Annotated in this window: 54 protein-coding genes, 1 pseudogene and 1 riboswitch (1 of these 56 running past the window's edge); of the genes and pseudogenes, 16 read left to right on the forward strand and 39 right to left on the reverse strand. The window is 54.3% G+C overall.

Going from position 1 to position 57,671, the window contains the following annotated elements:
* A pseudogene (locus F1379_RS30690) lies at positions 1–162 on the forward strand (IS256 family transposase); the annotation flags it as partial.
* A gap of 887 nt (positions 163–1,049) precedes the next feature.
* Here the strand turns inward: F1379_RS30690 and sdhA are convergent.
* A complete protein-coding gene (gene sdhA / locus F1379_RS09295) occupies positions 1,050–2,792 on the reverse strand; it encodes a succinate dehydrogenase flavoprotein subunit (RefSeq protein ID WP_150268817.1) in 1,743 nt (580 codons plus the stop codon).
* A gap of 222 nt (positions 2,793–3,014) precedes the next feature.
* On the reverse strand, positions 3,015–3,680 hold the full coding sequence (locus F1379_RS09300; RefSeq protein ID WP_150268819.1) for a succinate dehydrogenase cytochrome b558 subunit: 666 nt from the start codon (positions 3,678–3,680) through the stop codon (positions 3,015–3,017).
* Between the two features lie 444 nt (positions 3,681–4,124).
* Between F1379_RS09300 and F1379_RS09305 the strand changes: the two genes are divergently transcribed.
* A complete protein-coding gene (locus F1379_RS09305) occupies positions 4,125–5,024 on the forward strand; it encodes a LysR family transcriptional regulator (protein ID WP_150268821.1) in 900 nt (299 codons plus the stop codon).
* Between the two features lie 80 nt (positions 5,025–5,104).
* Here F1379_RS09305 and F1379_RS09310 read toward each other — a convergent pair whose 3' ends face one another.
* The 6 genes from F1379_RS09310 to F1379_RS09335 form a co-directional block, all read right to left on the reverse strand.
* The gene (locus F1379_RS09310) at positions 5,105–5,572 is read right to left on the reverse strand and encodes a hypothetical protein (RefSeq protein ID WP_150268823.1); all 468 of its coding nucleotides are present in this window, start codon (positions 5,570–5,572) and stop codon (positions 5,105–5,107) included.
* A 109-nt stretch (positions 5,573–5,681) separates the two neighbouring features.
* Positions 5,682–6,908, reverse strand: a complete 1,227-nt coding sequence (locus F1379_RS09315) for a radical SAM protein (protein ID WP_203457073.1) — start codon at positions 6,906–6,908, stop codon at positions 5,682–5,684.
* Positions 6,909–7,010: 102 nt separating this feature from the next.
* On the reverse strand, positions 7,011–7,820 hold the full coding sequence (locus F1379_RS09320) for a carbohydrate ABC transporter permease (protein ID WP_150268827.1): 810 nt from the start codon (positions 7,818–7,820) through the stop codon (positions 7,011–7,013).
* Between the two features lie 22 nt (positions 7,821–7,842).
* Positions 7,843–8,715: a carbohydrate ABC transporter permease gene (locus tag F1379_RS09325; RefSeq protein ID WP_150268829.1), complete on the reverse strand. Its 873-nt coding sequence runs from the start codon at positions 8,713–8,715 to the stop codon at positions 7,843–7,845.
* 3 nt (positions 8,716–8,718) lie between these two features.
* On the reverse strand, positions 8,719–10,044 hold the full coding sequence (locus F1379_RS09330; RefSeq protein WP_420850488.1) for an ABC transporter substrate-binding protein: 1,326 nt from the start codon (positions 10,042–10,044) through the stop codon (positions 8,719–8,721).
* Positions 10,045–10,062: 18 nt separating this feature from the next.
* Positions 10,063–11,229 carry an LLM class flavin-dependent oxidoreductase gene (locus tag F1379_RS09335; RefSeq protein ID WP_239004611.1) on the reverse strand — a complete coding sequence of 389 codons (1,167 nt, stop codon included), beginning with the start codon at positions 11,227–11,229 and terminating at the stop codon, positions 10,063–10,065.
* A 329-nt stretch (positions 11,230–11,558) separates the two neighbouring features.
* Between F1379_RS09335 and F1379_RS09340 the strand changes: the two genes are divergently transcribed.
* Entirely contained in the window at positions 11,559–12,443 is an 885-nt protein-coding gene (locus F1379_RS09340) for a helix-turn-helix transcriptional regulator (protein WP_150268834.1), read from the forward strand.
* Positions 12,440–13,699 (forward strand): TolB family protein, encoded by a 1,260-nt coding sequence (locus F1379_RS29995; protein ID WP_203457074.1) that lies wholly within the window; start codon positions 12,440–12,442, stop codon positions 13,697–13,699. The genes F1379_RS09340 and F1379_RS29995 overlap by 4 nt, the downstream gene beginning before the upstream one ends.
* A 4-nt stretch (positions 13,700–13,703) precedes the next feature.
* Here the strand turns inward: F1379_RS29995 and F1379_RS09350 are convergent, their stop codons facing one another.
* From F1379_RS09350 to F1379_RS09360, 3 genes are all read right to left on the reverse strand, one after another.
* Complete coding sequence (locus F1379_RS09350) at positions 13,704–14,342, reverse strand: hypothetical protein (protein WP_150268836.1); 639 nt, start codon at positions 14,340–14,342, stop codon at positions 13,704–13,706.
* Between the two features lie 126 nt (positions 14,343–14,468).
* Entirely contained in the window at positions 14,469–15,221 is a 753-nt protein-coding gene (locus tag F1379_RS09355) for a peptidoglycan-binding domain-containing protein (protein WP_150268837.1), read from the reverse strand.
* A 138-nt stretch (positions 15,222–15,359) separates the two neighbouring features.
* The gene (locus F1379_RS09360) at positions 15,360–16,019 is read right to left on the reverse strand and encodes a hypothetical protein (protein WP_150268839.1); all 660 of its coding nucleotides are present in this window, start codon (positions 16,017–16,019) and stop codon (positions 15,360–15,362) included.
* Between the two features lie 258 nt (positions 16,020–16,277).
* Between F1379_RS09360 and F1379_RS09365 the strand changes: the two genes are divergently transcribed.
* Together F1379_RS09365 and F1379_RS09370 are read left to right on the forward strand one after the other, a co-directional pair.
* Positions 16,278–16,667, forward strand: a complete 390-nt coding sequence (locus F1379_RS09365; protein ID WP_150268841.1) for a hypothetical protein — start codon at positions 16,278–16,280, stop codon at positions 16,665–16,667.
* Positions 16,660–17,007 (forward strand): hypothetical protein, encoded by a 348-nt coding sequence (locus F1379_RS09370; protein ID WP_150268843.1) that lies wholly within the window; start codon positions 16,660–16,662, stop codon positions 17,005–17,007. Before F1379_RS09365 ends, F1379_RS09370 begins: the two co-directional genes overlap by 8 nt.
* 299 nt (positions 17,008–17,306) lie before the next feature.
* Here F1379_RS09370 and F1379_RS09375 read toward each other — a convergent pair whose 3' ends face one another.
* The 7 genes from F1379_RS09375 to F1379_RS09405 all read right to left on the reverse strand — a co-directional run bounded on the left by F1379_RS09375 (position 17,307) and on the right by F1379_RS09405 (position 26,968).
* Positions 17,307–18,962, reverse strand: coding sequence for a type 2 periplasmic-binding domain-containing protein (locus F1379_RS09375; protein WP_150268845.1), 1,656 nt, complete (start codon positions 18,960–18,962; stop codon positions 17,307–17,309).
* A 60-nt stretch (positions 18,963–19,022) separates the two neighbouring features.
* Complete coding sequence (locus F1379_RS09380) at positions 19,023–19,922, reverse strand: carbohydrate ABC transporter permease (RefSeq protein ID WP_150268847.1); 900 nt, start codon at positions 19,920–19,922, stop codon at positions 19,023–19,025.
* A 14-nt stretch (positions 19,923–19,936) separates the two neighbouring features.
* Positions 19,937–20,893 carry an ABC transporter permease gene (locus tag F1379_RS09385; RefSeq protein ID WP_150268849.1) on the reverse strand — a complete coding sequence of 319 codons (957 nt, stop codon included), beginning with the start codon at positions 20,891–20,893 and terminating at the stop codon, positions 19,937–19,939.
* Between the two features lie 238 nt (positions 20,894–21,131).
* Positions 21,132–23,405, reverse strand: a complete 2,274-nt coding sequence (locus F1379_RS09390; protein WP_150268852.1) for an AraC family transcriptional regulator — start codon at positions 23,403–23,405, stop codon at positions 21,132–21,134.
* Positions 23,406–23,514: 109 nt separating this feature from the next.
* On the reverse strand, positions 23,515–24,618 hold the full coding sequence (locus tag F1379_RS09395) for a rhamnogalacturonan acetylesterase (RefSeq protein ID WP_150268854.1): 1,104 nt from the start codon (positions 24,616–24,618) through the stop codon (positions 23,515–23,517).
* A 307-nt stretch (positions 24,619–24,925) separates the two neighbouring features.
* Complete coding sequence (locus F1379_RS09400) at positions 24,926–25,594, reverse strand: potassium channel family protein (protein ID WP_150268856.1); 669 nt, start codon at positions 25,592–25,594, stop codon at positions 24,926–24,928.
* Between the two features lie 15 nt (positions 25,595–25,609).
* Positions 25,610–26,968: a TrkH family potassium uptake protein gene (locus F1379_RS09405; protein WP_150268860.1), complete on the reverse strand. Its 1,359-nt coding sequence runs from the start codon at positions 26,966–26,968 to the stop codon at positions 25,610–25,612.
* Positions 26,969–27,164: 196 nt separating this feature from the next.
* Here F1379_RS09405 and F1379_RS09410 point away from each other — a divergent pair, with 196 nt between their 5' ends.
* From F1379_RS09410 to F1379_RS09425, 4 genes are all read left to right on the forward strand, one after another.
* Positions 27,165–27,551: a GntR family transcriptional regulator gene (locus tag F1379_RS09410; protein ID WP_150268862.1), complete on the forward strand. Its 387-nt coding sequence runs from the start codon at positions 27,165–27,167 to the stop codon at positions 27,549–27,551.
* Positions 27,548–28,279, forward strand: coding sequence for an ABC transporter ATP-binding protein (locus F1379_RS09415; protein WP_150268864.1), 732 nt, complete (start codon positions 27,548–27,550; stop codon positions 28,277–28,279). Before F1379_RS09410 ends, F1379_RS09415 begins: the two co-directional genes overlap by 4 nt.
* Positions 28,276–29,835: a hypothetical protein gene (locus F1379_RS09420; RefSeq protein ID WP_150268866.1), complete on the forward strand. Its 1,560-nt coding sequence runs from the start codon at positions 28,276–28,278 to the stop codon at positions 29,833–29,835. Before F1379_RS09415 ends, F1379_RS09420 begins: the two co-directional genes overlap by 4 nt.
* 117 nt (positions 29,836–29,952) lie before the next feature.
* Positions 29,953–31,692 carry a CPBP family intramembrane glutamic endopeptidase gene (locus tag F1379_RS09425; protein ID WP_150268868.1) on the forward strand — a complete coding sequence of 580 codons (1,740 nt, stop codon included), beginning with the start codon at positions 29,953–29,955 and terminating at the stop codon, positions 31,690–31,692.
* A 109-nt stretch (positions 31,693–31,801) separates the two neighbouring features.
* Here F1379_RS09425 and uvrC read toward each other — a convergent pair whose 3' ends face one another.
* From uvrC to F1379_RS09440, 3 genes are all read right to left on the reverse strand, one after another.
* Positions 31,802–33,829 (reverse strand): excinuclease ABC subunit UvrC, encoded by a 2,028-nt coding sequence (gene uvrC, locus F1379_RS09430; RefSeq protein ID WP_150268870.1) that lies wholly within the window; start codon positions 33,827–33,829, stop codon positions 31,802–31,804.
* Between the two features lie 131 nt (positions 33,830–33,960).
* Positions 33,961–34,278, reverse strand: coding sequence for a thioredoxin (trxA, locus tag F1379_RS09435; protein WP_150268872.1), 318 nt, complete (start codon positions 34,276–34,278; stop codon positions 33,961–33,963).
* Between the two features lie 191 nt (positions 34,279–34,469).
* Complete coding sequence (locus F1379_RS09440; RefSeq protein WP_239004612.1) at positions 34,470–36,314, reverse strand: ABC transporter substrate-binding protein; 1,845 nt, start codon at positions 36,312–36,314, stop codon at positions 34,470–34,472.
* A gap of 113 nt (positions 36,315–36,427) precedes the next feature.
* Here F1379_RS09440 and F1379_RS09445 point away from each other — a divergent pair, with 113 nt between their 5' ends.
* Entirely contained in the window at positions 36,428–37,681 is a 1,254-nt protein-coding gene (locus F1379_RS09445) for an MDR family MFS transporter (protein ID WP_150268874.1), read from the forward strand.
* Between the two features lie 95 nt (positions 37,682–37,776).
* Here F1379_RS09445 and dnaI read toward each other — a convergent pair whose 3' ends face one another.
* The 3 genes from dnaI to F1379_RS09460 form a co-directional block, all read right to left on the reverse strand.
* Complete coding sequence (gene dnaI, locus F1379_RS09450) at positions 37,777–38,733, reverse strand: primosomal protein DnaI (RefSeq protein WP_150268876.1); 957 nt, start codon at positions 38,731–38,733, stop codon at positions 37,777–37,779.
* 21 nt (positions 38,734–38,754) lie between these two features.
* Positions 38,755–40,290, reverse strand: a complete 1,536-nt coding sequence (locus tag F1379_RS09455; RefSeq protein ID WP_150268878.1) for a replication initiation and membrane attachment family protein — start codon at positions 40,288–40,290, stop codon at positions 38,755–38,757.
* 252 nt (positions 40,291–40,542) lie between these two features.
* Entirely contained in the window at positions 40,543–40,839 is a 297-nt protein-coding gene (locus tag F1379_RS09460; protein WP_239004613.1) for a YuiB family protein, read from the reverse strand.
* 244 nt (positions 40,840–41,083) lie between these two features.
* Between F1379_RS09460 and hemQ the strand changes: the two genes are divergently transcribed.
* Positions 41,084–41,833 carry a hydrogen peroxide-dependent heme synthase gene (hemQ, locus tag F1379_RS09465; RefSeq protein ID WP_150268883.1) on the forward strand — a complete coding sequence of 250 codons (750 nt, stop codon included), beginning with the start codon at positions 41,084–41,086 and terminating at the stop codon, positions 41,831–41,833.
* A gap of 144 nt (positions 41,834–41,977) precedes the next feature.
* Here hemQ and F1379_RS09470 read toward each other — a convergent pair whose 3' ends face one another.
* Positions 41,978–42,235 carry a hypothetical protein gene (locus tag F1379_RS09470; RefSeq protein ID WP_150268885.1) on the reverse strand — a complete coding sequence of 86 codons (258 nt, stop codon included), beginning with the start codon at positions 42,233–42,235 and terminating at the stop codon, positions 41,978–41,980.
* A gap of 1 nt (position 42,236) precedes the next feature.
* Positions 42,237–43,430: an NAD(P)/FAD-dependent oxidoreductase gene (locus F1379_RS09475; RefSeq protein ID WP_150268889.1), complete on the reverse strand. Its 1,194-nt coding sequence runs from the start codon at positions 43,428–43,430 to the stop codon at positions 42,237–42,239.
* Between the two features lie 318 nt (positions 43,431–43,748).
* Here F1379_RS09475 and F1379_RS09480 point away from each other — a divergent pair, with 318 nt between their 5' ends.
* A complete protein-coding gene (locus F1379_RS09480; RefSeq protein WP_150269289.1) occupies positions 43,749–44,723 on the forward strand; it encodes an NAD(P)/FAD-dependent oxidoreductase in 975 nt (324 codons plus the stop codon).
* A 120-nt stretch (positions 44,724–44,843) separates the two neighbouring features.
* Here the strand turns inward: F1379_RS09480 and sda are convergent, their stop codons facing one another.
* The 4 genes from sda to F1379_RS09500 form a co-directional block, all read right to left on the reverse strand.
* Positions 44,844–44,987, reverse strand: coding sequence for a sporulation histidine kinase inhibitor Sda (sda, locus tag F1379_RS09485; RefSeq protein ID WP_150268891.1), 144 nt, complete (start codon positions 44,985–44,987; stop codon positions 44,844–44,846).
* 364 nt (positions 44,988–45,351) lie between these two features.
* Complete coding sequence (locus F1379_RS09490) at positions 45,352–46,014, reverse strand: YheC/YheD family protein (protein ID WP_150268893.1); 663 nt, start codon at positions 46,012–46,014, stop codon at positions 45,352–45,354.
* A gap of 189 nt (positions 46,015–46,203) precedes the next feature.
* The gene (locus F1379_RS09495; RefSeq protein ID WP_150268895.1) at positions 46,204–46,791 is read right to left on the reverse strand and encodes a GNAT family N-acetyltransferase; all 588 of its coding nucleotides are present in this window, start codon (positions 46,789–46,791) and stop codon (positions 46,204–46,206) included.
* A 188-nt stretch (positions 46,792–46,979) separates the two neighbouring features.
* Positions 46,980–47,339 carry a HesB/IscA family protein gene (locus F1379_RS09500; RefSeq protein WP_150268897.1) on the reverse strand — a complete coding sequence of 120 codons (360 nt, stop codon included), beginning with the start codon at positions 47,337–47,339 and terminating at the stop codon, positions 46,980–46,982.
* Between the two features lie 445 nt (positions 47,340–47,784).
* Between F1379_RS09500 and mqnE the strand changes: the two genes are divergently transcribed.
* Together mqnE and F1379_RS09510 are read left to right on the forward strand one after the other, a co-directional pair.
* On the forward strand, positions 47,785–48,891 hold the full coding sequence (gene mqnE / locus F1379_RS09505) for an aminofutalosine synthase MqnE (protein WP_150268899.1): 1,107 nt from the start codon (positions 47,785–47,787) through the stop codon (positions 48,889–48,891).
* A gap of 49 nt (positions 48,892–48,940) precedes the next feature.
* Complete coding sequence (locus F1379_RS09510; RefSeq protein WP_150268901.1) at positions 48,941–50,002, forward strand: NAD(P)/FAD-dependent oxidoreductase; 1,062 nt, start codon at positions 48,941–48,943, stop codon at positions 50,000–50,002.
* 116 nt (positions 50,003–50,118) lie between these two features.
* Here the strand turns inward: F1379_RS09510 and F1379_RS09515 are convergent, their stop codons facing one another.
* Entirely contained in the window at positions 50,119–50,373 is a 255-nt protein-coding gene (locus F1379_RS09515; protein WP_150268903.1) for a YuzB family protein, read from the reverse strand.
* An 83-nt stretch (positions 50,374–50,456) separates the two neighbouring features.
* Between F1379_RS09515 and F1379_RS09520 the strand changes: the two genes are divergently transcribed.
* Positions 50,457–50,705, forward strand: coding sequence for a NifU family protein (locus tag F1379_RS09520; protein WP_150268905.1), 249 nt, complete (start codon positions 50,457–50,459; stop codon positions 50,703–50,705).
* Between the two features lie 196 nt (positions 50,706–50,901).
* Here the strand turns inward: F1379_RS09520 and F1379_RS09525 are convergent, their stop codons facing one another.
* The 8 genes from F1379_RS09525 to F1379_RS09560 all read right to left on the reverse strand — a co-directional run.
* On the reverse strand, positions 50,902–51,780 hold the full coding sequence (locus tag F1379_RS09525) for a MetQ/NlpA family ABC transporter substrate-binding protein (protein ID WP_150268907.1): 879 nt from the start codon (positions 51,778–51,780) through the stop codon (positions 50,902–50,904).
* A gap of 53 nt (positions 51,781–51,833) precedes the next feature.
* On the reverse strand, positions 51,834–52,502 hold the full coding sequence (locus F1379_RS09530) for a methionine ABC transporter permease (protein ID WP_150268909.1): 669 nt from the start codon (positions 52,500–52,502) through the stop codon (positions 51,834–51,836).
* A complete protein-coding gene (locus F1379_RS09535) occupies positions 52,499–53,512 on the reverse strand; it encodes a methionine ABC transporter ATP-binding protein (RefSeq protein ID WP_150268911.1) in 1,014 nt (337 codons plus the stop codon). The genes F1379_RS09530 and F1379_RS09535 overlap by 4 nt, the downstream gene beginning before the upstream one ends.
* 109 nt (positions 53,513–53,621) lie before the next feature.
* Positions 53,622–53,762: riboswitch (SAM riboswitch) on the reverse strand.
* A gap of 101 nt (positions 53,763–53,863) precedes the next feature.
* Positions 53,864–54,607: a Cthe_2314 family HEPN domain-containing protein gene (locus tag F1379_RS09540; protein WP_150268913.1), complete on the reverse strand. Its 744-nt coding sequence runs from the start codon at positions 54,605–54,607 to the stop codon at positions 53,864–53,866.
* Between the two features lie 22 nt (positions 54,608–54,629).
* Entirely contained in the window at positions 54,630–54,974 is a 345-nt protein-coding gene (locus tag F1379_RS09545; protein ID WP_150268915.1) for a thioredoxin family protein, read from the reverse strand.
* Between the two features lie 105 nt (positions 54,975–55,079).
* Positions 55,080–56,705: a putative polysaccharide biosynthesis protein gene (locus tag F1379_RS09550; RefSeq protein WP_150268917.1), complete on the reverse strand. Its 1,626-nt coding sequence runs from the start codon at positions 56,703–56,705 to the stop codon at positions 55,080–55,082.
* Positions 56,706–56,731: 26 nt separating this feature from the next.
* Positions 56,732–57,217: a DUF456 domain-containing protein gene (locus tag F1379_RS09555; RefSeq protein WP_150268919.1), complete on the reverse strand. Its 486-nt coding sequence runs from the start codon at positions 57,215–57,217 to the stop codon at positions 56,732–56,734.
* A gap of 31 nt (positions 57,218–57,248) precedes the next feature.
* A protein-coding gene (locus tag F1379_RS09560; protein WP_150268921.1) for a Cof-type HAD-IIB family hydrolase crosses the window boundary here: on the reverse strand, positions 57,249–57,671 show its 3' portion. Its footprint extends 357 nt past the window's final position; the window shows 423 of its 780 coding nt (coding positions 358–780); its start codon lies beyond the right edge, outside the window; its stop codon occupies positions 57,249–57,251.

The raw sequence follows: 57,671 nt of genomic DNA on the forward strand, positions 1-57,671 counted from the left end.
CTAACGAACATGGACGCAGCTGAAAAGGTCATCTACCTCGACGTCATTGACTACAACGAGCGATTTGCAGAACGCGTCATTCGCGGCTTTGGAGATAAAGATGTGAAGGTGCAGTTAAACAAGATGTTTGAAGAACGGTATCCTACACAGCCTGCTGAATAACTCTTGGTGGGGGAGGCCTCCCCCACCAAGAGAACCAACTAACCCAATGTCCCAGAAGAATACTTTTTCTCTCTTACACAAACTTCTTGACGCTACCCCTATTGGACGTTTTTCATGAAAAATAATTGCAGGAAGTGCAACTATACGCGCATATTGCAGCGCTGGGACATTTTTAGTTGTACAAAGTACAACTAAAAGCAGTGGCAGTGCAGCAGCGGCAGCGGTAAATCCAGCATCTACATCAGTACTAGCGGCAGTGGTACTAGCGGCAGTGGCACCAGCGCCTGCACCAGCGCCTGCACCTTCACTAGCATCAGGAGCACCAGCACCAAACCAGCACCAGCACCTTCACTAGTATCAGGCATTAGCATTAGCATTAGCATTAGCATTAGCATTAGCATTAGCATTAGCACTAGCAGTAGCATTAGCACTAGCACTAGCAGTAGCATCAGCACCAGCACTATCACAAACACCCAGCACCAACACCAGCGCTAAACCAATTCCAGCTCCTGCACGTCCCTCAACCGAGATACATCTGTTGTATCCTGCTACCCTCCAGCACCTAATCTTTAATGTTACTCATCCATCTACAACTGGTCCTTGGCTCTTACACCTTAAGTGTCACTCATCCGCTACAACTGGCCCCTGGCTCTCACACCTTAAATGTTACTCATCCTCTATACCTGGCCCCTGGCTCTTACAGCCACTAATGTTACTCATCCACCTGCATCTGGTCCCTAGCTCTTATTAGGTTACTTCCCGATCTGCAACAGTTCCCTGGCTCTTACTCCTTCTTATCCATCTGCACCAGGTCCTCAGCTCTTACACCATGTTACTTATCCATCTGCTCATGCTCCTAACCGGAGGCAGCTTTAGCACATTTCGCCTTAGTCCTTCGAATAGTCGCGCACCCGCGGCGGAATGAGCGAGACGTCGACGGCCTCGTAGGAGATTTCCGGACCGTCCGGGGTCCAGGTCGCTTTGGTGGTCTTCAGGAATTCCTCGTCGTTTCGCTTAGGGAATTCCGGTTTATAGTGTGCGCCCCGGCTTTCGTTGCGCAGCAGCGCGCCGAGCGTCATCGCTTCCGCCAGTTCAAGCATGTTCCACAGCTGCCGGGTAAAAGCGACGCCCTGATTGTTCCAGCGCGAAGTATCAATCATGTTGATGCTGCGGTAACGTTCCTTCAGTTCCTTGATTTTGCCGATCGTATCCTGCAGCTTGCCGTTTTCCCGGACCACCGTCATGTTTGCCGTCATCCATTCGCCGAGCTCCTTGTGGATGACGTAGGCATTTTCCGTCCCGGACATGCCAAGGAGGGCTTCATATTTCATCGTTTGCTCACCGGCATACCTGTCGAATACAGTAGACGAAATGTCCTGCGCGGATTTCTTGAGCCCTTTAATATATTCCACAGCCTTCGGTCCGGAGACCATGCCGCCATAGATGGCCGAGACCAGCGAGTTCGCACCCAGCCGGTTCGCACCGTGATATTGATATTCGCATTCGCCCGCCGCGAACAGGCCGGGGATATTGGTCATCTGGTTATAATCCACCCACATGCCGCCCATGGAATAGTGCACCGCCGGGAAGATTTTCATCGGGATCTTGCGCGGGTCATCGCCCATGAATTTCTCGTAGATTTCAATAATGCCGCCGAGCTTCACGTCCAGCTCCTTCGGATCTTTATGCGAAAGATCGAGATAGACCATATTCTCGCCATTGATCCCCAGCCCCTGATCGACGCAGACACTGAAGATTTCGCGGGTAGCGATATCGCGCGGCACCAGGTTGCCGTAAGAAGGATATTTCTCCTCAAGAAAATACCACGGCTTGCCGTCCTTGTACGTCCAGATGCGCCCGCCTTCGCCGCGCGCCGATTCCGACATCAGCCGCAGCTTGTCGTCGCCCGGAATGGCCGTCGGATGGATCTGGATAAACTCGCCGTTGGCATAATGCACGCCCTGCTGATAGACGGCGCTGGCGGCGGTGCCTGTATTGATGACCGAGTTGGTTGTTTTGCCGAAAATAATCCCCGGACCCCCGCTGGCCAGAATAACCGCATCCGCCGGAAAAGACTGAATCTCCATCGTCTTGAGATTCTGGGCGGTGATGCCGCGGCAGACGCCTTCATCGTCGAGGATGACCGAGAGGAATTCCCAGTTCTCGCTCTTGGTGACAAAGCCCTCCGACTCCCAGCGGCGTACCTGCTCATCCAGCGCATAGAGCAGTTGCTGGCCGGTCGTCGCTCCGGCAAAAGCCGTCCGGTGCCGCTTCGTCCCGCCGAACCGGCGGAAATCGAGCAGCCCCTCCGGTGTGCGGTTGAACATCACGCCCATCCGGTCCATCAGATGGATGATACCCGGCGCCGCTTCGCACATGGCCTTGACCGGCGGCTGGTTGGCGAGAAAGTCGCCGCCGTACACGGTGTCGTCAAAATGCTCCCAAGGCGAATCGCCTTCGCCCTTGGTATTGACGGCTCCGTTGATGCCGCCCTGGGCACATACGGAGTGCGAGCGTTTGACAGGAACGAGCGAGAATAGGTGCACATGTGCGCCGGATTCCGCCGCCTTGATGGTCGCCATCAGTCCGGCCAGCCCCCCGCCCACGATGATGATATCGGCTGTTGCCATGGTTGTTCCCTCCTAAAATTTTTGGTAGCCTGCACTTCACCTGAGCTACTTCGCAAAAATCGCATCGGAAGCGCTACTTCACATTGATAGCTTTTTAAGTCGGTACAGCCCAGCTCTCTTCCGGCTGCGATGTTCCCTGCAATGTCCCCTGTGACGCATTCCCTTGTGAATGAGGCATGATATGGATACGCTTCTAAAGGGAAGATCTACGGCAGGCGACGGTTAACCGAAGGTGCGCAGTGTCGTCAGTGTTGTGGATAAGGCCTGGAATTCATCGTCGCGGAAGGTGACCAGCGACAGCAGGAACATGAAGGTTACGATGACGAACAAGCCGAGACAGAGGATGGAGGAGACTCTTTGCGAGCGCGGGCCCACAGTAATCCCCCAGCTGATCAGGAACGACCAGAGGCCGTTGGCAAAGTGGAAGCAGGCTGCAACGATACCGATTACATACACCGTTAGCAGCAGCGGCTGGGACACAATATTGTGCATAACGCCTCCAAGCTCCTCGTGCTCGACATTGCCGAGCGCTACTTGGAACCGTGTTTCGAAGACATGCCAGACGACGAACACAAAGGTGATGACGCCGCTGATCCGCTGCAGCGTATACCGCCAGTTGCGTTCCAGATTGTAACGGTTCAGGTTCGGTTTCGATTGGTAGGCGATGTAGAGTCCGTAAACTCCGTGGTACAGCAGAGGAAGCCAGATGCCGAACAATTCCAGGAAGAAGACAAGCGGCAGGCTGTTCAGCCACAGCACGCTGTCAGCGAAGCCGGAAGCGCCGCCCTCCACTGCCGAGAAATTGGTCAGCATGTGCTCTAGGAAGAAGAACCCGAGCGGGATGACGCCGAGCAAGGAATGAATCTTTCTGGAATAAAATCCTCTCATGCAAAGTGTCCCCTTTCCGATTAAAACAGCGTTTTCATTAATGAGCATACACTGCCGGGATGACAGTTGAAACAGGGGGGCGCGGCGTATAGAAATGCGGCGATTCTCCGTTTACGTTGACATTCATCGATTTCCCGGACTTTGCTCCAATATTCACAAATTGTGAATATCTTGTGTCACTTTGTATGTTACTCTTTTTTCGCTTATAAGGGAATTGCAATATAATTATTAAACGTTATACAATTATTGCATAAGAATATTTATAATATGAGAATGATTCTCAATAACTTGAGAAATCCGCTAATTCTATCCTGACAAATCCAGTTTCGACAGGAAGCCGGACGAACATCGCAGTGCGATTCCTCACTATGAACGGTAATACTCAGGACAGTCGAAGCAGTATCCGGGTAATTTAAAATATTCCAAACCAAGGAGAAACGCACTATGTTTGACGATTTGGAAATCTTCGCCGCGGTAGTGGAGCATTCCAGCCTGAACCGGGCTTCGCGGCTTCTGAACCTGTCGCAGCCCGCCCTCTCCCGCAAAATATCCAAGCTGGAGGAGCGGCTGGGCGTGCCGCTGTTCACACGGTTCGGCAAGCGGCTGGAGCTGACCGAGGTCGGACGGCTGACCTATACTTATGCGCTGGAGCAGCGGCAGCAAAGAGCCAAGTTCCTGGAGGCGCTGTCCAAATTCAAGGAGGGCGAGCCGCAGCTGGTAACACTGGGCGCCAGCCTGACCACCCTGCAGACCACGCTGCCGCCGCTGGTCAACGCCTACATGGAGAAATACCCTGCGGCCGAGCTCAAGCTGATTACCGGCAAAACCCATGAAATCGTCTCCTCGGTCAGCGAAGGCAAATCGGATGTCGGCATCATCGCTTCCGCGGTCCAGGAGCCGGGACTGCGCTGTCTGCCGCTCTTCGAGGATCAGCTGCGCCTGGTCGTCGCCGAGCAGCATCCGCTCACGCTGGCGCCGAAGCTGACAATGTCCCAGCTCTCCCATCAGCCGATGATTCTCTTCTCCAAGGGCACCTGGTACCGCCGCATGACCGACGAGCTGTTCCAGCGCAGCGGCATTGATCCCGACGTGCGGATGGAAATCGACTCCTTCGAGGCTATCGTCCGGCTGCTGCCGACGATCAAGGCGGCTGCGCTGCTGCCGAAATCCTATCTGCGGCCGGAGCTGCTGAGCGCCAGCGGTCTGGTCTCACTGCATATCAAGGAGCTGGATCAGACCCAGCGCACCACCTGCCTGATCTACCCGGTCAGCGGGGGATTAAGCACGGCCGCCCGCAGCCTGGTCCAGGTGACGGAGGAGGTATTCCTGCACGGGCACGAATGAACGGCACAAGGCCCGGCAGGCCGCCCAGCATTGCTGACAGGCGGCCCGCCGGGCCTTATGTTGTATAGCGGGCACATCACTTACGTTGCGCCGAGCGCCAGCCGGTCCAGATGCATTACGAGCGGATGCTCCGCTTGCTCCTTGCTTTTGCGGTGGGCATAGGTATCGGCGTTGATCTCCTCCGGCTCGATCAGCCAGACCGTCGATAAATCGTAATCGGGGTTCCGCTCCAGCGCCAGCCTGTAGTAATGCTCGAAGACCGGCCCGCAAATGATGGAATATGCCGGAACCCCTTTGATTTGATAGGTTTCTTCCGGGGTGTGCAGCGTGATGGCCACCTTTCGCTTGAACCAGATGCTGTTGACGAGATTGACATTGGTCTGCGAGGTTTCGATCAATTCCAGGTAGACGAGCTGTCCTTGATCGTTAATCGTGATCGTCTGGTCCAGAATGATATGGGGCACGCCGTGCATATCGGTTGTCGCCAGCGCTTTGCCGGTCTGCGGATCGCGCAGCAATGCGGCAATGTGCTCATTGATTGTCGTCATGAAATTGTCCACCTTCCGTACTTGGCCCTTGGATTACTTACAGGTAATCTCTTTCTCCTTTGCTTGACCTCTCCTCCGTACAGCTTCCGTATGCGGCTCCGTCTCCGGCTCAGCCTGCAACCGGATGTCCGCGGTCCAGGTCCGTATCCGGATGGTTGCCGCATTTGCGGTAATTGTCCATATCAGCGTTCAAACTGTATTTGAGCCGTAAATCGCTCAGCCCCTTAGCCAGCTGCACGTAATATTCCAGCGAAGGCGTCTGCTGATTATGGAACGCGGAGCCTTGAATCGGCACCCATACGCAGTGCACCATGCTCACCCCCTGCCGGGCGAAATCCTCGGCCTCCTCCAGCACGACCTTCAGCGCTTCGGCCTCGTCCTGGATGCCGTGCGGATGGGCTGTCTCACAGCCGCCGACGATGCCGCTAGTGACATTGCCCCGCCCAAAAATATCGACGGCGGCAATGATCCGTCTTTTCCACTCCCGGTACCCCACTTCCTGATGCTTGCCCTTGCAGATCCAGGCAAACAGCTCTTCATTCGGAATTTCAATATCGGAGGTATAGGTCATCAGCCCGGTATTCTCATACAATCTGGCCAGCTGGCGTTCATTGAAGGCGGAGGCGACCAGGGTACTGGGAAATTTACGCTGCTTGAAGTTGGCTCCTGCCGCCTGAAGCATCTCGATATACATCTCGACCTCATCATCGAAGATTTCCGCACCGCTGAGAATGGAGCCCGAGCTCATTTTTAGATTGGTAAAAGCACCCGGCTGCTTCAGCGCCTCCCGCACTGTCTCATAGACATCCTGTGCCTGGAGCTGCTTCTGGATGTTCTGCTCCTTGTGGCTGCGCGTGGAATTGGCGTTAATATTACAGAACTTGCAGGCGCCCCCCTTATGCCAGAAATGGCAGTGGCTGTTCGGATCAATGTCCAGCCGCTGCGGACGTGCAGAGGCGACCTGCCACATCGGCGTCCCGTTGCTGGTGATTTTGTCGTAATAATCAGGCTTGTACCAGTATTCCACTTCCTCAACAACTTCCCCGTGGTCTGTGATATACAGCTTGCCGTCGATTTGGTCGATGACGTACGGATTCCTGGCATGGGGCGAAGGCATAGCGATTATGGAGGTTCCGTCCCGCAGCAGAAGAGACACAGGCACAGCCTGCTGCCCGTCGCCGTTTGAGCCGATCAGCACCCGCTGCTGGTATTGGTGCTTCGTCTTATCGAGCGCGGCCAGCGCCTGTTCCGTGTAGACGAATGAACGGCGTGTGATATCGCTTTTGATAATGATAAAGGGCGATACTCCGCTGTATTTGGCGATGACCTCCTTCAATGTCAATTCACCTGTGTTACTGGCAGATTGCACGGTTACGGCACACATCTGTCCCACCTCGGCTTTCTAAGTTTGTAGGTTGATAACTCTATTTGACTTGCATTAGCCCTTCAGCGCCCCTTCCGACAGCCCGGCGATAAAATAACGCTGCAGAAACAGGAACATCACCACCAGCGGCAACGAGGTGACAACCACCCCGGTCAGCAGCATCGGATAATCGGTAACGTATTCGCCCCTGAACTGCAGAATCGCCAAAGGCAGCGTCAGCCTGGACTTGCTGCCCAGCAGCAGCATCGGAAGCAGGAGATCGTTCCAGACGACCACCAGCAGGAACGCTGCAGTCGAAGCCAGGGAAGGCGCTACCAGCGGCACGGCGATCCGCCAGTACAGACTCCATTCGCCGCAGCCGTCCAAGCTGCCCGCCTCCAGCAGCTCCCGGCTGATCAGCTTCATAAATCCGCTCAGCATGAAGACGGCGAGCGGCAGCAGCAGCGCAGAAGAGAAGAGGATCAGCCCCAGCGGCCGGTCCGACAGGTTCAGCTTGCGGGCCAGATCATAAAGGGTCAGCATATTCACCTGCGAGGGAACCATCAGACCCGCCGCAAAGATCATGAACAGGAGGCCCGCTGTCCGGCCCCGGAAGCGGACTATCGCATAAGCGATCATGCTGCCCAGCAGCAGCACCAGCAGCACTGTGCCGGCCGTCACCTGCACACTGTTGCGGAAATATTGCCACAGCGGCTGCTCCCTGAACAGCCGGAGCAGATTGGTCCATGTCGGCGGAAGCGGCCAGCCCAGCGGATGGGCGTAGAAGTCCGGCGACGACTTGAACACTGTAACGACTACGAAATACAGCGGCGCCACAATGAGCGCCGAATACAGCAGCAGCACCGACCTTCGCAAGAACGTCATCTCGCAGGCGCCTCCCTTCACGTCAATAGGATATGCGGTCCGCACGCAGCGCCTTGAACTGCAGCCAGGTCAGCGCCGCCAGCAGAACGAGGAACAGGGCGGACCCGGCTGAGGCTTCACCGAAGGAATAGCTGGAGAAGGCCAGATGATAAATATAGGTCGTAATGATCTCCGTCGCATTGTTGGGACCGCCGTCCGTCATCGTAAAGATGAGGTCGAACGCCTTGAAGGACTGGATCGTCGTATAAGCAATTACGATGGTCGCCGAAGGGGCGAGCAGCGGCCAGGTGACACTGCGGAAGATCCGCCAGCGCCCGCCGCCGTCGATGGCGGCGGCATCCTTCAGCTCCGCCGGAATCCCCTGCAGCCCGGCGATGAACACAATCATCATCTGTCCCGTATGGGCCCATACCTGCACTGCGGCTATCGAATAGATCGCAATCCTCCGGTCGCCAACCCAGCTCGGCGCCAGCCCCTCTGCCCCCAGCAGATTGAAGAGTCCCTGCAGCAGCCCGATTCCCGGATCATAGACAAAGGACCAGATCAGTCCCACCGATACGGTAGACAGAATCGCCGGAAAGAAGAACAGCGCCCGCAGCGGTACATATATCCGCCTGTTCCCGGAGAGCAGCAGAGCAAGGACCAGAGAGAGCAGCGTCTGACCGAATACAACGGCCGCCATGAACTTCAGGTTGTTCCAGAGCGCCTTCTGGAAGACGAGGCTGTGCAGAACCGTATCGTAATTCTTCCAGCCCGTGATCTGAAAGGACGGGGACAAACCATCCCAGTCGGTGAAGGAGTAGAACAAACCGGCCAGTGCAGGGTAGACAAAGAGCACGGCGTACAGCAAGAGGCCCGGCAGGACGAAGACCCATAATGTAAGGCGTTTGCGCATGGCTTACTTCGCGATCTGCTGGTCGACGACAGCCTGTGCCTCCTTGGCGGCCTCCTCCGGCGAAGCTCCGCCCAGTACGGCCTGGATGGAATTCGTCACCGCCTTCTGGTTCTCTCCGTTCGTAATCGTGAAGCGGGGCTGGAACAGCGTCTTTTTGCCGGCCCATTCCGTGGCTGTCTGCAGTTCGGGCGTGGTATACTCCACACCCTTGACAGTGACGTTCTGACCGGTTGCATTGGCGTATTGTCCGGCGATCTCCGGACGGCTCAGGAACTCCAGGAAGGTCTTCGCCTCCTCCGGATGCTTGGATTTCGTACTGATTCCCAGCAGGAAGGTACTGGTATGGATGCCCTCGTATTTCGCCTGTCCCGCTTCCACGGTAATGGGGGCGAGCAGCTTCTGCTCCAGCTCCGGATTCTGCGCCTTGTTCTGGGCCAGCTGGTAGGAGCCGCTGGCCAGAATCGCCGCCTTCTCCTGGATGAACAGCGCTCCTGCGGCCGCATCCTTCGTGCCCAGCGCATTCGGCTGGAAGTAGCCCTTATCGTTCAGCTCCTTGATCTGGCTGAGCGTCTTGACCCACCATTCATCGGTCAGCTTCGCCTCACCGGATTCCACCTTGGTGAACGCATCGTCGCTCGGCAGATTGTTCATGACCATGGTATTCATGAACTGGCCGGGGCCGATATCCGCCCCCGCGAAGGCAATGGGAATGAGCCCGTTCTCCTTCAGCTTGGCGCACAGCGCCAGGAAGCCTTCCCAATCATCCGGCGGCGTCAGGCCCAGCTTGTCGAACAGCTTCACATTGTAGATGGGGTCGTTATAGACCAGCTGGTAAGGGATAGCAAGCCGCTTCCCCTCCTTGACTCCGGCTTCGATCAGGGCCTCGTTAAAGTTCGCGGCATACGGCTCTGCAGACAGGTCCGTATATAATCCGGCTTTGGCTACCGCCTCAAACTGCGCGCCCGGAAAGGAGGCGAATACATCGCCGGCATCGCCCCCGGCGATCTTGGCCAAGGCTGCGGTCTGGTATTGATCGGAAGGAAGCGTCTGCATCTCTACCTTGATATGCGGATATTCGGTCTGGAACTTTCCGATGATGTCCGTGAAGGCCGGCACATCCTCGCCGCGCCAGTGCAGGAAGCTGAGAGTGACCTCCTCGGGCTTCACATTTTCGGTACTCTGGGTACTCTCCGCAGCAACCGGAGCAGAAGGAGCAGCACTCTCTTTGTTCTGCGCCGAAGAAGCGGCATTGTTGCTGCAGGCCGCCGTCAGCAGCAGCACAGCCAATGCAGCGGCCCGTAGGGCAGGGCGGTAACTATATGTTCTCAAATCATGATTCCTCCTTGGTTATGAATGAGTCGCCTTCCAGCGCTCCCGGAACAGCGGCAGCACCTGCCGCCCGAAATTCTCTGCCTCCTCCAGGTGGGGATACCCGGAGAGAATGAAAGTCCGCACGCCAAGCTCCGCGTAGCGGATCAGCACGCCGGCCACCTGCTCCGCCGTGCCGAAGATGAGCAGCGCGCCTCCCGAGCGGACCTGCGACAGCCCGCTCCACAGATGGGGCCCGGCGATGAAATCCGCCGCAGCCGATTGCTCGCGGAGCCGGTTCTGCCGGCTCTGGCCGGCGGCATCGGTGCCCGCGAACGATTGCTGCGCCCGGCGGATCGCATCCTCCGGAGCCCGGCTGATCAGGCCGCGGGCATCCGCCCACGCTGCCTCCTCGCTGTCCCGGACGAGCACCTGCACCCGCAGCCCATACCTTGGCCTGCGGGCGACGCCCGTCGCGGCCGTATACGCCCGGAGGGCCTGCTCCAGCTCGGCGATCTGGGCGGAGATCCATTCATACGGCTCCCCCCACATCAGGTAAGTGTCCGCATATTGTGCCGCCGCCTGCTTCGCCGGCGGCGAGCTTCCGCCCAGATACAGCGGCAGCGGCCGGGGCTGCACAAGCGCAGGAATATTCACCGGCCCTTGAAAGCTGTAATACTTGCCTATAAAGCCCTGCGCCTGCTCCGCTTCTCCCTGCTTCCCGCCGCCCCTGTCGCCGAACTCCGACAGGGCGGTCCCAGCTGAGCCTTCCCAGGCCAGTGTCAGCACGCGCATATACTCCCCTGCCCGTTCATACCGCTCGTCATGGGCATAGGCCAGCGGATCGCCCAGCTGCTCCAGATCCGCTGCGGAGCTTCCGGTGACAATATTCAGCAGTACGCGCCCGCCGGATAGCTGATCCAGCGATGCGGCCATACGCGCCGCCAATACGGGCGCGATCAGCCCCGGCCGGACGGCAACCAGCGCCTGCAGGCTGACCGTATGGCTCAGCACGGCAGAGCCGACGACCCAGGAATCCAGACAGGCGCCGCCGGTCGGGATCAGCACAAATTCAAAGCCTGAACGTTCGGCCGCCCGGGCAACCTCAATCAAATAATTCAGTGTCGGTTCTCTTTCCGGGGTTACGCCAACATAATGGCCATCGCCTGCCGTCGGCAGGAACCAGCCGAACGATACCTCTTCCACCTTTCCCCCTCCTTTGCATAAATGAAGAAATTGATCTATATCTCCGGTGAACCGGTTGATTATTTCCCAGCAAACTTATAGGATAAGTTATTATTGAGATTGTAACAAGCCTCCGCGTAATCGTGAATGTCAATTCGCGGCATTTTTGATTGGTAAATTTGTGGGTATTGCTCTGGTTCCTGAAATAACGCTGTGACAAAAGACGTTTGCCGCTTGGCTGAAACTCCTCTATAATATGGAAATATTTACTTCCGGTTTATATACCGAACATGTTGATTTCAGGTTCAAACGGTGAATCCATTCTTTGCTTTGGCAAAAAGAGGTGTGCTATGACCAACCGGATGCGGGAGGACAGTCATGAGTTTCTCGAAATCAACCTGTTTACACCTTCCCCCTATGAGAAGAGCGGCGCCGCCTGGCCGATCCGCCTGGGCCACAACAGCGCCAAGCCGAATTACCATATCGGACCGCGGACCTCGCCCTATTATTACCTGATCTTTGTACTTGATGGCGAAGGCGTATTCCATCAGAACCAGCAGACCTACAGACTCAGCCGGAACGATATGTTCTGCCTCTTCCCGCAGGTCATTCATGAATATTACACCGACCCGCGGTTGCCGCTGCGCAAAATCTTCCTCGCCTTCGACGGCAAAGGCGCTTCGCGCCTGCTGGAGAGAATCGGGCTCAGTCAGCGTCAGCCGCATGCGGCCGGCGCTTTGACGCCGGAAGTCATCCGGCTGATGTGGGATTTCGTGGACTCGGTGCGCGGCGGCGCAGATACGGACCTGGGGAGGCTGATCTTTTTTCATCAAATCTTTGACCAGCTGTCTTCTGCCGCTGCCGGCTCTGCCGTCCGCAATAAGGGGAATATCTCCTGGCTCCAGCAAGGATATGAGTATATGGAAATCCATTATGCAGAGGGCATTACCGTAGAGAAGGTATCGGCCCATGTCGGGGTGGACCGCACCCATTTCACGAAGCAGTTCCGCAGAGCCTATGGAATGACGCCCATCGAATTCCTGCAGGAGCTGAAGATGAGGGAAGCTCAGACGCTGCTCACACAGACTGCCTGCACCTTGTCGGAGATCGCCCAATCGGTGGGGTATCCCGACCTGTTCGCCTTCTCCAAAGCATTCAAGAAACGGCTGGGCACGGCTCCAACCCAATACCGACTGCAGGCAAAACACCAAATGGCCAGGGAGGCTGAAGGATGAAACGCAAGCTGAATTTGTTGATGTTGATGATCGTGGTTATTCTGACCGGGGGCTGTACCTTTTCGGTAGACGCAGATGATCGGGTGGACACCCCTTTATATGACGGGCCTGCTTTGAAATTGGGAGTAGTCGGGGAACCGCCTGTGGTGAGAGAATCTAATGTGAGCTTTATCCCGCTGACGCTGGAGGAGATGGAGAAACAGGGGTTATTGCTGGGAGAGCGCTTTGACGCGGTGGTGATTATGAAGGAGCACTTGTCCGAAGCGGCGGAGAACCGGTATGCCGGAGTTTATCAGAACGCGGATATTCCATTCTTTTTCATAGAGTCCAGAAAGTCCTATATGCCGTTCACCCTTAAGGATTTGTCTTACGAAGAAGCACCTGATGCCAATGATGGCATGTATGCGACAGGGTATTACCACAATTTCGGCGGGGGCCGGGTTTGGGGATACGGGCTTTATAACGATAAGGTGAATACCACCAATATTAAAGACGTTTATTCTCGAATGTTTACCACTATACGCCAGTTGGAAATTGAAATAGGTCATGTGCCGGGCCAAGTCCTGAATCCAGAAATGTATTCCACCAAATATTATCCCCCTCGAATGAATACCCTGGATGAGCATGTGCTCTGGATCGAAGGGGACGTAGTACTAACCGCTCAAATTGCCAAAGCAACGGGGGAACAGGTCCACGAGGCCAATACCGTCATTAGCTCAATGCGAGTAGACAGCGGTATGGGAAGCAAGGAGCTTGCCCTCGATCCACTACCTTTGGGCCTCCATTCCTTCGCCCAGTCTGCGAACGACCAGTTGGCGGTTCATGTGCGGGATCATGAAGGGTCACGGCTATTCATTCTGGACCTCCTCAGCGGAGAACAGGTTCTGCTCAATCAATTGAATGTAGCAGAGGGTGCTCCGTCCCATGAGAAGATCGACAGTTATAACTGGTCCCCCGATGGAACCAAACTGGCCGTTGCATACGGTGAGATCGGCTCAAGCCATATCGCTGTATACGATACGGAGAGCAAAGTTCTGTCCGGGATTTCCGATCAGGATTTCACATGGATTCCGTATGTGGTCTGGCATAAGGACGGTCAGGGGCTTGACTTTGTCAGTAAGCCCGATGACATGGCGAACTCAACAGTGCTGTACCGGTATAGAGAGATGAATCAGGCCCCCGAGAAGCTTACAGAGCAATTGTCTGACGGAGATCAAAAGCTATTTGCAGAATTCACACCGTACAGGCTGGAATAAGGCTCTAAGGTGCTATATATCTCATATGTCTCGCCACCTCCAGAAACGCCGGAAGAACCTCATCACGGTCTTTATCGAAATAGTTGAACTCGATCAAGGTTTCCGGAAGCCCCTCTCTCTTTAGCAAAAACCGGTCGAACCGGGGGCCCTCCGCAGCTTTGGCGCTGCCGATGTACTCTTCATACTGTGCCAGCTCCTCGTCCTTAAAGCGGGTGTAGCCTCCGGGGACATCGTATGTCTGCGGCTCTGCTGCACCCGGCATCCGGTCCGCTTCCAGCAGCGAGATAAACTGCGTATTGCTGAAGCCCACCTCGGAGCCATCCTCAAACACGAATTCCTGCATGGTCTCCGGGATATAAAAGCCATAGGGGTGCAGGTCGATTTCGACGAAGGTTGCCGGCCATTCCTTGCCTTGAATCGTCAGTGACGTTAATTCTTCCTTGCTGTCCAGATCATCAATAAGTCTAAGCTGCGGAGCTGCCGTTTTGGTCGGTTGCGCAGCCGGGCTTGCCGTTATTTCAGCGGTGGGGACTGGAGCAGACGGGGAGCCGGAAGCGCTGAATTCGTCAGACTGCGAACCCGAGCAGCCGGCCAGTACGGTTAGCAAGAGTATACTTAATCTCTTTATAAGGTTGTTCTCCATAACAACACCTTCTTTTTTTATGTAAATAATACCATAAAATTCCGCCTGGCTACTAACCCGCCTCTTCAACTTTTCAAAATGCTATAAATACCCAAAAAAGCCCGGCACCAGTGCCGGGCTTACCGTTTAACTAAATGTATCTACATGAAAATGATCGCCGTGGTCGGATTGCACCAGTATTTTGTTGGAGGTCAGTCCGTGAGTGGTGTAGTAAATAACTCTTTTGACATTGGCATTGGCGATACAGATTTCCAGGAACTTGGTAGCTTGGGCAGTGGTTAATCCCGCGTTTCGGATATCCACTTCTGTCCCCGTCTGGTGGGTACTGTGTTCCGGAGTATCGGCACCATCCAGCAGGCAAGCATCATTCACCTGAATCAGTTTGTTGTAGTAGCTGTAAAAAGAGTATCCCAGTGAGTATAACGTATCCCGGCAGGCGCTTGTGCACCAGGAATGATCCAGCTTATACGTGGCATCGGCGCTGAGGCCCTCTGCCGTGTCGTTATAATTCACATAACCCGGAGTAGACTTAAAGATCCGGACCCAGCCTTTTGGCGAAACCCCGATAGATGCATGCATTGCGTTGCGGGAACCAGCCCCGTATATTCCGTCAGCGGTAAGACCTGTATTGTTCTGAAACACGATAAGATTGGCCTTTGTGGCGGCATCGAAGGAATTGCTTGTATTGCCTTCCAGCGATGTCGTACTTGTCCATAAATAAGACGGCGTAATGCTGCGGTATTGTCTCAGATTTGCTTTTAAAACAGCAACCTGGGCGTGGGAAGTTCCCTGACTGTAGGAAGCCAGATAACTGGTCCCGTATTTGGCGTTTGAAGCCGACGTGCCTACTGCTGCAACATTGTTATGTCCTGCTGCCATACCTTATCATTCCTTCCGTGATGTTAACGTTCGGGCTTAAAGCACAGGCTCCCGAAGACCTATACCTTAATTCTCGTTACATCTTTAAGTAACTAAAAGGGAAGGAATAACAACCGGCAGCAGAAATAACCTTGAAATTTAAGGTTCAATATATTTAATATTTTTGGTTACCTCAAGAAAGATCGGCAGAACGCTCTCTTTATTCTTGTTAAAATAACGAAAGTAGATGAGCATATCCGGTGTGCCTCCGTGCTTCAGCAGAAATCCGTCCACTCTTGGCCCTTCATCGCCGTCTTTGGAGCTCCCGATATATTCCTCAAATTGCTGCAATTCCTCATCATAAAAAAGCGTATCTCCGCCGAACCGGAGTGATTCATGCAAATTATCCGGATTGACCAGACGCTCTACCTCCGATAATCCAATAAACTCAGCACGGTTGAGCCCCACCTCCGAGCCATCCTCAAACACGAATTCCTGCATGTTCTCCGGAATATAGAATCCATAAGGGTGCAGGTTGATTTCGACGAAGGTTGCCGGAACCTGCCGGCCTCCAAGGTTAAGACTAATCTCTTTCCCAGTATAGTTGAGATCGTTAATAAGTTTTACTTTAGATACACCAGTTATAGCAGGTCCCGGGGTTTCCAGCTGTGTAGTGAAATGGGGGGATGGAACTGTGGGTGCAGCCGTTTCCCCGGTTGTTGCCGGAGGAGATGGTTTCGCAAGGTTTGGCGCTTCTGAATTCGCACAGCCAATCAACACAGTTAAGGCAACAATGCCGCATATTTTCAGTATTCTCATAGGAATCCCCCTTCCCATTCCACTAAATAATACCATGCATTCATGTTTTAGGTAAACAGTTGAGTGCTATGCAAAGTCCCCGAAGCGATTGCAACCATAGTCCGTTTGTTGAGCGTCTACCAATGAATACGGTGTAATATGATAACACAAAAAGATATGCATTTGGGCCAACGATGCTCCTGGATTCATGATAGGCGTGTATTCTCTCCCATGATATAATGAGAATAATCTATTCCTTGTAACAGGATGATGCTTGTTATGAAATTGATTGCTAAGAGGAAGAAGGCCGCTGAGCTTGTAGCCTACATGAAGCAGAATGATCCCATATGGAAGCCGGGTTCCGATCAGCATCATATGAAGCGGCGCAAGCGTAAGGGCCATCTTCCGGATGACTTTACGTTAGACAACTATAACAGCTTGATTCGAAAGCTGTGTACTTCCGATGAGCATGAAGCCTATGTGTATCACATGCAGGGCTTTGAGCAGGACTACTATGTGTTCGGTGACGGGGTTTACTGGATCGCCATCATTGGAGAGAATGGAGTAATGGAGACAGCGTTTCCGCCGGACTCTTATTCCGACTATCTGGCATTGGAGGACGGTTATCAATTATTAGGAACCATTAAGGAGGTGCTCCGATATGTCTAGGCAACATGATATTGATCATTATGGGATGGATGTGAAAGACTTGGAATCCAGCCCCTTTGAAATGGTTGAAACGCTCCGGCTGCGGAGCAAGATTCATTCGTACTTTCGAGAATTGACAAATGAAGAGAAGTTGGAAGTCAACCGGTACGATTTGATCCTTCTATCCAATGCCCAGGGGTTCTATGACAAATTGAAGTTCATTCATGACTTCCAGAACGCCAACAAACCTGAGGACGAATGGTGGTGGCACTTACACCACGTGGTAAAGGCCTTCTACAAAAGGAGCTTTTCCATCAGCTTTGCAGATCCCCATGGTGACTTGATCGTTAATATGGTCTAAATATAATTGAAGCCAACTTCCACTACCATGTGGAGTTGGCTTCCTTGCTAGACCAGGAAATCGTATCGGCAATAACCTAGGTACAATCGAAATTATATGATCGGTCGGTCTCCATTACAGGAAGAACTGCCGATCATTTTTCGTTTAGATATTTGGTGTTATCATATAAGGGCTGTTGAGCTAACGATAATCCCCGCCAAAAAACGGGACTGCCCCACTCATCCATTTCCTGGATTATAGGACAGTCCCGTTCTATGTTCTCTTATCTTCGGTACACTTGCTCAGCCAACCGGCAAAGCTTAGCGGAAATTGCCCGCGTCGATCTGTTTCTGCTTCTCATCAAGGATTTCCTGGAAGCCTGCTTCCAGATAATCCTTCTTGGCGGCTTCATAAGTAGCGTCGAATTCAGCTTCAGGAGCCAGCACGATCTTCACGTACAGATCCTGGAACAGCGAGTTCAGATCCGCTTTATACTCATTCACGGTTTCCAGGACGGTAGTGAACAGGGCATCCGGAGTGCGGAATTCAGCCGTTTCGTTGTAGTACTTCACCAGATCTTCGGCAAGATGCTCGTAACCGGCCGGCGACCAGTTGCGGAGGTTGGCCTTGAGTGTCTTTTCGGCGTCAGGATACTGCGCGATTTCGGTTACAAGGCCCCAGTAGTCTTTGTTGTTGTTCTGGGCCAGAACGGATTCACCTTTGTAATCCGGGTTCTTCACAGCGATACCTTCGGCGTCAAGCGTGTAGTTCTCTCCTTCGATCCCGTTCTGGAATTTGAACAGATTCTCCGGCTGGCTCAGCCATTCCAGATACATCCAGACAGCAGCGCGTTCTTCAGCAGAGGATTCATAGTTGATGCCCATGATGAAACCAAATGGCCAGTAAGCGCGGCCCTGCGGCTTGCGGCCTTCCGGAACGCCGGCGTAAGGAGGCATTACGGCGAATTCGGCATCCGGATTGTTCGCCAGAGTAGCAGCGAATACATCGGTATTGTTGGTCAGATAGAAGCCGTAGTTGCCGGTTTTGCCTGCAACGAATTCGGCCTTGACCTTGTTATCATCATTACGCAGATAGAATTCCTTGTCGACCAGACCGTTGTTGTACTGGTAGTTCAGGTTCCGCAGGTAACGCTCAGTGTCGGCGGAGGGCAGATCGGCAACGCTAAGATCGGAGTAGAGCGCGCGATACTTCTGGTCAACCGGCCAATCGCGGAAAGCGTAGCTGTAGTTATAGTTATTCTGCAGCAGGCTGCCGCCGGCTACACCGAGACCGGCTTCTTTCCATTTTGCCAGCATTTCATTGTACTTCTCCAGGGAGGTCAGGTCTTCGAGCTTCATGCCGACCTTCTCCACCCAGTCTTTACGGATGATGTTGACGAAGTTGTCGGCTTCCGGACGTGCCGCGAAGAAGAAGATGTTCTGATCGTCGACAATGCCGTATTGCTTGATCGTCTCGTTCATATTGCCCCAATAGGTCGGAGCATAATTGGCAATTTCATCCCAATCCAGCGGCTGCATAACGTCCTCGCCATAGTAGGTAAGCGCTTGCGGCATATCGTAGTGGAAAATAATATCCGGAGCCTTGTGTGAAGCCAGCAATTGCTCGTAATCCTGCACTTCGCTGGAACGGGTAATCGGGATATAGTTGACTTCAATATTGTATTTATCGCCGAATTCCTTCTGCACCCAGCGGGTGTAATAGTTATCCGTTACGTTCCAGCCCTCGAACGCCCGCTCATAGACCGGAATGTCGAGAGACACCTTCTCCTTGAAGCCCTGGGAATAATCCGGATACTTGCCTTCATCAGCCTGGTTGTTAGCCGCTGTTTCTGCCGGTGCATTGGTTGGATCGGCGCTGGAGCCCGCGTTATTATTGTTGTTACCGGAGCATCCGGCCAGCATGCCGGCCGTCATAACGGATGCCATCATTAACCCGTACCATCTTTTTTTATTCATCGCAATTCCCCCACTTTTCATTTTCGATTTCATTAAGAATGACCAGCCTGAAGTGGCGCACTACTCTTTGACCGCTCCAAGCAAAGTGCCTTGAACAAAATACTTCTGCACAAACGGATAGACGCACAGAATCGGAAGGGTTGCAAATACAACAACGGATGCCTTTAACACCTCGGGATTGCTTAACTGTACTGTAGTTGCTTCGAGTTGGAAGCTCTCGGTCGCCTGGATGACCAGGTAATAAAGCTTCAGCTGCAGCGGCCGCAGTTCAATGGCATGCTTGATATAGAACAAGGAATCCTGATACGTATTCCAGCGTCCGACTGCGAAGAAGAGTGCCAGCGTCGCCATAACCGGTTTGGACAGCGGCAGGACGATGCTCGTCAGAATCCGGAAATGTCCGGCGCCGTCGATGCGGGCCGACTCTTCCAGACTGATCGGAATACTGCTTGTCAGCGCCGTCTTCATGATCAGGAAATTAAAGACGCTGAAGGACAAGGGCAGAATGAGTGACCATAGCGTATCCAGCAGACCCAGATTGTTCATATTCATGTAATCGGGAATAATCCCGCCGCTGAAATACATCGTGAACAGAAAGATGAATGTAATCGTCTTCCGGCCCTTTAGCTGCGGCCTGGACAGAGGATATGCGGCGCAAATCGTCAGAATCATGCCCAGAATGGTAAAGAGAACGGTTACCAGTATCGTGATGTACAGTGACCGGAGAATGCTGTCATCCGCGAATATTTTCTTGTACGCTTCAATGGTGAAGCCTTGCGGCCACAGAAATACCTTATTGGCGATGACAAAAGAATCCGCGCTGAAGGATTTGGCCACGACATGAACAAACGGCAACAGACACACCAGCGAAGCAATGATCAGAACGAAGCGGATCAGCAGTTCCCAGAGGTCCACACGCCTTTTGCGTGGTACGGCAGGATTGCCGTCTAATGCTTTCATGGTTCTTCTCCTTTCTACAATAATCCGTCCTCGCCGAGCTTCTTGGCTATGCGGTCAGCCGCTATAACAAGAATGATACCGATGACAGACTGGAATAATCCGATCGCTGTCGCCCGGCTGAAATTGCCGCTCTCGATCCCCCAGCGGTATACCAGGACCGGTATCGTAGTGGTAAACTCTGTCGTCGCCTTGTTCTGCAGCACGTAAATCCGTTCGAACGAACCATCCATCACTTTGCCCAGGTTCATAATGAGCAGGGTCACAATGGTCGGACGGATGGAGGTCAGGGTAATATTCCATACTTTTCTCCAGCGTCCTGCGCCATCTACGGTTGCCGCTTCATAGAGCTCCGGGTTGATACCGCTCATGGCTGCCAGATAAATAATCGTTCCCCAGCCCATACTCGCCCACACACCGATAGCGAGATAGCTGATCAGCCAGTTGGTATCCTCCTGCAGGAACGGAATGCGTTCACCGCCCATCAATACGATTAAATTATTGATGACGCCGTTACCTTCGCTCAGGAGCTGATAGGCAATCGCCCCGATAATGACCCAGGAGAGAAAGTGCGGCAAGTAGAGGAGCGTCTGGTTGATCCTTTTGAAGATTACGTTCTTGACTTCATTCAGCAGGAGCGCCAGTACAATCGGCATCGTAAAGCTGAAGAGCAGATCCAGGATATTGAGCAGCAGCGTGTTGCGGACGGCACGGGCAAAGTCAGGCTTGGCAAATATCTCCCGGAACACTTCAAATCCAACCCAGTCACTGCCCCAGATGCCCCTGGCGATCTTGTAATCCTTAAAAGCGAGCACAAGGCCTGTCATCGGCAAGTATTTGAATACGATTACAAAAGATAACGGCAGCAGGATCAACAAGTAAAGCTGCCAGTCACGCCGGAGATAATAGAGGAATCCGTGCCTGTCTTGCAATAAAGCGGTTTCATTTGTTTTTGAAGCGCTTGCAAGTTTCACATATTCACCTCCCTGCCTGTGTTCTAGCCCGCTCCCTTTTCTGTCGGCGGGTTCGATTTCAATGCTATCCGCTTTGCCTGCTCTTGGAAATCATGAGTATTGATGACACCCATCAATTTTGATTAAAACCCGGCCGTTCCGGCCTTTTCAGCCGCTGCATAATCAAAACTGATAGGCATTCCCAAAAATAAACCGCTTTCATTTATGGAATGAAAGCGGCACTAAGCTTGCTTTTTAATTAGGAGGTCCTGTTCTTCACCGATTTATAGCTGCTTGGCGGCATGCCTTCATACTTGCGGAAGAACCGGTTGAAGCTTTGGACATTGTAGTAGCCCACTTCCGCTGCAATCTGCTTGATCGTAAGGTCGCTATCCACCAGCAGCTGCTTCGCTTTCTCGATCCGCACCTGATTCAAATAATCGATCATGCTCTTACCCGTCATCTCGTATACAATTTTGCGCATATAGGAGTAGCTGATGCCAATCTCCTTGGCCATATCCTCGAAGACAATTTCTTCACGGTAATGCTCCTTCAGATAATGAATGATCCGTTCCCCGTAGTTGGTCTCGCCAGGAGTATTGCCGCTGTCCAGGCTCTGCACAATTTCACCGAAGAATTCCAGCAGGTATTCTTCCAGCTCGTCAAGCGTATCCATTCCTGCCATGATCGTATAGACATTGCCTCTGCCCATAATCATCCGTCCGGTTCCGATATGGTTCTCGCGGAGGTGCTTGATCGTCACACCCATCAATTGATTGTAAATGAACATGATATTATCGTAGGAGATGTTCTCCTCCATGCGGATCTGGCTGCGGATGACCTCCAGCTCTTTATAAATGCCGTCCAGGTTGCCGGTGTCCAGGAAATTCAGAATCCGCCGCTCGCTGCATTCGAAATCAATGTATTTGCGGCTGTTCTCCGCTTCATCCTTCCAGTACATAATGCTTCCGCCGCCCTCGATCATCCGCCGCTTGATGACCTCCATCGCTTCGAACAGGCGCTGTGAGACCATTTCGGGCGCCTCTGTGCTGTCACTGACGCCAATGGTTACCGAATGTCCAAGCAATTCCGCGGTTTGTTCCCGGATCTCTTCCAGCGCCCCATGGATCAAGCCGCCCGGCTGCCCCTGCTTATCCGGCTTATAATTCAGCACAATAGCGAAACATCCCTCATAATGATAAACGCTCCGCGCTGTTATGCCCTCCGGGAATTGGCTTTCGTACTTCGTCACGAGCAAATAGCGGTGATAGGTACGCGTCTCAAGGTTGGTCTTGCCTACATAGTTTCTATACTGGTCGATGGAAACCACCGCCACCCGGTAACAGGTCTCCGTAAAAATCTCGCCAATCCGCGCCGGTACCTCTCCGCGCAGCAGATGGTGGACGGCCAGACTGCGGGTATCCTGCTCGCTTTCCTTGAGCAGCTGCGACAGACTCTCTTCCTCTTCCTGCAGGCGCTTGAATGCCATATCCAGGAAGGCCAGCTCATTCTTGTTCATCACGCCCAAATCGCTCTTCATACGTATCGTGCGGACCAATTGCCGCACCGGCCTGGACAGCCATGTCGCCAGAAAGACGGCAATCACCATTCCCAGCAGGATAATCGCGCCGGTCAGCAGCACGATATTCCGCTGCATATCGCGGGAGGTGATCATCAGCTCATCCATGGAGCTCTGCGTTACATACCACCATCCGGACAATGCGGAGCGGCTCCACGCATAAATCGTCCGCTTCCCCTCCAGCTCCCGGAACATATAGCCCTCATTCGCACCTTGGGCCTGCACCTCGCGCAGATAAGGCAGCTTGAGGCCGTCGGTGAGCAGCCGCGACTTGTCTTTATAGGAAATAATATTGCCATCCGCCTCCAGCAGCAGATAGTTGCTGTCCCCGATCTCTGTGGCATGCAGATATTTGCCGATCTGGCTCTCTTTCACATTGACGACAATTAATCCGTTCGTAGTCGAGGACAGCCGGTTCAACGGATACACATAGGAAACCACACTGACGCCCGACTCCAGCTTGCGGGGCACCCACACGCCGCTGATTCCTTTCTGCTGCTTAAGCGCTTCTGCGGTCCAGTCGATTGGCTCGTACCGCTGCAGAGTGGTAATTCCTTCGTCTGTGGAAATTACATAATCCGAATCCTCCTGATGGAAATAGAAGGATTCTACGCCGTCCACCTGCCGGATCAGATTACGCATTTCATTCAACACCGCCAGTGCGCGGCTCACATTGGTGTAATTGGAGTTCAGCTCGTCGTAGGTCTTGAAGCTGCGGATACGGTCAAAGATCTTCGTCGCCGCCAGCCGGGACGTATCCTGTGCCAGATTGGCCATGGCATTCTCGTTCAGCTTGCGGTTGGCGTTCAGTCCGGCCAGGGTCGTCTCTCCGATAGCCGCCTCTGAGTTCTGCACAATCTGTTCCCCGCTGTACCACGTCAGAAAGGCTGCCGGAACAGCCATGATCATGAACAGAAACAGTGCCAGCTGCAGCATCAACGGTATTTTCTTCATATTTGCCCCCTTTTTTATCTGTAAGTAGGTGCATATAGGCGGGAGTTTCCCGCAGCTACATACGGCGGCATTTAATTGTTAACGTTTACATTAATGAAGGCGGAAGACGTTACCGGAGAAACATGATCAGCTTTTGCAGACCCAGCTCCCGGATCCCCTGAACCACCAGTTCAGCGATGCGCAGGCTGCCACGCTCCTGAAAATGGGTGTTGTCGGCACAGCCTCCCGGTTGATTCAGCCATTCCCCAGGCGCCCCCCAGAGAAAGAGCGATTTGGTGCCTTCCGGACCCAGCTCTTCAAACAATGCTTTACTCTTCGCGGCCAGGTCAATGAGCGGAACCCCTTCTTCCTCCGCCAGCTGTCTTACCGCCTCCAGATAGGCGCCATGCGTATCCTTCAGCTTCCCCGCCTCATCGAAGTACCGCCGGTGCATGGAGGTAACCAGTACGGGCGTGGCTTTCTTCGAGCGCGCCACGGCAATGTACTGGCGCAAATACTCCGGATAAGTCGTGGACGGATCGGTGTAGCGCGCTTCATCCCATTTCTGATCGTTGTGACCGAATTGGATAAACAGATAATCGCCTTCCGCAATCTCCTCCATAATGGCATCGAGACGCCCTTCCTGGATGAAGCTCTTCGAGCTGCGCCCTCCCACTGCATGATTGGCAACTGCCACATCATGTTTGAAATAATACTGCAGCATCTGGCCCCAGCCCGAGAACGGGAAGCCTTTCTCATCCCCCACATCCGTTACTGTAGAATCTCCGGCCAGAAAAAGTGTAATCTGTTCGTTCGACGGTATAACCTCCAGCGCGTTGATCCGCGGAGCGACTCCCCCGAACCGGAGCTTCAGCTGTCCCCCGCGCACATTGACACCGAACAGCTCGCGGGCATACTGTCCGGCTACTGTACGGAAATTGTGCAGGACCAGCCGCTCGCCGTTGGTCTTCAGTGTCGTGCAGGCAGGAGCGGCTTCATCTCCAATGGTAACCGATACAATATAATTGCCGTCCTCCACATCGATCAGGAAAGCTGAATCGAACGGGATGACGAAATCGCCGGTGAGCGGCTCCGCAGACCGGACATGTCCGGTTACACGCGAAGGGTCGGTAAATCCGTAGCCTTTGCCCGAAGGATAGGTGTCCGCAGCGGAGACCTTGGTATATCCGGCCGCAGCAGCCCCCTCAGGTCCAAAATCAAAACGCAATGCCATGCTGAAATCCCCCTTTTGTCTGTGCAATGATAATTTTCTAAGTATAAGCTTCTTCTGCTGTACAAACGCTTACATAAATCATAATGCGCTCTGTCTTTATCGCATCCCGTCTACCGGGTCACTTGATTACTGTCATTTTAACATTGCTAGAATCATTTCATAAATAGTTTTAGGGAAAATATTCAACCAAATCACAAAAAAATTGAAGCCCCGAGAGCCTCAAGTCGCACCTGCTGCGCCCCAACAGCAAAAACCCGGATCCTAATCCGGGCTGTTCGCGATAACCGTCCTATTGCCGGAGGGCTGCCTACTCCACGTTCAGCGCCTCTTCTTCAAAATCATCGATGCTTTCATTGGAGCCGATGACGACCATAATATCCCCCTGGTTCACATGGTCATGCGCTGTTGGCGCCACAATGATGCCGTCCCCGCGGTTCAGTGCGATGATGCTGCAGCCGTACTTGGCCCGTGTATTCAGCTCGGACAGGCTTTTGCCGTTCATGCAGGAGGGAACCGTCAACTCAACAATCTTGTAATCCTTGGAAATCTCGATATAATCGAGCAGATTGGGCGTTACCAGCTGATGCGCTACACGGATGCCCATATCCCGTTCGGGAAAAATAACCCGGTCCACGCCGAGCTTGGCGAGTGCCCGCCCGTGCAGTACAGATATTGCCTTGCCCACCACCTGCTTCACGCCGAGCTCCTTCAGCAGAATCGCCGCCAGGATGCTGCGCTCCATATTGTCGCCGATGGCGACGATGCCGCAGTCGAAATTGCGCACACCGAGCGAGCGCATAATCTCTTCGTCTGTCGCATCAGCCATTACGGCGTGCGTCAGCTGCCCGGTCATCTCCTCCACCCGTTCCTCCTGATGGTCAATGCCGAGCACCTCATAGCCCATAGCCATCAGCTCCAGCGCCAGGCTGGACCCGAACCGGCCGAGACCGATGACGACAAACTGCTGTGGTTTCATATCTCCTCTAACCCCTTATCCTATGATGATTTTGCCTTCCGGATACTTATACAATGGTTTACCCTGTTTCGGTCCAAGCGCATAGGCCAGAGTCAGGAGACCCAGCCGCCCGGCGAACATGGTCAGGCTGATGACGATTTTGCCGGCATCGGTAAGCTCCGGCGTCAGCCCCATACTGAGGCCTACGGTGGCGAACGCCGAAGTGGCCTCGAACAGAATCATCAGATACGGCCGGTTCTCCGTGGTGGACAGCACCATTGACACCGAGACGATCAGCAGTACGGCGAGCAGTGTCACCGTCAGCGCCTTGAAGACGCGCTCCTGGGCCAGCCGGTAACGGAAGAGGACGATATCCTCCCGGCCGCGCAGCATGGCAATGACCGCACCGATCATCAGCGTGAAAGTTGTCGTCTTGATCCCTCCTCCGGTTGAACCGGGCGAAGCGCCGACGAACATCAGGAACACGATGAAGAACTGGGTCGCCTGACGCATTCCGGCGATATCCAGCGTATTGGGCCCGGCGGTACGCGGCGCCACCGACTGGAAGAACGAAGCCCAGAGCTTGCCGCCGAGCTGCAGCGGCCCAAGCGTGCGGGAATTGGTGAATTCAAATAAGAAGATCACCAATGCTCCGGTCAAAATGAGCGCACCGGTCATAGACAGGACGACCTTGCTATGGAGCGACAATCTGCGCTTCCGGCGGAATTCCGCCAGATCAGACAGCACAACAAATCCGATGCCGCCGAAGACAATCAGCAGCATTACCACCAGATTAATCACCGGATCGGCCACGTAACCGGTCAGACTGCGGTAATCACCAAAAATATCAAAGCCGGCATTGTTGAACATCGACACGGCATGGAATATTCCGAAATACAGCGCCCGCCCAAAAGGCATGTCCATAGACCAGCGCAGCGTTAACAGCGCCGCCCCGGCGGCCTCAATAGCGAGCGAATAGAAGATCACCCGGCGGATCAGCCGCACGATGCCTTCCATGGAGCTTTGATTCATGGCCTCCTGCAGAATCAGCCGGTCCCGCAGCGATATCCGGCGTTTAAACATCAGGGCGAACATCGTGGCCATGGTCATGAATCCCAGACCGCCTACCTGAATCAGAAGCAGGATGATTGTCTGCCCCAGGGTGGTGAAATGGGTGCCGGTATCCACAACAACCAGCCCGGTTACACAAGTCGCCGAGGTGGCTGTGAACAATGCGTCAATGAACCCGAGCGGTTCCCCCGAGCTGCTGGCGGCGGGAAGCATGAGCAGCAGGGTGCCCAGCAGAATGACGGCAGCGAAGCCCAGCACAAGAATCCGCGGGGGGGACAGCTTCAGAAGCCGGAACTCCCCGGGCTTGTTCATTCTTGAAGCCATGTAATCTCATCTCCCAGACTGAATTGAACCATAAGCATTCAAATTATATACGTTAACCGCCAATTTCACAAAGAAACATTTTCACCAGTGATATTTCTCGCTTGTATTGTATGGCGAGTAGTGGTACACTCCATACAATACTCAACTGTATGGTTCGTATCCATACACTATAACAATATTCAACAAGGGGGAGCCTATGGAACCCACTGCGGAGCTCTTGCCACAGCATTTTCAGATTAATCCGGCGCTGCCGATCTATGAGCAGTTTGTCGAGGCCATCCGCGGACGGATTGTCAGCGGGGCGATTCCGCTCGGCATGCGTCTGCCCTCCGTCCGTGAGCTGGCGGCTGCACGCGGCGTCAATCCCACCACAGCGGCCCGCACCTATCAGGAGCTGGAGCGGACCGGACTCATCGTAACGTACCGGGGCCAGGGAACGTTCGTTACCGGAGACGAAGCTATCTTAGCAGAGGCGCGAAAGGCCATCGCCGTCAAGGCCGTGCGGGACTTCACATCGGCCGCCGCTTCCCTGGGACTCACCGCCGAACAAATGCTGAACATGTATAAGGAGGATTCAGTATGACAGAGAATTTTAAGCTCCTTGAACGGGAGCAGGCGCCGCTTGCAGTAGAATGCCTTAATCTGAGCCTGACCATCAAGCAGAAAGCGATTCTGGACAGCATCAGCTTTCAGATTCCGACCGGGAGCCTGACGGGCCTGCTCGGACCTAACGGTGCCGGCAAATCCTCGCTGCTGCGCATCATCTCGGGGCTGGCCCGCGGCGATTCCGGTTCTGTGCACCTCTTCGGAAAGCCCGCCGGACCGGAGCGGCTCGGGGAGCTCTCCCTGCTGCCGGACCGCAGCAATCTGCCCGGCTGGCTTACGGTCAGTGAATGGCTATTCTATGCCTCCGGCATCTATCCGGACTGGAGCGAAGCCCGTTCACGGGAATTGCTCAGCGAGCTGTCCGTTGCGGCAGATGCCCGCATTTCTGCCATGTCGCGCGGGGAAGAGGCCCGTCTGCAGCTGCTGACCTGCCTGTCACGGACCGCGCCGCTGATCATCCTCGATGAGCCGTTTACCGGCGTTGATCTACTCTCCAGAGAACGGATCGCCGCAGCCGTAGTCGGCGAGCTGGCCGACGGTAAGCGGACCGTACTGGTCGCGACCCATGACATCCGCGAGATGGAGCTGCTCTTCGACCGGCTGATTCTGATCGGCGGCGGCCGAATCCGCAGTGTCGATAATGTCGATGACCTCCGCCAATCCGGCCAATCGGTTGAATCCCGCTACAGAGAGGTGTTCTCATGACGGCGCTGAAGACATTGACGGCACTGGAGTACAGCCGGTTCAGCCTGGCCCGGCGCGGTAATGCATTGCGCATTGCCGTTCCCTCCGCGCTATTCCTGCTGCTTGTGCTCGCCGGGTGGTTACTACCATCCTCGCAGACTTCACCGCGAGCACCCTTTATATCAGCCATTCTGCTGCTGTGGACGTTTGCCATTGCCGTGTCATCCCTGCATATGTTGTCTTTTCCGGCGCAGCTCTACCGGGACTGGTTCCTCACTTTTCCTTGTCCGCGGCTTACTTTGCTGCAGGCCCAGGCAGCGAGCCTGCTGAAGCATTTGCGCAACGCAGCGCTGCTGGTCCTTCCGGCGGCGGCAGCCGTATATGGACTTTCCGTGATGTCGGGCCGCTATCAGCCGCTTCCTGCCGGAGAGTTCAGTCTGATGCTGCTAGCATATGTGGTGTTTCTGGTTGCGCTGCTGCCCGTGCTTGTCGTTCTCGGCCTGATGATCGGCCTGATGACATCGCGTAAATTGTGGATGCTTCTGTTCCTTTTGCCCTACCAGCTGCTCTGGATGTTCCCAATAGTTCTGGTGTCTGTAATAAATGATAACGAAATTGCATTAAGTGTGCTCCATTCGCCCTATTTGTCCACGGAGGCGGCTCTCGGATATACCGCAGTCCTCGTCCTGATCGGTTGGCCGGTGTGCCGGGCCATGCTGCCGCATATTGCCCGAAGCGCACTGGCTTCTCCCGCAGGTGCCTCCAGGCACTCCGTTTGGCCGGAGCCCGGCCGTGCCGCGCCACGAAACAAGGAGCTCCTGCAGCAGTCCAGCTCTTCATCCCGGCTGTTGACGCTCTACAGATTCGAGAAGAGCCGGTTCAGCAGGTGGGAGCGTATTAGAACGGTTAGAATTACAAAGTTCGTACTGCCATTTGTGATTGCCGCCCTGTTCTTCATCGCTGCGGCGGATCTGCAGTCTGTGCTGGCCTTACAGCAGCCGCTGTTTATGTTTCCTGCTCTCCTCGGCACATTCTATATGCTGGTCCGCAGCAGCTTTGAACAAAAGCTGCTCCCCTGGTGGCTGGGCTTCCCCATGGATCGCATCAAGCTGCTCGGAGTGTCAGTCGCTGCGGTCTGGACGATAATCATGCGCATCAGCTCGGTGTTCATCCTCTCGGCAGCGGCCGGTCTCGGAGCCGGATGGATCGCGGAGAGAGCCAATACAGAAAGTACACTGCTGTCTTTGCAATGGCTGGCTTATGCTTTCCTCACCTATGCAGCAGTGTTCACGTTCATGCTTTGCCTGCTGCAGATTGTCTACGCCCTGATGAAATCCCGGCTGCTCATTGTACTTACCTTTCCGCTTTCGATGTGCGCAGTGATGCAGGGTGTGCTGATTGACAAATTCCTGTTTCCGGCTGAGAGCAGCTTCGGCATGACCCCGGATTGGCTGCTCCTGCTCGCGGTGGCGGCAGCCGTTCTGGTGCTGGGGCCTTCCTGCGTTGCACTCGGAGCCAGGTATCTGGATTTAAGCCTCTTTACGCCAAACAGCGGAAAGCAGGTAAAACAAGCATAACTTTGCAGCCGCCGGCGTAATAGCTTAATACGGATTTTTTTGAAACCCCGGTCCGATTAATACTATAATTAGAATAAGCATCCATACCGAATCCGATCTATTTCAAGGAGGCGTTTCATGAATTCCGTCGGCCAGCCCTTACAACAGCGGCCTCTTTCCACCAGGCTTATTGTTACAGGCATCATCAGCCTTATTGTGTTCCTTATGTTTCAGGTCGCTCCTCAATTGCTGATCAATAAGGACGGGGAAGACACTACGATCATCAGCAAGGAGGAAGCCCGCGAGAACGCAGCCGCCTTCGCCGCCAGCCGGCTGGGCTACAGTGAATCCGCAGGGGACAAGTGGACGGTCCTGTATCAGACGGATTCGTCGTTCTACGGGTATATGTCGCGCGAGAAGCTTACCGAGGATTATTCGAAGCGCAAGCTGGATCAGCGCTATCCGTTCGAGGTGTTTCATGCCGCGCTGCATCCCGGCGGATCGGCAGACCCGCTGCTGGCCGTTGACCTGAACATATATACCGGCGAGGTGGTCTCCTTCGCTACAGGAGCGGATGCCGCAGCAGCCGCCGGCACTGATTACAGCAAGGCGCAGGCCACGGACAATGCCCCCAGCTCGGGCAGCGATTACGAAGCCTCTCCTTCAGCAGGCTCTCTTGCGGTGAACAGCGAGCCGGATCTGGCGCTCGAAACCAAAGAGCAGCTGGCTCTGCCCTGGCTCCAGACATGGGGCGTGAACCCCGCCAAGCTGCAGATTGCTGCCGGCAGCGACGGGTATGATCTCGTCTACACCGACAGCGCAGTCACCGTAGGCGAGTCCGCGCTGAATTACAATTTCAAGTTCACGGGCGGTGAGGTCTCCTACTTCCGGCCCGGGTTCAGTGCTCCTGCCTGGCATGATACTTATGTAGAGGACCAGAAGTCACTGGCGAATAAGCTGACGCTGCTCGGCTACGGTCTGCCTACGCTGGCGCTGGGTATTCTAGCGCTCATCTACAGCATTTTGACCCGGGGACACACGTCTTTCGCACGCGGCGTCTTTCTCAGCGCCGTCCATTTCGTCATCATGATGGTCAGCACCTATAATATGCTGCCTGAAGCTACAGACAGCAGTACGGAGGGCCGCATCACCGAAATCATCTTGTTCATTATCTATTTCCTGTACAGCCTGCTGATGTCTGCGCTGCTCTATTTCTCCCTGGTTGGGGGCGATGGTCTCTGGCGCAAGGAGGAAGGGCTTAATCCATGGGCACGCGCCAAAGAGCCGGGATACGGCAAATACGTGCTGGACAGTATCCGCGCCGGCTATATCTGGGCCTTTGTGCTGCTCGGCGTGCAGACTGTGATGTTCATCGCACTGTCGTTAACCCTGGACAACTGGTCGACCATCGATGCCAGCCAGTCGCCTTACAATATGCGCTACTCCTGGCTGCTGCCGATTGTCGCCTGGCTGGCCGGGTTATCCGAGGAAGCAGTCTACCGGATGTTCGGCATCCGCATGGTCAAGAAGCTGGTCCGAAGCACCTTCCTGGCCTCGCTGATTACGACGCTGATCTGGGCGATGGGCCATACCCTGTATCCGATTTATCCGGTGATCTCACGGCCCATCGAGCTGACAGTGATTGGTCTGCTCTTCAGCTTCATCTTCCTGCGGTACGGCTTCATCACTGCAATGTTCAGCCATGTCGTGTTCGACAGCATCCTGATGGGCGCGACCCTGATCTTCATGCAGGATACCGTCAATGTGGGTGCAGGTATCGTTACGCTGATCATGCCGTTCCTGGTCGGCTACATCGTCTACCGCTTCAATCCGCCCCGTAAGCCGGACCGGACAGATCCGGTGAGCTCATTGGGTTAGTTCAGTCGTCAGTGCTGTTCCATTTCCCGGCTTATGACACAGCAAACAGGGACACTCTTCGTGAGTGTCCCTGTTTCGTATATTCCTGCAGGCCCTGCCGCCGATGTCTTTACAGCGACGGCTCCTCGTCCCGCAGCGCCTCCAGAATCTGCTTCGCCAGCTTGTCGCCGATCGAGAGCGGCCGGAAATCCTCGACGGCTGCTTCCTTGATCTTCTTCAGTGAACCGAAATGCTTCAACAGCAGCTTACGGCGTTTCTCCCCGATGCCTGGAATGGAATCCAGCTTCGAGGTGACCATCGACTTAGCGCGCTGTTCGCGGTGGAAGGTGATTGCGAACCGGTGAACCTCATCCTGGATGCGCTGCAGCAGGTAGAATTCCTGGCTGTCCCGCGCCAGCGGCACCGGCTCACCCGTGTCGCCGACCAGCAGCTCTGCCGTCTTATGCTTATCGTCCTTGACCAGGCCGCATACCGGAATGAAGAGGCCCAGCTCGTTCTGCAGAATATCAATGGCAGAAGAGATTTGCCCCTTGCCGCCATCGACCACGATGAGGTCGGGCAGCGGCAGGTTCTCTTTCAGAACCCGTTCATACCGGCGCCGGATGACCTCGCGCATCGTTTCATAGTCATCCGGGCCTTGTACAGTGCGCACCTTATACTTGCGGTATTCCTTGCGCGCCGGCTTGCCGTCGATGAAGACTACCATTGCCGATACCGGATTGGCACCTTGGGTGTTCGAGTTATCGAACGCCTCGATCCGGCCGAGCGATTCGATTCCCAGCCTTTCCCCGAGCCCCATCGCCGCGCCGAGCGTGCGTTCTTCGTCCCGCTCAATCAGGCGGAATTTCTCATCCAGGGCAACGCGGCTGTTCTCGCAGGCCATGCCGACCATCTGCTTCTTCAGCCCGCGCTGCGGCACCAGCACCTTGATGCCCAGCCATTGCTGCAGTGCTGCGGCACCGCCCGCGGGATCGACCACACCGGCGGAGCCTTCGGCATCGGCCGGTCCTGGTTCCGCGCCTGCCCCGGAGGGCTCGCCGGACGCAGCTTCCCCGCCGGACGCAGCTTCCCCGCCTGAGGCAGCTTCCGCCGCGAAGGCAAGACCGGCTGGCTCTTGCTCTGGCTCCGCGGACATATCTGCTTCCGCCGCAGCGTCAGCACCGGCTGGCTCGGCGGCCTGCCGGCCGGAGCCTTCCTTCACGATATCCGGCAGCAGGATTTCCTGCGGCAGCGCCGGATTCTCGCTGTAATACTGCGCCACATAGGACATGAAATCGCTGTAGGCCTCTCCGTAGAACGGAAAAGCGGAGGAATGCCGCTGAATCATTTTCCCCTGGCGCATATACAGAATCTGCACACACATCCAGCCCTTGTCGACGGCATAGCCGAACACGTCACGGTCCTTGCTGTCGGCCGTCGTAATCTTCTGCTTCTCCATCAGGGCGTCGATGTGGATGATCTGGTCACGCAGCTCCTTGGCCCGCTCGAAGTACAGCTCCTCGGCGGCCTCCTGCATCTTTTGCTGCAAATCCTTCTTGACCGCTTCATGCCCGCCGCCGAGGAACCCGGCAATGCTCTGCGTGATCTCTTCGTAAGCCGACTTCGGCACTTCCTTCTCGCAGGGCGCCAGACACTGGCCCATATGGTAATAGAGACAGACCTCCTTCGGCATCACGCCGCATTTGCGCAGCGGATACATCCGGTCCAGCAGCTTCTTCGTCTGCTGTGCGGCATAGCCGTTAGGATAAGGCCCGAAATATTTCGCTTTATCTTTAACCACCCGGCGCGTCACTTCAAGGCGCGGATGGGCTTCATTCGTAATTTTGAGATACGGAAACGTCTTGTCATCCTTCAGCAGCACATTGTAGCGCGGCATATGCTTCTTGATCAGATTGCATTCAAGAATGAGCGCCTCCATATTGCTGGAGGTCACGATATATTCGAAATCGGTGATGTTCGCCACAAGGCGCTGGGTCTTACCGTTATGGCTGCCGGTAAAATAGGAACGGACGCGGTTCTTCAGCACCTTCGCCTTGCCGACATAAATAATGGTGCCTTCCTCGTTCTTCATCAGATAGCACCCGGGCTGATCAGGCAGCAGCGCCAGTTTGTTGCGGATATTATCCATGTAGTCCATGTAATCTCCCCCACGCAGACTTTCATTAGATGCTAGTAAAGTGTAACACATAAAGCGCCCCCGGATAAACCGGAGGCGCTGAAACCGCGGGGCAAGGTAATGCGTCCCCAGGCGATGCTCAAGCAGTGCTGTTATTGATGCTTAGCTACGATATTCTTCAGGGAGTCCTTGGAATTCAGGCCTACCACTTTATCGACGGGCTGGCCGTCTTTGAAGAAGATCAGAGTAGGAATGCTCATTACGCCAAACCGGGAAGCCGTTTCCGGATTCTCATCCACATTCAGCTTGGCGATCTTGACACTGTCACCCAGTTCGCCGGACAGTTCTTCCAGAATAGGGGCCAACATTTTGCAAGGACCGCACCAAGGCGCCCAGAAATCTACTACAACAGTCCCTTGACCTTCCACTTCGCTTACGAAGGATTGGTCAGACACGTTAACGATAGCCATGATATTGTTCCTCCTTTGGATAGTCCGGAGCTGGATCCGCACTTTGCATAGCCTGCACAAGTTGCAGCGGATTCACTCCGATAAAGTTACCTGATAAATTGGTTCATGTAATATGATAACCATATACAACCACAGTATAACATAACAATGCCGTGTTTGTTAATATTTTAAGTAATTATATTGTATCCAATTTAATTATCAATCTGCAAAACCGGCTGCAGCCAGATTTGATGGAACGGAGGCCAGCCGTAGGCATTAATTTCCACCCCGCGCACCGTCCGGTGATGCGAGGTATTGTTCTTCTTGTGGACCAGAAACAGGATGTGGTCGCCGCTCTTCATCAAGGCCTCCAGTCCGGCCAGCCCGCTGCGGCGGTGCTGCTGCCCGGGCTCCCTCAGAATCGCCCTTACCTGCTCCTCCACCGCCACCGCTGTTGCCGGGTCAAACGCCGGCTGTAAATAGTTGGGCTGCATATACAGCTGAATTTCCGCCACTTCATCGCCTGCCAGAACGGTGCCGAAGATTCTGGCATCATGCACATCAGCATCGTAAGCCTGATTTACCGTCCCGTTCCAGTCCGATACATCCAGTTCCATCCGGATACCGTACTCCGCCGCCCGGCTGCTGATCCACTCCGCATCTGCTTGGTGAAAGGTGTTAACCGCCAGCCGGAAGGGTTCCCCCCGGTAACCGCTCTGAAGCAGCAGCTTCGCAATATCCCTCTCCGGCAGTGCCGCCTCTTCACTGCTCTCCTCATCACTGCCTGGGCGGTAATGAAAGCCCGCAGCCGGATGAATCAGATCCGCTCCCAGCTCGTCAATCATCCGCTTCCGGTCGATCAGCAGATGAAGCGCATGACGGAATGCGGAGGATTGCTGCGGCCCGGATTTGCCGCAGTTAAAGACCATCACGGTGCAGCAGGTAAATAGCGTCTCGACATCGACCCATTCCCCGGCGCCTTGCTCCACCGCCTGCCGCCGCTCGCCGGTGGCATCGCCGTGCGAGGACATGACCGCAGTCCATTCCGGTTCACGGAAGTAGCCGTTCTCCACACTGCGTAAGATCAGAATCTCTACCCGGTCCAGCTGCGGGCGGCCGCGGAAATGCTGGCCGAAGGCTTCAAGCACGCAGCGATCTCTGGTGCGTTCCGCAACCCGGAAGGGCCCTGTCCCGCAGGGATGCAGTGCAAATGCAGCCTCATCCTTGCGGGCCTTCTCCACCGGGACAATGCCTGCCGAGACCGTGCCGAGAAACCGCAGAAACAGGTAATTGGGCTCTTTGAGCCTGATGTGAACGGTATACGGGCCCAGCGCCTCCAGCACCTCAATATGCCGGAACATCCAGCTTGCCTCGAATTCATCCGGCCGGTTCAGGAATCGTCCTAGGGTGAAGACGACATCTCCCGCGTTCAGTTCGCGGCCGTGATGGAACATCACTCCTTTGCGCAGGTAGAACACCCAGCTTCGCCCGTCGCTGCCGCTCTCCCAGGAATGGGCGAGACCGGGCCTCACCTCCTGTGTCCGGGAATCGTACTCTACCAGGGTATCGAATATCTCGGCGGATAGATGGGAATCGAACGCATAATATACTTGCGCCGGGTCCAGCGTAAAGATCGGCCGGTATACCGGGAACAGCAGCGTATCCTGCTGTCCGCCATCCCCCGCCTGTGTCTTGAAGCCCATCCGCTCCGACATCCAGTCGCGGAAGCCTTCTCTGGCCTCCCGGCTTCCGTAACGGGTCATCAGCTCCATGGCCTCTGCGGGGCGCCCCTGGTCCATACAGAGCCGGGCTTCGCGGAGCAGAACGTCTATGCCGTCAACCAGGAGCGCCAGCCGGGAGGAATGGCCGCGGCCCAGGCCGGCCAGCCAGCTGATCCATCCGCCCCCGCTTAAGCGCCGGATGAGCTGCTTCGCATAGCGGGGGGAGCAGTGCCACAGCTCTGCCAGCTCACCGACCGTTACGGCGAACGGCTCGCCGTGCGGCTGCTCCGGAGCGGCCTTACACAGCTCCAAGTAGTAGAAGGTTTCCGTCTGCACTGCCTGTATAGCCCCCATTCCAATATAAAAGGTGATCAACATGTACCACATTGTACCCTTTTTATCACCTTTTAGACAGCTATACTTAAGAGCAGCTAAAGGAGGATGCAGACATGAAACAATTAAGCCTGGGGAAGCTCGTTCCCCCCTTTCATCCCGCTGCCTGGGTTGTCATTATCGGAACCTTTCTGGCGCGGACCGGGTTCTTCATGACGATACCGTTTCTCGGAATTTACCTTGGCAGTACCAAAGGCATCGCCCCCGGAACCGTCGGTGCCATTCTGGCCATGAGCCTGCTGGTCGGGACCTTTACCAGCTTTGTCGGCGGGGTGCTGTCGGACCGGCTGGGCCGCTATCCGGTAATGATCCTTTCCATGGCGCTGTGGAGCCTGGTCTTTGCCGGCTTCGCCGTAGCGGACAGCATCTGGGAATTCTTCGTCTTAAGCGGTCTGAACGGCTTGTTCCGCAGTCTGTTCGAGCCTGCTGCCCGGGCATTGCTGGCCGATGTGACTGCTCCGGACAAGCGCGCCGATGCATTCAATGCCAGATACTTCGCCATTAATCTGGGCGGTGCAATCGGCCCGCTTGCCGGCCTCAAGCTCGGAATCGGCGGAACCTCCTCCCTGCTGCCCTTTATGGTCAGTGCAGCGGTTTATATGCTGTATGCCGGCTTTCTGCTGCTCTGGAGCCTGCGCCATCCCCACCGGCAGCAGTCCGGGAGCGAAGCGGTCCACCTGAGGCAGATGGTCCGGGTAGTTTTTACAGATAAAGTGTTTCTCTATTTCCTCGTCGGTAATATCTTTGTCGCGGGAGCCTATTCCCACCTGGATACCACACTTTCGCAGTATATCGGTCATGACCGGGTAGGCACTTATTCCTTCATCTTCGTCGTTAACACGCTGTCCGTGATGCTGCTCCAGTATCCGCTCGCCCGCTTCATGAAGCGGTACAGCTCCATGGCTGCACTGAAGACAGGCTGTATCTTCTTCGGGGTCGGTCTTCTGGGCTTCGGTGTGTTTGACAACCTCTTCCTGCTGGCCCTCTCCATGATGCTGTTTACCGTCGGCGAAATTCTTTGCTTCGTTATCGGAGATGTGCTTATTGGAGAAATCGCCCCGCAGCCGCTGCGCGGCGCGTACTATGGGGCCGGCGGCTTTGCCTTTATCGGGCAGAGCTTGTGTGCCTGGTTCGGCGGTATGCTGCTGGAGGTACTCGGCTTTGATCAAGGTCCGTTGATCTTCGCCATTCTGATGCTGCTGACCTTTGTGGCCTATCCGTTCTTCCGGCAAGGCCAGCGGCTGCGGGAGCGCCGGCACGATGCGGAGCCTACACCGTCTGTGGGCAATGCGGCTCTGGAAGCGCACTAGCTGGTCACTAGTATTCTACTGAGAACGGGCCAACGCAAAAAGCAGCCGTACCGAAGACATCTCTATCCTTCGGTACAGCTGCTTATTGTGCGTCTTTATCTGCCTTTGCCGCGCTGATTCTCCCCGTGAAGCTGAATAACCTCGACAAACGGGGCGATCCGGTCCATCAGCCGCTGTCCCTTGTACACCTCTTCGCCGTCCTTGCTCGTGAAGCTGAGATGCTTCGCGAGTCCGTCGAGCGGATAATTGGAGGTGTAGAAGGTGGGCTTGCGGTTCATCCGGTAATTCAGGATCGCGCCGAGCACATGGTCGCGGGCCCACGGGTTGAGGTTCTCGGCACCGATATCGTCAAAGATTAGCAGATCGCATTCCTTCAGCGTATCCACCATCTCCTTAAGCTTCTGATTATCGGTCATAATCAGCTTCAATTCCTCGATAAAGTCCGGCATGTACACAATAACGCCGGAGTACCCGGATACCGCCAGCTCATGGAGCAGATAGCACATCAGGAAGGTCTTGCCGGTCCCAAAGCTGCCATGGATGTACAGGCCATGCTTGGGCAGCCCGTTCTCCCTGATCTCATGAATATAGCGGAACACTTCCTGCACCGCCGGAGCACGCCGTAAATCCTTGCCCATAATATCCACTTCATCGTAGCCTCCGCTCAGCACCCGCTCGTCTACATAGAAGCTGCGGATCCGCTTGCGGATCATATCCTGGTTATCCTGGGCCACCTTCAGCTCACAGGGCGTCTTCCGTTCATATAAATCCGGCACACCGCCTACCGTCTCCACCGTAAGCTTGCTGTAATGTCCGGGGAAATCGTTCGGACAAGCTGCAAGACCCGGGCAGTTCGCGCAATGCCGGCTCTCCTCCACGTATTGATACAATTTGGGAAGGTTCAGCCGCAAGCGCGTTTCCTCCAGCTCGGGATGCTCCGCCTGCAGCTGCTTCACCAGAGGATGATTCAACAGCTCCTGCTGCAGGTCGCGGGAACGCTGGCGCAATGCGCTGTTATTCATGGAACGCAGCACTTCACCCATGGATTCCATGTCATCGTTCCCTCACTTTCTTTATTGCGTTTTGGTAACGCCTTTTTTCTTGCTGGCCTTGATATCGGCGGCCATTTTCATCATCGCTGCAAATTCCTCTTCCGAGACCGCTCCCGCCGTTCCGTCGTCGACCGAAATCGGGATCTCCGGCTTGGCCGGACGGTTTCCTTTGGCGTAGGTGCGCTGGCGTGTCCCGCCGGCTCCGGATGCGGATGCAGTGCCCGCGCCCTTGCCTTTGACCTTCGACTGGTCGCGGATATAGCGCACGGCCTTCTCATACGTATTCACTTGCTTCATCAGCATGTTCGAGGCGATCGCTTCGACAAAATTGCGGTTCATCCGCTGTTCGCCGCTTGTCGCGGCCAGCGTCATCACATAATGAATGAGTACATTGATGACTTCACTTCTCAGCTTGTAATTCAGATTAATATTATCGAAAATATCGAGCAGCTGCCCCGGAATGGTTCCCGGGAAAAACGTCTGCAGCAGCCGGGTATAAGGTTCGTTGCGCAGCATCATATTATACTGGTGGATGTCGCATTTAGAGATAAATTGCGGCGGGACCTCGACATAGTATTCCATTTCGACGGACTGCTCCGGCGGAGCAATTGGCTGCTCTTCCTCGGCGGCCGAGCGCAGCGACACCACCTTGGCTGCGGCGACCTCCCGTTTCTCCTGGCGCTTCAGCTCCTGGCGGAAATGCTGGCTCGCCTTATGCTGCAATGTATCGAGTATCAGCTCGCCGTCCGGGGCGAACACCCCGTCTTCATCCAGGAGGCGGCTGACATCCTGCGGACCCAGCCCGTACTTGCGGGCGATATAATTAATCATGCCCATCTGGGCATGGTCGAAACGCAGCTTCTCGACATGGGCCCGGTTCACCGATTCCCGCGGAAAGCGCAGAATAATATCGCTGTAGCCGATCACCGGCTCTTCAACACGCGGAGCGGGCTGGCGCACCGTGGCTACCTCGGCGAGCGCCTGCTCCAGCTCATAATCAATCACATGGGTATTGAGCTGAAAGATATCATAAAAGGGTACGGAAATATTCTCTTTATTCAGCGAGCGCCGTCCCCATTCCTCCGGTTCCTTGCACCAGAACTGCTCGCGCAGCGCCAGCACGGCAAATTTGCCGATCTTGTCGCGCAGCAGCAAGGTCAGATGCTGGGTGGCAAAGAACTCGGCCGGCCCCAGCGGCGGCAGCAGCTCGTATTCGTACAGATAGTCGTCGGTTTCCGCCATATAGATCCGGCTGGTCGAAAGAAGTCCTACCGCTTCGAGCATAGAAGCCTGCTCCACCAGGAACTTGCGGCCCTTCTCGTTCGGTTCGATGCCCAGCGTCAGAAACAGCTTGCGCTGCTGCTCCGCTTCCGAGTAACCAATGCTCTCGGCCGGGACATGCTCGAAGAGCAGCCTGTACAAGCTGATGGCGAAGGCGCCGACCATCGGCTGGTAAGCCGATCCGAGCATTCGTCCGTCCAGGCCGCTGAGACCGAATTCGCGGGAAACGCAGTACCGGTGATGCTCCGTAAAGTGATGCAGGTTGCTCATGCGCATCTGCGGTTTTCTCCCCCTTCTCCATACGAATTCATATAGGTTTCTATTCTATCACAAAACACCCGGCCCGATATGTAAAAAAAGAACCAAATCAGGCGCTTTTTCCGGCAAATTCGACAGTTTGTTCAAGCTTGCGCACCTTTTAACCATAGAATAGCCCTACAAGGCAGGCCACCACGTAGCTGCTGAATCAGGTACTTAGCGGAGGCTCCGAAAATAAAAAAACGGCCCGCGCTCAGCCGTTTCCCTTGTTCAAAATAATCTGTAGCCGGCCAGCCGCAGCTTGCGGATCGTCCAGCCGCTGAGCACCGCTCCGGCAAGCCCGGCGAGACCAATCATACCATCGCCGAAGCGCACAGCCAGCAGATGTTCGCCAAGCGTCATCGTACTCCGGTTCCAGTACGAGTAGACGACCACCGGCAGAATCACCAGCAGATAGAGACCTGCAGGCGCCCAGGTCATTCTCATCAGCATAGCAAGGACAAAGCCGATCCCGAACATCATCACGAAGAACAGAACGGCCAGCATCAACTCTGGCAGACCATCCACAACGACCGCCATCTCCTCTCTCTATAAACAACCGCACATCGAGCAATCAGTAATTGTTAGTTTACTAGAAAAAATGTAACGAAGCAATGAACATTCCTGCCACAGTTGCCGAAAATACACTAAACCGCCGGGGCCGGAATTTGCTCTTGCCCTTTGGATTGCGCTACAATAAAAAATAGAGCATATGATCGTACATAGTGCTGCAAGCCGCTGAAATATACTTTACGTATTGGAGTGAAACCGCATGAGTGAAGCTGCTGTTACATTGGAAGGCTGGTATGCGTTGCATGATTTCCGCTCGCTGGATTGGACGGCCTGGACAAAGGCCGACGACGAGGAGCGCGCCGTCGCCCTGGAGGAGCTGCACCAGTTTATGGGCGAATGGGGACCGGTGGAGGAAGCGAAGCAGGGAAGCTCCGCCGTATACAGCATTGTCGGCCAGAAAGCCGATTTCGTAATGATGCTCCTGCGCGAGACCCTGGAAGATCTGAACGCGCTGGAAACCGCCTTCAACAAAACCGCCTTTGCGCAATATACAACCAAAGCCTACTCGTATGTCAGCATCGTTGAATTGAGCAACTACAATGCAGGAGGCGACGGCGGCGATCCGATGCAGAATCCGCATGTCGCTGCACGCCTTAAGCCGATCCTGCCGCAGGCTAAGCATATCTGCTTCTACCCGATGAACAAGAAACGCGAGCTTGCCGATAACTGGTACATGCTCGACATGGAGAAGCGCAAAGAGCTGATGTATTCGCACGGTCTGATCGGCCGTTCATACGCCGGCAAGGTGAAGCAGATCATTACCGGCTCCGTCGGCTTCGACGACTGGGAATGGGGCGTGACGCTGTTCGCCGAGGACGCGCTGCAGTTCAAGAAGCTGGTCTACGAAATGCGCTTTGACGAAGTCAGCGCCCGCTACGGCGAGTTTGGCCCCTTCTATGTCGGCAACCTGCTGACACCGGGGTCATTCGAGGAGCTGCTGAAGCTGTAAGCTCCTTAGGAGAGAACGGCCCATCCGGTTTTCGCCAGAGTGGACATTCCTGACTTCCCATTCAGATAAAGAGAGCCTGGCAGCTTATAACCGCCAGGCTCTCTTGTTGTTATATCGCATCTGTCGGGCCGCAGGACTTAAGGTTCAGTCCTCGTCCTCGTCTTCCTCTACTGCCCGCAGACTCTCCAGATATTCCGCCGTAGCCCGGTCGCGCGCCCGGCTCTTGTCCTTCAGCCGTTCGATGGCCGGCAGAATCAGAACATCGATCTCCTTCTGCACATGGTAAGCGAGGTCATAGCGGCTTTGGTCCTCCAGATAAGTCCCGGCCTCAATCAATCCGTTGTAACGGTCCAGTTCTTCACGCGTCAGCAGTCCGCGCACTTGTACACTGCAATGGCGCATCCTACAGGAATCTTCCCTTCTTCAGGACCAGCGAAATGCCGCCAATGATAAACAAATAGCGCATGTCGACAACCTTCTTCAGTTGGGCAGCGGTCCATCCTTTATATTTCTTGTCGCCCACTACAGCTATACCCTGGCCTTTGCCAAGCGAAGCTACCGTTCCCTTGTTGCTGAACACGAACTTCTTCGCCTGCTGCCCGCGGATGGCTGCCACGAGGTTATGGGCGCAGCATTCGCCCTGCTGCATGGCAATCTGTGCCGTCGGCGGATAAGGACGGCCTTCGGGATTGATCATCAGCGAGCCGTCGCCGATGATAAAGATGTTCTCATGACCCGGTGCACGCAGGTATTCGTCCACCTTCACGCGGCCGCGCATCGCTTCGAAGCCTGCCGCTTCAATCAGCCGGTTGCCGCGGATGCCGCCCGTCCAGACGATGGTCGAGGCCTTGATTTCTTCACCGGTTGCCAGCACTACGCCGCCCGGCAGGCATTCTTTGATCGCTACACCGATCTTGAAGGTGACGCCCTTCTTCGTCAGCACCGTCATGGCATGCTCCACCAGTTCAGGAGCGAAGCCGGGCAGCGCTGTAGGTGCGGCCTCAATATTGTAAATATTCACCATACCGGGATCTACATCATATTCCTTGCATAGCCCGGGAATACGGTCGGCGAGCTCGGCCACAAATTCGATGCCGCTGAAGCCCGCTCCGCCAACTACAAAATTAATGTGCTCCTGGGCATTGTTTTCATTTTTATACTTGGCAAATTGATATTCGATATGTTCACGGATCAGGCGTACTGAATTGATGCTGCGGATGGTCAGCGCATATTTATCAAGCCCCGGAATGCCGAAGGTCTCCGGCTCACCGCCCAGCGCAATCACCAGATAATCGTAAGATAAAGTGCCGTCTTCGAGAATGACCTTTTTCTGCTGGGTCCGGATTTCCTGGACGGAGGATTTCACCAGGTCGATCTTAAATTCGTCAATCAGCTTGGAAATCGACACGCGCGAATGCTCAACGCTGTCCGTTCCCGCCGCAGGCATGTGCAGATGTGTTGTGAAATAATGATATTCGTGGCGGTTCACCAGCGTTACGTCCGCCTCATTATAATTCAAGGCCTTCTGCAGCCGCTGGGCGGTCAAAATACCTCCATATCCCGCGCCGAGGATTACAATCTTGGGAATACTGCTCATGGTCCGGCTCCTTCCAACAGGTGAATCTGTCTATGTGTTTTTATTTTTTATATGTTTTTGTGAATTTTTACACTTAATTTCGGAGGAAATTCCAATAAAACTTAAAGCAATTCCAAAATAACCATATCCATTGTAAACCTTAGTATCGTTTTAATCAAATATTATCATGCAGGAAAAGGACACAATTTTCCGCGCACTTTAAGCCTTTGCAGCGGGGTCCTACAATGATTATAATGAGAAAGTACGCTAGTATGGCAAATTGATTATATCAACTCGGAGGTGTAATTTTACGTGACAGTAGAGCAATCCGGCGTTCCTATGAGCGACCTTCTAATTATAGGCGGTGGCCCGGCCGGCATGTTTGCCGCCTTTTACGGCGGAATGCGCCAGGCATCGGTAACACTGATTGAGAGCATGCCCCAACTGGGCGGGCAGTTAGCCGCTCTCTACCCTGAAAAATATATTTACGACGTTGCGGGCTTCCCGAAGGTAACCGCACAGGAGCTGGTCAACAACCTCTCCCGGCAAATGGACCTCTTCCAGTCCGATATCCGGCTGGAAGAGAAGGTGGTAGGCCTTGAGAAGCGGGACGAGCGCCATTTCGTCGTAACTACCGATAAAGCCGAGTATCACAGCAAGGCCGTAATTATTACTGCCGGCGTCGGCGCTTTTGAGCCGCGGCGTCTGGAGCTGCCCGAAGCACCCCGCTTCGAGAAAGCGAACCTGCATTACTTTGTCAGCGATCTGAATGCCTTCCAGGGCAAAAAGGTGCTGATCAGCGGCGGCGGAGACTCCGCAGTTGACTGGGCACTGATGCTGGAGCCGATCGCCGAGCAGGTCACCCTGATTCACCGCCGTGATAAATTTCGTGCGCATGAGCACAGTGTAGAGAAGCTGATGGCCTCCAAGGTGAATGTCGTCACCCCTTCGGAGATTACCGAGCTGCACGGTGAAGAGTTCATTACCAAAGTCACCCTGTCCCACATCAAGACCAAAGAAACCCAGGAGCTTGAAGTGGACAGCGTTATCGTCAATTTCGGCTTTGTATCCTCGCTGGGACCCATTGCCGAATGGGGCATTGAAATCGACAGCAATTCGATTGTAGTCGATTCCCGCATGGAGACGAGTATCCCTGGTATCTTTGCCGCCGGCGACATCACCACTTATCCAGGCAAGCTAAAGCTGATTGCCGTAGGCTTCGGCGAAGCGCCGACCGCAGTGAACAACGCCAAGGTCTATATAGACCCAGAAGCCAAACTGTCTCCAGGACACAGCAGCAATCTCAAGATGTAATAAGGATTTCTACAATAAAAGGGTATCCCTTCAGGTTGACTCACTTCAATCTGAAAGGATACCCTATTTGTTGTCCCTTGCGGTTTACTGTATCTCTGCTGCAAAGGTGTACTCTGATCTTTAATGAAGAACCGCATGAACTGGGAAGTGTAAGTTCCGTTTGCGAATTTCAGCGAGTAATAGAGCGATGAAATCATGCTCCAGTTGCAGCTCTATTGCTCTATGATAAGAGTCAAGCAGCATCTCATCCGATAATTCAATCATAACGTTCACCTACCTTTCCTTTTCTAAATCTGATTCTATCATAGCAAACTATCAATTATCGAACAAGCGTTCCTAGTATCCACAGGCCCTTGTGGAAAATCTGTGCATAAATTGTTAGTAATGTCCATAAAGCCGTTAGCACCGCAGTGCACAATGGGGATAACTGTTATGCACAGGACGTTTGCCCGAGATGTGTGCAAAAAATATTTTTGAATCGTCCATATATTTCGTGTTTTTTAGAAAAAATTACCTCATATTACCTCTAATTACCTCGAATCCGGCATAACTAAACGCTATTCTAGCCTATTACTCTAATTATCGTCAATGTTTAAAAATTGTTTAATTTGTTATTGTGTTTAGTTTACTATTGCGGTCTTGTATTTACTTCCAGTATCCATATTCTTCCGCTTTGATCAACGGCATAATCAAAACCCAGTTCGCCGATTCCCGGAAACCGCCGTTCCATAATGCCGATGCAGTGAATGGTGAGACGGCGCATTTCCGCTTTTTTGGCCGAGGATTTGATCTTCGGGAGAGAATGCCGCAAGCCCTGGCGGCAGCTCATCATCGTCCCGCCCTTGCAGAGATTGGTTACGAAGAGTCCGGGACGCGCCAGTCTGCCGACCATGGAGCGGAATTCCCATACCCCGTTATTCTTAACCACTTTGACTCGGTAATCAATGGGTCTGCCGGCGATTCGGGCCAGTGAAATTCCCTGCTGAATCAAATATCTCCTTCTGACCTTCACCCGCTCCAGCGCTTGCCGCATACTACGAAAATCGGAATATACCCGCGTGCTGTCCATATAAGTAAAGCCGTATCCCCGCGCATCCCTAAACACCTTGATTACCCCATAGCCCCCGCCGCCCACGACCGGCTTGATCACCACATTACCGTAGCTTCTCAACATGCTGAGCAGTCCGGCAGCACTGTATGCCTTCGTTCTCGGAATGTAACCGGCAATCCGTGCATCGCTAAGCAGCGCCTCGGTTTTCAGCCACTTGCTGGCCAGTTGTCTTCCTGCCATCGTCCTCCCTCTCCTTTCGTTTATCCCAGCCTACTACCCTATAGAGTACTCAGGAGAGGGGCCTCCTTCTTGTATGATTGTCCTTGTATGAAGGCGTTCACGCCAAAAAAGGGCATATGGCTGCGGAGCCTTATGTCCCGATTAAGCTTAGGTCAACCCATTTTTGTTATTTTGTCTGACTTATATAGTTTATTGTATGACAATAGAGCTTGATGGCTTGTGCAAATGGACAGCTCCATCCGCTGAACCTGACCGGAATTCATCCTCCAGAATTGCATACAGCAGAGAGCTCTGCCAGGTCTCCCTGTGCCACTTGTGCTCGCGCAGCAGCCCTTCATAGGTCATCCCCAGCTTCTGCATAACCTTGGCAGAGCCGGCATTGCCCGGACGGCAGGTGGCGAAGATGCGGTGCAGGCCCAATTCACCGAATCCGAAGCGCAGCAAGGCTTGTCCCGCTTCGCTTGCATACCCTTGCTTCCAATAAAGCGGGTTCAGGCAATATCCGATCTCCCCTTGACGCGGCTCACTCACGTAAATTCCGCAACCGCCGATCAGCTTGCCGCTGCCCTTCAGCACCACGGCGAATTCAAAGCTTGTACGCGGCTCCTGCCCCTGCCATTCCTGCACCATCCGGAGATAATCCTCAGTCTGCTCGCCTGTATTTGGCCCCCACAACATGTATTTCGTCACCGCAGGGTCAGAGGCATAACTATGTACCGGTCCGTAATCTTCGTCCGTGAATTCGCGGATCAATAGCCGCTGCGTCTCCAGTCGCATGGACGGTTCCCCCTTTCTAATATAAGCAAAATCGACGCCGCCCGACACAGCCTCGTATTTTGTCGGTCCAGCCCGTTACCCGTAACAACAAGATAACTTGCTATATAAAAAAACCTCCCGAATGTGTTATTTGCATTCTACACAATTCGAGAGGTTATTTTAAAGCGTAAATTTCTGTCCTAGCCGTCTTAGCAAGGCTCCGCGCTTGGATTCCCCGCTTCTTCCTTCGTGCGGAACGATGATCCGCAGCCGCAGGTAACTGTTGCGTTCGGGTTGTGGATGGTGAAGCCTCCGGTCATGCCGGATTCCTCAAAATCAATCTCCAGGCCGTTCAGGTAACGAATATCGTCCTTGGTTACAACCACTTTCACACCTTGTACATCCATGTAAACATCCTGCTCGGTTTCGTTGTCATCGAAGCCCATCGCATACGAGAAGCCGCTGCAGCCTCCTGCTGTAACGCCCAGCCGCAAGAACATATTCGGAACTTCCTGCTGCGCCAGCATTTCTTTGATCTGCTCCGCCGCTGTTTCACTGATAGTAATCATAAAAGGTCTACCTCCTAAATATGTGATTGAAACGCCATCGCCGGCAATTAAAGGGACTACTCCTCCCGTTAATCTTCAGCCAATACGCCATTGTAATAAAATAAAGGATCCGTTAGAGTAAAAAGCAATTTTACGGATAAAAGTTACCTTCTATATAAAATCAAGCTGTATAACTTCAAGTATACTCCACTATTTCACCTCTCTCAAGTCATACCTGCACTGCTCCGCAAGCTTGAGTGCCGTTTTTCTCTTCATCTTATCCCTCTGACGTATGTTGCTCACCTGTGGCGGGAGGTTTATAATATAGGTTGCGACAGAGATAAAAATTCGGAAATTTGTCACGGAGGTTATTGCTGCCTTTGTTATTTTATACTGACGGCGGCGATAGATTGCCGGAACATTCTCGCGGGTGCTATCGCCTCGCTAACCCCCAGGAGGAATTCATATGTCTACACTCATCACCCCCCACACCGATACCAGAATGGCGAGTATTATTGAGAAGGTTCGCGGCGGCGAACGGTTGAATCTAGAGGACGGCGTTTATTTATATGAGAGCAATGATCTGCTGACCATCGGCCAGCTGGCGGATGAGGTTAACCGCCGGAAGAACGGCGATAAGGTGTATTTTATCGAGAATATGAGCTTGTACTTCACCAATGTATGTGAATCGCGCTGCGCCTTCTGTAATTTCCGCAAGGATGACGGTGAAGAAGGCGCTTATACTCTTTCCGGCCCGGAAATGGTCGATTATGTGAAGCAGCATATTCATCCGGGCGTACGCGAGTTCCATATTGTCGGCGGACATAATGATAAGGTGCCCTTTCAATATTATGTTGATTCCCTGAAAGCGCTGAATGAAGCTTTCCCGGAAGTGACGCTGAAGGCGTATACTGCGGCTGAAATCGACTTCTTTACCCGGATCAGCGGGCTCAGTATCCGCGAAGTGCTGGAAGCGCTGCGTGCAGCAGGTCTCCAGAGCCTGACCGGCGGCGGAGCGGAAATTCTCTCTGATCATTACCGCAAAAAAATGCATGTCGACAAAGCAGGCGTCGCGGAATACTTGGAAGTACACCGGGTCGCCCATCAGCTCGGGATGAAGACTCATACTACCATGCTGTACGGCTCCATTGAATCCCGTGAGGACCGTATCCGCCACATGCTGCAGATCCGCGAGCTGCAGGACGAGACCGGCGGCTTCATGGTATTCATTCCCCTGTCCATGCAGCCCAAGAACAAGAATGCTGGCATTATGCGCCGCAATTCCGCCTTTGAAGACCTCAAGACCATTGCGGTCAGCCGCCTGATGCTGGATAACTTCGACCATATCAAAGCTTACTTCATCAATATCGGACCGCAGTTAACCCAGGTGGCACTCAGCTTCGGTGCATCCGATGTGCACGGCACCATCCTTAAGGAGCGGATCAGCCATGCAGCCGGTGCGCTCACTCCGGAAGGTCTGACCCGCGATGAGTTGATCTGGCTGGTCAAGGGCGCCGGCAAAATACCGGTGGAACGCGACACCTTCTATAACGAGATTAAAGTCTACGAATAACCAGTCCTGCCTGTTCCAGAAAGCCATTTCGGAAAGGAAGATCGGTCATATGAGAACATTGCTCGTGCTCGGCGGCGGCTATGGCGGCCTCGCCCTCGTTCAAAAACTGCTGGACAGCCATCTCCCCCATGATGTGGAAATTATCTTGATCGACCGGATGCCGTTTCAGGGCATCAAGACGGAGTATTATGCGCTGGCTGCCGGAACGGTGGCGGATCATGACCTGCGGATTAAGTTCCCCGTCCACCCTCGTCTGCGCATCCGCTACGGCGAGGTAGGATCAATCGACCTGGAGAGCCGGATGGTCCTGCTCTCCTCCGGTGAGCCTGTGCTCTATGATATGCTGGCAATTGCGCTGGGCTGTACAGATAATTACCACGGCATCCCGGGTGCCGAATTGCACACCTGCAGCATTCAGAGCATGGCCAGCACACGGGAGACCTTCCTGCGGCTGAACAATGTGAAGCCGTATGGAACGGTGAATATCGTCGGCGGCGGACTGAGCGGCGTGGAGATTGCCGCCGAGCTGCGGGAAAGCCGTCCCGATCTGAACATATCCATTCTTGACCGGGGAGAGCGGGTATTGTCCGCTTTCCCGGCCAAGCTGTCCCGTTATGTGGAGGAATGGTTCAACGAGCATCAGGTGCAGACGGTAAGCCATGTCTCCGTCTCCCACGTGGAGGCAGATGCCGTATTTAACGGCAGCCAGGCCCTGCCCGGTGACGTAACGGTATGGACCGCAGGCATTCAGCCGGTCAAGCCGGTACAGCAGCTGGAGCTGCCGAAAGACCGCAGCGGCCGGCTGATCGTCGGCCAGTATTACAATCTGCCTGACTACTCCGATGTCTATATCATCGGAGACTGTGCCAGCCTGCCCTTCGCGCCCAGCGCCCAGGCAGCGGAAGCGCAAGGGGAACAGGTGGCGCATATCTTGAAAGCGCTTTGGCGCGGGGACACTCCAAGACTTACCGCGATCAAGCTGAAGGGGACGCTGGGCTCGCTCGGCAAGAATTCGGGCTTTGGCTTAATGGGCAAGCGCACGGTCATGGGCCGTGTGCCCCGGCTCCTTAAGAGCGGCGTACTGTGGATGTCCAAGCGGCATTACGGCTAATCCATCTACGGATGTGGGTCCTCACATAGGGCCCTTATACAACTTCGTTGTTGTATTTGCCGGATACATCAAGGCGTCGTAACAGCTGCTGCAGCCGTTACGACGCCTTGACCTGTTTAGTCGATTTCGAGGTTGTCCCAAGCCTCCTGCTCCTTAATATAGGCGGCGATGGCTGCCTCCAGCTCCTCCGGTGTCTCGGCTGCAATAATCTCCCCGTCCACCATCGCGAAGGGTCTTAAATAACATTCTCCGCAGTTGTTCAGACAGCCGTACTCCACGACATCGTATTCCGGGTTCTGCTCCAGCTTCTGTTTTAGCTGCTCGGTGCCGGAACCCAGATTACTGGCACAAAATTCAATGATTGGTCGCATAATGATCTCCCTATATTGGTGTGAACCATTTTATTTTTTAGTGTTTTGTACTATAATAAACGTACGAAAGGAGTGATTGAGAAATGAGTGAGAATATACAAAGCGCAACCATGTACGATGAAGTACTGGAAGTTCTTGATAAACTTCGTCCGTTCCTGCAACGCGACGGCGGCGACGTTGAACTCGTCGATGTAGAAGACGGTATCGTCAAGCTGAAGCTGATGGGTGCCTGCGGCAGCTGCCCAAGCTCCACGATCACGCTGAAGGCTGGTATCGAACGCGCCCTTCTCGAAGAAGTGGAAGGCGTGGAAGAAGTCGTTCAAGTATTCTAATTCCTTATGGTATATCCCGGCCTCTGTTACAGGAGAGCCGGGATTTTTCTTTTATTTAATGGTGATTATTTTTCAGTATAGTGATTTGCCTGCACCAAGGCAACCTGTAGAAAATAAATCCAGCCGCAATAAAAAGGGTGTTGAAGAACCCGGAGGTTCTTCAACACCCTTTATCTGTTGAGGCGGTCCAGGCGTCTTAGAACGCCGGCACTACCGCTCCTTCGTATTTCTCTTCGATGAATGCTTTCGCTTCCGGAGAAGTCAGCGCTGCGGCCAGCTTCTGGATGGCATCGGAATCCTTGTTGTCCGGACGGGCAACCAGGATGTTGGCATAAGGAGAATCTCCGCCTTCGATGAACAGCGCGTCCTTGGTAGGAACAAGGTCGGCTTCCAGCGCAAAGTTGGTGTTGATCAGCGCCAGATCCACCTCATCCAGTTGGCGCGGCAGCATAGCGGCATCCAGCTCGATAATTTCCAGGTTCTTCGGATTTTCGGTGATGTCAGCTTTGGTCGTAGCGATGTTAGTATCGTCCTTCAATGTAATCAGACCGTTCTTGGCCAGCAGAATAAGCGCGCGTCCGCCGTTAGTGGCATCGTTCGGAATCGCTACTTTAGCGCCGTCAGCCAGTTCATCGATGGATTTGATTTTCTTGGAATACGCACCGAAAGGCTCCACGTGAACGGCAACTACAGACTGCAGGTCTGTCTTGTTGTTCTTGTTCTGATCGTCCAGGTAAGGCTGATGCTGGAAGAAGTTAGCGTCAAGCTGCTCTTCGGCCAGCTGTACGTTCGGCTGTACATAATCGCTGAATTCCTTGATTTCAAGCGTGATGCCCTGAGCTTCAAGCAGCGGAGCAATCGCCTTGAGGATCTCGGCATGCGGCACCGGAGATGCGCCTACCACCAGGGTTACCGGATCGGCAGCCGGTTCGGTTGTCGGCTCAGCCGGAGCTTCCGATGCCGGAGCGTTCGTGGCAGCCGAATTAGCGGCATTGCCGGCGTTATTGTTGTTTCCGCAAGCAGCCAGCACCATCACCAGTGTCAGGCTGAACAGCGTAAGCAGAACTTTCTTCATTTGTAACTCCCCCTCTAATCATTATGTTTGTATGAATAAGGCTTCATAATACCTTATTTCCGGGTAAAATGTTTCACCAGCCGGTCGCCGGCGATTTGCAGCAGCTGCACAAGCACCACCATAAAGATGACGGAAATGATCATGACTTCCTTCTCATAACGGTAGTACCCGTAACGGATGGCCAGGTCTCCCAGTCCTCCGCCGCCTACCATCCCCGACATCGCCGTGTAGGAGACCAGGGTGACAAGCGTGATGGTCACTCCGGCAAGAAGTCCTGGACGGGCCTCGGCCAGCAGGACGCGCCTTACAATCTGAAAGGTCGAAGCCCCCATGCCTTGGGCTGCCTCGATTACCCCGCGATCCACCTCGCGCAGCGAAGTCTCCACAAGCCGGGCGAAGAACGGAGCCGCTCCGATGACCAGCGCAGGTATAGTTCCCAGTACACCGATTGCCGTGCCGACAATCGCCTTACTTACAGGGATTAACGCCACCATCAGGATGATAAACGGTACCGACCGCAAGATATTGACGATAAATGATAATACCGAGTAAACAACTCTGATAAACATGTTTTTCGATCTGCCACTTAAATATAACACAATTCCGAGTGGTAAACCAAGAATAATTGTGAATATTCCTGAATAAAGCAGCATTTTTAATGTGGCTATCGTTGCCTCCTGCATTTCTTGCCAGTCAATGGCGCTGAAATCAAGTCCGCTCATCGGGAAAGCACCTCCACATCCAGCCCTTGGGCGGTCAACTCAGCTATAGTTGAAGCCACGGCTGCGGGCTCCCCCTCGAAGCGTACAACCAGCTGGCCGTAAGGCACATCCTTGATTGTAGAAATGGTTCCCTGCAGTATGGCAAAGTTAACCCCTGTACCGCGCGCTACATGGGACAGCGTCGACTCATAAGTCTTCTCGCCCAGGAAGGTAATCTTGACCGCCTGGCCAAGATCGCCGCCAGCCAGTGCCGCCTGAAGCGGACTGTCCTGCTGGGTCTCGCTGCGGATAAATTCTTTCGTGACATCATGACGCGGCTTCAGGAAGACCTTGGCCACCTCGCCCTGCTCAACAATACCTCCGCCGTGAATGACGGCTACCCGGTCGCAGATGCTTTGAATGACATGCATTTCATGGGTAATCAGTACGATGGTCAGATTCAATTTGCGGTTGATATCGAGCAGCAGCCGCAGAATGGAGTCCGTCGTCTGCGGGTCCAGCGCCGAGGTCGCCTCGTCGCAGAGCAGCACATGCGGATTGCTGGCCAGGGCGCGCGCGATGCCGACGCGCTGCTTCTGGCCGCCCGACAGCTGTGCAGGATATTTGTTCCGGTGCTCTTCCAGCCCGACCAGGCTCAGAAGATCCTTCACCTTGTCTTCAATCTGCGCCTTTGACAGCTTCACCAGCCGCAGCGGGAAGGCAATGTTGTCATATACCGTAGCGGAAGACAGCAGGTTAAAGTGCTGATAGATCATGCCGATCTTGCGCCGCTGCTCCTGGAGCTGGGAGCGGCTGAGCCGGGTAAGGTCCACACCGTCCACCCACACTTCACCTTCCGTCGGACGCTCAAGCAGATTAATGCAGCGGATCAGCGTGCTTTTGCCGGCTCCGGAATGGCCGATGACGCCGAAGATTTCCCCTTTTCTGACCGAGAGGTCCAGATTGGACAGCGCCGTAGCCGCCCTCTTGCCCTTGCCGTATACCTTGGTAATTCCTTTTAATTCGATCAATCCCGTTGTCCCCCCTTACACATATTTCTGAACGAGCAGGTTATAAAAAGAAAAGCCTCCCGCGATCATTGCAGATCGCAAGAGGCTCTGTGCGTATATTAACATTGCCGTCTCATCTGCCAACGACCGCACATTCTATGCGGCATTGTAGGAATTAGCACCATGACATTCAGATGAAGGCTGAACCCGCCTGATCCGAATCGGTTGCCGGGCTTCATCGGGCCTGTCCCTCCGCCGCTCTCGATAAGAGTAAAATATGAAATTAAATACCGCAGCATGTAAGTAATGCAAGCCTAAGTATAGTGAGTTTCCCGGCCTTTGTCAAAGGGAAGTTTTTACTGCGTTACAGCTTTAGCGGCTGCTTGTTTTTATCTTATTGCCTGAAGATCCGGAGGTTGGCCAATGCTTCAGACTATAGCGGTATGAGGCCAGCAATGATTTACATACCAGCTCCAGTCCTTGCTGCAGATCCTGCAGATGGCCGTCGAGGTCTTCCAGCTGGATTTTGTTATGCAAGCCCTGATGCCGCTGCCAGAGATCATCCTGCATTTCCGCATTCATGTAATGAATTTCCGCATTGCGGCGCTTGCGCAGATTCTGCAGCGGATCACGGTAGGCATCCTTGATACGGTCCAGCTCATCCGCAAGGGGCAGATGCTCACCCACCAGACGAAACTGCCGGAGGACGGTAAAGTAAGAGAAGTGCGCTTTGGTCTGCGTCGTATTCAGGCCATACATCGTGTTCAGCACCGTTCCGAGCTTGTCGAGCAATGAGAATACACGGATAAAGCCGTTCTTATAAAAATAAACGTAACGCGCATATTCCCCCTGCTCTTCTACGGACATATCATCGACGGTGCCGGCCTTCACCGAACGGCGGAAATGCCGGGCCGCAAACAGGCTTTGCTCCAGCTCATCCAGTGAGCTGACCAGTCCTCTTGTCCAGATCTCCAGCTTGCGGAAATCGTGGCTTTGATCCTCATGTGCGCTCATTTCCTTACGCAGCAAGGATGCGGCTCTGGCCATGTGGTCCATAGCCTCGGCGAGCACGCCGCTGTTGACGCGGGGAGGTTCTCCCAGTAAGTTCCGCAGCATGCCTGTTCCTCCTTAAGGTTCGTTACTTTTGAAGAGTTACATAAACCTCCAGCGCTCTGTCAAGGAAGCTCTCGATCTCCTCGCGCGACTTGCGCAGCTTGTTGACGAAGCGGACCAGCTCCCGCCCGCCAGAGTAAGCCACAAAGCTGGGAATGCCCAGTATATTCTGTTCCTGGCTCACATCGCCGACCTGCTCAACGTCGACCTCAACCAGGGTTAACCGGTCCGCATACTGGCTCTCCACTTCAGGCATGAAGGGGTCGATAAACCGGCAGTCGCCGCACCAGTCAGCCTTGAATACAGCCACTGTCAGGCGGGGAGAATCGATGGCAGCCGCGAATGCTGCGGGTGAAGTTATTTTATCCATACTGTTGTTCAGTCCTTTCGTGTATCTCTTTAGGTTCTGTAGTTAGGCCAAGCAATATCCATCGCGGATCGTAAAGCATTCTCCAGGGAAAAATACGCTACGCCATTATTCGCTGGCGCGAACTCTTGCCGGCTGCAGCCGCATCAACGGGTTCAGCAGCTTCTGCAGCGCCCGCGGATAACCGGCGATCTCCTGGCGGCTGAATACGCCAAGTACAACCAGCAGCACCAGATATACCACCACTACCGCCCCGCCCACAACGAGGCAGGTAATCAGAAAGGCCAGCCGGTCAGGCATCATATGCGTCAGCAGAGTGCCCGCTTCATTGAGCCCGAAGCCGATCCCGGCGGAAGCCAGCAGCGCTACGGTAAAGCCGCCCCAGCGTTTGCCCATGATGCTAAACGGCACGATGGATTTCAGCATCCGCAGGTTCAGACCGGTGATCACAAGGAAGCAAAGCGCCGTTGATCCGATAATACCGTAAATGCCGAACCAACGGCTGAACAGAAAGCTGCCTGCCAGCTTGACCAATATCCCTGCAAATACGTAGTACATCGAAATCCGTGATTTACCCATACCGAGCAGAATAGAGTTGGTCGTCATCATCGTAATCTGGAAAATGGTTCCGAGCGTCAGCATCGCAATAATCCCGCTGCCGTCCAGGTCGCTGAAGAGCAGGCCGTTTATGGAGTTTGAAGCTACCACCAGCGCGATCACAATCGGCGTGCCGGTCAGAATCGAGATGCGTAAAGCCAGCGTAACCTGCCGCTGCAGATGCTGCTCATCCTTGCGGGCAAAGGCTGCGGAGATGATTGGAATCAGCGAAGTACTAAGCGCAATGGACAGCACCGGCGGAATTCCGGCCACACTTTGCGCCCTTGCGCCGAAAATACCGAGCTGCCTCGTTGCCTCGGCCAGGCCGATCCGTCCGTCGAGGAGCGGTACAATCAGCGAGGTATCAATAAAATTAACCACCGGAACCGTTACTGATGAGAGCACAATCGGAATGGATAACGTAAATATATCTTTATAAATACCCAGCAGCGGAAGCTTTGCCTGATTCCGGTCATAAAGTGCCTGCCGCTCTTCCGAGCGGCGCAGCTTCAAAGTGAAATACAGCATGACAGCAAAGGCGCCGATGCTGCCCAATACGCTGCCGAAGGATGCCCCGGCAGCCATCCAGGTGTTATCGTAACCCTGCCGGAGCAGGATATACGCCAGCAGAATCGCTGTGGATACGCGGGCGATCTGTTCAATAATCTGCGAGATGCCGCCGGCTGCCATATTATTGCGGCCCTGAAAGTAGCCGCGCATGATGGCAATGGTCGGGAACAGCAGCAGAGCCGGGGCAATGGCACGGATGGCCAGTGTGCTCTCCGGCACCTTGGCATACTCGGCATAATAAGGAGCTGCTATGTACAGAATGACGCTCATCAGCACACCTACCACGGCGGAGAAAATCAGCGCCGCCCGGTATACCTGCTGTGCTTCATGCGGCCGGTTCAGGGCATAGCGTTCGGACACCATCTTGCTGAGCGTACTGGGAATACCGGCTGTGGCCAGCGGCAGCAGCATCAAATATACAGTGTTGGCTTGAGAGAATGCAGCATTGCCGATATCATCGAACAGATGCTCAAGCGGTATCCGCTGGGCCAATCCGAGCACGCGGGCGACCAGCGCCGCCGCGGCCAGGATCAGCGTGCCTTTAACAAAAGATTCTTTCTTGGACAAACCATTTCGCCTTCTTCACAGTTATTTTAATGCAGGCCAATCCAGATGAAGAAGAGGACGACCATCGCAACTTGCAGCACGATCTTGACTACTGTGCTGCTGAACAGGCCCAGCAGGGAGCCGAAGCCGACCTTCAGTGCCTTGCCCGGCTGAGAGCCGGCAATCAGTTCACCGACAAAAGCGCCGATGATCGGTCCAAGAATCAGACCAAACGCGGGAATAAGAAACGGACCGAAAATCAGGCCAATGGTACTGCCGATCACCGATTGCCGCGAGCCGCCGAATTTCTTCACGCCCCATGCGCCTACTACATAATCCGCCACAAAGAGTACAATCACAATCAGCGTCTGAATGCTCCAGAACCAGAACCCGAAGGAGCTGAACGAGAAAAACCAGCCATACACGAAGAAGGCCAAATAAATCGCCAGCGCACCCGGCAGGATCGGATACACCGCCCCCGCCAGGCCTACAACGAATAACAGAATAATCAGAATCCAGCCCAGAATCGTCATTTGATTCCCTCCAACCTATTGATCTGCATATTTAGTCCGTTATACGCGCTTCACCGGTTCCTGCTTCACTTCCGGTCAAAATATATTTACGGATAACCTCGGCAATACCATCCTCATTGTTCGAGGCGGTCACCACGTCGGCTTCCTGCTTGACCGTATCCTGGGCATTGCCCATGGCCACACCGAGCCCGGCCTGCTGAATCGCCGCCAGGTCGTTCAGACTGTCGCCGACCGCTACGACCTGCGACATCTCAACCCCAAGCAGCTGGCACACTTCAAGGATACCGGATGCCTTGTTGACGCCCAGCGGATTGATCTCCAGATTCTGCGGCGAGGAGTTCGTAATCTCCAGTCCGCCCATATCCTGCAGCCGCATCAGCAGCTGGTGGCGGACATCATGATCCTCGGTGGAATAACCAAACTTAAGCCATTCCCGTCCCTGGATGTCGCCGTC

It is taken from the genome of Paenibacillus tepidiphilus, assembly GCF_008635795.1.
In the GTDB taxonomy this organism is placed as follows: Bacteria; Bacillota; Bacilli; order Paenibacillales; family Paenibacillaceae; genus Paenibacillus_AQ; species Paenibacillus_AQ tepidiphilus.

What these genes read in the sequence shown, in the direction of transcription:
- F1379_RS09325 (WP_150268829.1), bottom strand. Translation starts at nt 8,715, where the DNA reads ATGCGCAAACGCCTTACATTATGGGTCTTCGTCCTGCCGGGCCTCTTG.
- F1379_RS09400 (WP_150268856.1), bottom strand. Translation starts at nt 25,594, where the DNA reads ATGAAACCACAGCAGTTTGTCGTCATCGGTCTCGGCCGGTTCGGGTCC.
- F1379_RS09310 (WP_150268823.1), bottom strand. Translation starts at nt 5,572, where the DNA reads ATGACGACAATCAATGAGCACATTGCCGCATTGCTGCGCGATCCGCAG.
- F1379_RS09415 (WP_150268864.1), top strand. Translation starts at nt 27,548, where the DNA reads ATGACAGAGAATTTTAAGCTCCTTGAACGGGAGCAGGCGCCGCTTGCA.
- F1379_RS09370 (WP_150268843.1), top strand. Translation starts at nt 16,660, where the DNA reads ATGTCTAGGCAACATGATATTGATCATTATGGGATGGATGTGAAAGAC.
- F1379_RS09510 (WP_150268901.1), top strand. Translation starts at nt 48,941, where the DNA reads ATGAGAACATTGCTCGTGCTCGGCGGCGGCTATGGCGGCCTCGCCCTC.
- dnaI (WP_150268876.1), bottom strand. Translation starts at nt 38,733, where the DNA reads ATGGAATCCATGGGTGAAGTGCTGCGTTCCATGAATAACAGCGCATTG.
- F1379_RS09555 (WP_150268919.1), bottom strand. Translation starts at nt 57,217, where the DNA reads ATGACGATTCTGGGCTGGATTCTGATTATTCTGTTATTCGTTGTAGGC.
- sda (WP_150268891.1), bottom strand. Translation starts at nt 44,987, where the DNA reads ATGATTGAATTATCGGATGAGATGCTGCTTGACTCTTATCATAGAGCA.
- F1379_RS09425 (WP_150268868.1), top strand. Translation starts at nt 29,953, where the DNA reads ATGAATTCCGTCGGCCAGCCCTTACAACAGCGGCCTCTTTCCACCAGG.
- F1379_RS09300 (WP_150268819.1), bottom strand. Translation starts at nt 3,680, where the DNA reads ATGAGAGGATTTTATTCCAGAAAGATTCATTCCTTGCTCGGCGTCATC.
- uvrC (WP_150268870.1), bottom strand. Translation starts at nt 33,829, where the DNA reads ATGGACTACATGGATAATATCCGCAACAAACTGGCGCTGCTGCCTGAT.
- hemQ (WP_150268883.1), top strand. Translation starts at nt 41,084, where the DNA reads ATGAGTGAAGCTGCTGTTACATTGGAAGGCTGGTATGCGTTGCATGAT.
- F1379_RS09530 (WP_150268909.1), bottom strand. Translation starts at nt 52,502, where the DNA reads ATGAGCGGACTTGATTTCAGCGCCATTGACTGGCAAGAAATGCAGGAG.
- F1379_RS09445 (WP_150268874.1), top strand. Translation starts at nt 36,428, where the DNA reads ATGAAACAATTAAGCCTGGGGAAGCTCGTTCCCCCCTTTCATCCCGCT.
- F1379_RS09495 (WP_150268895.1), bottom strand. Translation starts at nt 46,791, where the DNA reads ATGCGACTGGAGACGCAGCGGCTATTGATCCGCGAATTCACGGACGAA.
- F1379_RS09365 (WP_150268841.1), top strand. Translation starts at nt 16,278, where the DNA reads ATGAAATTGATTGCTAAGAGGAAGAAGGCCGCTGAGCTTGTAGCCTAC.
- F1379_RS09455 (WP_150268878.1), bottom strand. Translation starts at nt 40,290, where the DNA reads ATGCGCATGAGCAACCTGCATCACTTTACGGAGCATCACCGGTACTGC.
- F1379_RS09470 (WP_150268885.1), bottom strand. Translation starts at nt 42,235, where the DNA reads ATGCGCCATTGCAGTGTACAAGTGCGCGGACTGCTGACGCGTGAAGAA.
- F1379_RS09380 (WP_150268847.1), bottom strand. Translation starts at nt 19,922, where the DNA reads ATGAAAGCATTAGACGGCAATCCTGCCGTACCACGCAAAAGGCGTGTG.
- F1379_RS09475 (WP_150268889.1), bottom strand. Translation starts at nt 43,430, where the DNA reads ATGAGCAGTATTCCCAAGATTGTAATCCTCGGCGCGGGATATGGAGGT.
- F1379_RS09355 (WP_150268837.1), bottom strand. Translation starts at nt 15,221, where the DNA reads ATGGCAGCAGGACATAACAATGTTGCAGCAGTAGGCACGTCGGCTTCA.
- F1379_RS09410 (WP_150268862.1), top strand. Translation starts at nt 27,165, where the DNA reads ATGGAACCCACTGCGGAGCTCTTGCCACAGCATTTTCAGATTAATCCG.
- F1379_RS09395 (WP_150268854.1), bottom strand. Translation starts at nt 24,618, where the DNA reads ATGGCATTGCGTTTTGATTTTGGACCTGAGGGGGCTGCTGCGGCCGGA.
- F1379_RS09375 (WP_150268845.1), bottom strand. Translation starts at nt 18,962, where the DNA reads ATGAATAAAAAAAGATGGTACGGGTTAATGATGGCATCCGTTATGACG.
- F1379_RS09500 (WP_150268897.1), bottom strand. Translation starts at nt 47,339, where the DNA reads ATGATTACTATCAGTGAAACAGCGGCGGAGCAGATCAAAGAAATGCTG.
- F1379_RS09540 (WP_150268913.1), bottom strand. Translation starts at nt 54,607, where the DNA reads ATGCTGCGGAACTTACTGGGAGAACCTCCCCGCGTCAACAGCGGCGTG.
- F1379_RS09480 (WP_150269289.1), top strand. Translation starts at nt 43,749, where the DNA reads ATGAGCGACCTTCTAATTATAGGCGGTGGCCCGGCCGGCATGTTTGCC.
- F1379_RS09360 (WP_150268839.1), bottom strand. Translation starts at nt 16,019, where the DNA reads ATGAGAATACTGAAAATATGCGGCATTGTTGCCTTAACTGTGTTGATT.
- F1379_RS09320 (WP_150268827.1), bottom strand. Translation starts at nt 7,820, where the DNA reads ATGACGTTCTTGCGAAGGTCGGTGCTGCTGCTGTATTCGGCGCTCATT.
- F1379_RS09390 (WP_150268852.1), bottom strand. Translation starts at nt 23,405, where the DNA reads ATGAAGAAAATACCGTTGATGCTGCAGCTGGCACTGTTTCTGTTCATG.
- F1379_RS09420 (WP_150268866.1), top strand. Translation starts at nt 28,276, where the DNA reads ATGACGGCGCTGAAGACATTGACGGCACTGGAGTACAGCCGGTTCAGC.
- F1379_RS09405 (WP_150268860.1), bottom strand. Translation starts at nt 26,968, where the DNA reads ATGGCTTCAAGAATGAACAAGCCCGGGGAGTTCCGGCTTCTGAAGCTG.
- trxA (WP_150268872.1), bottom strand. Translation starts at nt 34,278, where the DNA reads ATGGCTATCGTTAACGTGTCTGACCAATCCTTCGTAAGCGAAGTGGAA.
- sdhA (WP_150268817.1), bottom strand. Translation starts at nt 2,792, where the DNA reads ATGGCAACAGCCGATATCATCATCGTGGGCGGGGGGCTGGCCGGACTG.
- F1379_RS09525 (WP_150268907.1), bottom strand. Translation starts at nt 51,780, where the DNA reads ATGAAGAAAGTTCTGCTTACGCTGTTCAGCCTGACACTGGTGATGGTG.
- F1379_RS09545 (WP_150268915.1), bottom strand. Translation starts at nt 54,974, where the DNA reads ATGGATAAAATAACTTCACCCGCAGCATTCGCGGCTGCCATCGATTCT.
- F1379_RS29995 (WP_203457074.1), top strand. Translation starts at nt 12,440, where the DNA reads ATGAAACGCAAGCTGAATTTGTTGATGTTGATGATCGTGGTTATTCTG.
- F1379_RS09340 (WP_150268834.1), top strand. Translation starts at nt 11,559, where the DNA reads ATGACCAACCGGATGCGGGAGGACAGTCATGAGTTTCTCGAAATCAAC.
- F1379_RS09520 (WP_150268905.1), top strand. Translation starts at nt 50,457, where the DNA reads ATGAGTGAGAATATACAAAGCGCAACCATGTACGATGAAGTACTGGAA.
- F1379_RS09515 (WP_150268903.1), bottom strand. Translation starts at nt 50,373, where the DNA reads ATGCGACCAATCATTGAATTTTGTGCCAGTAATCTGGGTTCCGGCACC.
- F1379_RS09490 (WP_150268893.1), bottom strand. Translation starts at nt 46,014, where the DNA reads ATGGCAGGAAGACAACTGGCCAGCAAGTGGCTGAAAACCGAGGCGCTG.
- F1379_RS09305 (WP_150268821.1), top strand. Translation starts at nt 4,125, where the DNA reads ATGTTTGACGATTTGGAAATCTTCGCCGCGGTAGTGGAGCATTCCAGC.
- F1379_RS09350 (WP_150268836.1), bottom strand. Translation starts at nt 14,342, where the DNA reads ATGGAGAACAACCTTATAAAGAGATTAAGTATACTCTTGCTAACCGTA.
- mqnE (WP_150268899.1), top strand. Translation starts at nt 47,785, where the DNA reads ATGTCTACACTCATCACCCCCCACACCGATACCAGAATGGCGAGTATT.